Raw genomic sequence first — 57671 nt, 5'->3', positions numbered from 1 at the left:
GACCGGGATGTGCGACCGCGTCGGGTTTTCGCCTCAGCTTGGCCCGGGAACGGCTCCCACGACCTGTCCAACTAACCCATTGGTGGGATTTTCATCGCGCCGAAGCCCACCCGCGCGCGGAGGCCCGAGGGGGCGCCCACCCCGGTCCCCCCGCGGCCACCCCGGGCGGTTCCTGCGGTGAATCACCGGTGGACACCGGGCACGCTCGGCGTGGTGCGGTGGCGGTGAGTGCGACGCGAGACCCTCGTTATCGAAACCGTCCATTTGGTTGTATCGAGGTGCGGCTCACCTGCTACCGGGACATCGTGAATCGCGGAGTGCACGCGAGGGCGGACGCACAATCGGATGACGGTCACGTGGACGGGGATTGCGGGCCGTCCTGGCGTGGGTGACGCGAACGACGGGTCCAGCTTCCAGGACTGGGATTCGATCGGTCCGGACCGGTCGAATCATTCGGACGAACCCGGGGCCGGCCGCCGGCGGAGATCACCGGCGGGAGATCGGCGAAATCATGAACGGAGCATCGCATGGCGTTCCATTTGCACGTTGCCGCAGCCAAGCGCAAGGAGCACTGCAAGGCCTTCGGAAGCGGGAAGGAGATCCACCACGTCACCGACAAGGAGGCCAATTCCTTCAAGCTCACCGGGTCGGCCATCAAGGAGGGATTCGGGAAGATCCTCGAAGGTAAACCCGACCACGTCTACTGGCGCGACGAACATTACAAGACCTTTGGCTGGACCGTTCCCAGCACGACGCTGATCCTGGCCAAGTCCGAGATCATCGGCATCGACACGAAGCCGGTCATCGTGAAGGAGCAGACCTTTACCAACGATTCGTCCAAAGCCGGCGACTTCAACGCGTCCGTCCAGGACAGTGTGACCTGCAGCGTGAGCGACACCTGGACCCAGAGCAACAGGGTCGACGTCGGCCAGACCTTCAATTACCAGGTCGAATTCCTCGGAACCGGAGGCGGAGGGTCGACACAGTTGACCTACTCCCACGAGTGGGGACACAGCAAGACGGAGACCAAGGACATCACCGTCGGATCGCAGAGCGGGGTCACTGTCACCCTGCAACCGCACCAGTCGGTCGTCGCCGAACTCTCCGCAAGCCGCGGAACCCTAAAGGCGAGGTTCACGTTCCATGCGACCGTCAGCGGAGACCTGATCGGCTATTTCAACGAAAAGCACAAAGGCCACTGGTGGTGGTGCGCCCCCATCAACGAGGTCCTGCAGTGGGCGAAGCTGCCCACCACGTTGACCATCACCCAGGAAGTCGACGTCGACTACTACTGCAACGGGGAAGTCAGGCTGAAGGACAAGGACCACAAGTTGCTCGCCTACTTCCCGTTCGGCGTACGTGCGGGCGGGTAGAGCCGGCCCGTGTGACAGATGGTTCCGCTCCGACCCCGAGACGGCGCCGGCCGCCTGCACCCGGACCCGTTCCGAATACACCCCTCGCCGGCCGGGTCACGGCCCGGCCGGCAGCCCCGACACGTCCGCACCATTGCGTAGGAGATCCGGATCGGCTTCCACGCGGCCTTGAATCTCCTCCTCGAACCGCACAAGCGCGCCCCGCATTGTCACTGCGGACGAGCGAGGCACTCGCCGGCGTCGACGGCCCCGTCGAGTCCGAGCAGGAGGCGCGGTCGGCGACTGCCACCGCGACCAACGAACCGGGGCCGACGGCGAGGAAGATCCGCCACCGTACGCGCCCTGCCGAGACCCCATCCGCAGTTCACCCGGCCCGCGGCGAGTCACACTGCCCACGCACCCGAAGGAAACACACCAATGCCACTGCCGACGACCAAAAAACCCACAACCAAGAAGCCAACGACCACCAAAAAGCCGACGACTACCAAAAAGCCCACCACGACCAAAAAGCCGACGACTACCAAAAAGCCCACCACAACCAAGAAGCCGACGACCACCAAAAAGCCCACCACGACAAAAAAACCCCCGGGCAAGAAGAAGCTCAATGAATGCATCGGGAACAACTTCGGTTGGCATGAAGTCGAGACGGCAATTTTCGAAGCCAAGCACTCCACTCAGGACCAGTTGAAAAAAGCGGGGAGAAACCCACACACGTATTACAACAGCGAAGGATACCTTCCCCAGGGTTATACATATACGTCGTATGACCTCACAACCACCACCGACGGCGGGAGAGCCGGAGAACGCATCTACCAAGGGGAACCAACCGGCGGTGCGGGACCATCCACCTGGTACATCTCCGGGGGACACGGCAAGACCTTCTATGAGATCACCGATGCCAATGACAAAGTGAAATGATCTCGTGAGTCGTGGCACTCGGTGGGCTCGTCATCCGGTCCGATGCGGATGACAGGGACGTGTTCCCCGTACGGGGGCACGACCGGCGAGGGTCGCGTTCACAAGCCACCGGCGGCCTCGGCCGCCTTGGATGCGAGCCACGCGGGCACGGGTCCGTTCCGGTCGAGCCAACGCCTCGCGGTCCGCGGGCCCGCAGGCAGCTCGGCCAGGACCGACCGATAGGCGGCGCGCCGGTAGGCGACGATCATCCCCGTAGTCCCACCGTTGCCCCGGCGGTTCACCTCCGGGACGTGGACGGCCAGGTCGGGATGCGGCGCGTGCTCGCACCGCAATCTCTCGTGCGTACAGGCGGACAGGGTCCGGAGGCTGTCCGCAACCAGGACGCTGTCCCAGCCGTGGAGATGGGCATGGATCAAAAGCCGACGGTGCGTCAGCAGCTCGGCGACCTGGGGGTCGCCGTGGGCAACCGCGGCCACGGCGACGCCGCAGGGCACGGGTGGGCGCGCGCTCGTGCCCGGCTCCGGAGATTCGGCAGTGGGCGCCGGCCGGCCCCGACCAAGCTCCACCGGGTAGAGCGCGCCGTCGAAAAGGGCCGCCGGGTGTGCGAGTTCGACGCCCACGGCGTCGTGGACGGACCGGACGGACTCCGGTGCCATGTGTTCGCCGAAGTGCCGCAGGACCGGACCCGTATCCCAGCCGAGTTCGCTCCACGCGATGAGGTAGTTGCGCAGGTGGTCCTCCCAGGCGAGACGGTAGGGGACACCGGAGGGGCGCTCGAAGCGATGCAGCCAGCGCAGTGCGGGCAGGCACACGGTGCGCCCGCCGTTGCGGCGGATCTTCTCGTGCAGATAGCCCTCTTCGCATCCGAAGCCCCGGAAGCGGGTACTCAAGCCGGGCCAGGCGTCACGACGGCAGGCGAATACCCCCGTGCCCTGCATCGGGATGTCGAACTCCCCGGCCGCCGGGTCCTTCGCCCGGTCGTCCACCGCCCACTGGCCGTGCATCCCGTCGGACCACACGGGTGTCAAGTGCGTGCCGCACACGGTCACCGCATCGTCGTGCAGCAGCGGCCCCTGCACCAGGTCGCGGCAGCCCGGACGCCGGTCGAAGTAGTCGAGCACCGCCCGCAGGGCACCGGCGACCAACAGCACGTGGCTGTCCAGGACGACGACGATCTCGCCCGCGGCGAGCGGGAACACCATGTGCTTGACGGCCGTGGAACGCACCGTGGTCACCGGGACGTAACGCAGGTTCGGCACACCGGCCTCCAGCGACTTCAGGACGCCCGCCGCCGCTCCCTCCGGGTTGTTGTCGATCAGCAGAATCTCGGTCACCGGCATCACCTCGCCGTGGTGGAGCAGCAGCGAGGCGATGGTGAACCACGCGCCGTCGAAGTCGTCGTAGGTGCAGATCCCCACGGTCAACCGGGCCGGCCCCCTGGCGGGAGTCGCCCCGGGAACGCGGCCCGTCCCGGACACGATGGGAGCGAGAAGCCTGCGCAGTTCAGTGGCCGGGATGCGCATGCGCCCATCCCGACCGAACCCGGCCCGTATACGATCCGGTCTCGAACTTCGTGGGTCGTCGTCGCAAGGTGTGTCCCTTATCAGAATTCGTAGCAATCCCTCGATTGCCCTTAAATATCGGGCACATGTACATACGCCGGAATAGGCGCTGGAACCGTTCGTTCGGCGTAGACCCCCGAGACGGTTTCGCTTCGCGCCGCCGAGTACCCGTCGGAGAAGCGCCACCGCCAAGAGTCCGCCCGTAGCCGCAGCAAGACCATCGGCGGGGCCGGCGTCGCCGACGACCACATGATCTCCATGGCCATCGGCACCTGCGCGACCAGGAGATGAGCCTGCGCCGCGCAGCCGTCTAGGCCCCCCACGGCTTTGTCGGTGCCCAGGCAACGACATGAGCTTCCGCTTCCCCATCCACCACGGCACCACCACCCGCTCTTCAGGTTCGGTGAATAGGGCCGGCTGACCCGGCCCGGCCGAGCCGGACACCGACGTCACCGCGTCCGCCGGCTGCCTCGCCCGCCCCGCACACCCTGCTGCTCATCCGGGAGCGGACGCCCTGACGGTCGTCGAGGGCGTGCGCATCGCCGGTGGCGTCCGGGCGAGGCGTTCTGCGTGTGGGCCGCCGTCCGGCCTTGATCGGTGTCGCCGTGCCAGGCTCAGAATTTCGGGTCTCGGTCGTCCTCGGTGGGCGGCAGTCGCAGGTCAGCGGCGTTGGCCAGGCCGTCCTCGACCCGCCGTCGCTCGTCCGCGGTGAGTCGAATCGCGCTCAGCTCGGTGATCCACCCTTGATTCCCGCGCGTTCGTCGATGACGTTCGCCAGGTCGACGAGTGTCGCCAAGGCCAGCGCCCGTTCGAAGTCCGTTGCGGTCGCGCCGTGTTTGCGCAGGCCGACTTCGACGATCCGCAATGCCGCACGATCGTCGTGCTTGAAGTCGCGGTAGATGCGCGCGTTGTCGAGAACCCGGGCCAACCCTCGGAGTTGTCGCGAACCGCCGTACTCCAGTTCCTTCGGCTCGTCGCGCTGGACGAACGCGATCTGGTTGCCGGAAGGATCGATCAGCGTGAAACGACTCGCCCCCGGCCGGAAGCGGGTGATGCGCGGTCGACCGGTCAGCGGAACCTTGCCATAGGCCGCGCGCAGGGCCCGCGTGAAAGCGTCGTGGTAAGGCGCCACGGCGTCGACCCAGACCAGGCACCCGCCGCTGTTCTCCTCGGCCGGGTCCAGACCCTTGGGCGGCTTGCGAAAGTGCAGTTCCAAACCGCTCCATTCGAGCGAGAGATAGACGTAGGGCTTGGTCTGTTTGTAGGTGACCCGGAAACCGAGCACCTGAAAGAACTCGGCCGTCTCCTCCACCGCCACGCAAGGCATCATCGGCACGGTCGTCTCGTTGGCCTGCATCGTCGAGGTTGTCACCAGTACGCCCCTCCCGTTCGCGGGCGTTCGCCCAGACGCTCGATTGTGACCGCCCTCGACGATTTCCGCACATGAGTCTGCACACAACGCCCATATCGGATGTGGTCTGTGTCGAGGAGAAGCCGGCGCTGTGCCGGTCGGGATGTGGATGTGTGTGGGTGACCGTCGACGGACGGGTGCCTGACGCAAGTGGGTTGTCCTGTCGTGGAGTTGCCTGTGCCTGTGCCTGTGCCTGTGTCCGGGACGCGGTACGGTCCACGTCGTCGGTGGATCCTGCTGCTCGCTCTCCGAGGCCGGCACCAACGCATCGCTGCCCCCGAAGCCGACCACTTCCGCGGACGATCACCTTTCGGGCTGGGACGTCACCTACACCTTCAAGGCCGCTCCCGGCGCCGGCGCCACCCAGTGCGGAAATCAGGGCACCCATCGGATGCCGATCCGAAGGATGTCCCGGGCCTTCGGTCCCACGGTCCGGATCGACACCGACAGCCGGCCTGGGGGATGCGATCTCACGTTCTCCATGTCGAGTCCTGTCCGGGGGACGATCTACGTCGACTACTTCTCGGACGGCGACCGCGCCCAGTGCGGGAACGCCCTCCCGCGGTCGGACAAGGGCAGCCCCGTGGACAACTCCGCTACGTCCAGACGCGTATCGACACGGAAGATCGGTACGGCGGCTGCCAACTCCGGCTCCGGGTGGTCAGCCAGGCCGCACCGTCCGGCCACGGCGCCAGGCCCTGTCCGGCGAACCGCGGCGGGTTCGCGCCGCCTGAACCGCACTTTGCAGCCCCGGCGAAACAACCCAAGAGTGCCCGCGACTGCCCCGCGCCGCGTCGCGTTCGGCTGGTGCCGCCCAGGGGCATCCGTCCCGGTCGGACTGCTGCGGTCGGAGCAACGTGTACACCCGCCCCGCGTACACCAACCGCCCGGTCACGGGCTTTCCCGCCACGGGGCGGCGACGATCCGAATGTCCCCTCGCGTCCTGCCCGGCAGGGCCCGCCGCCCGTCCGAAGGTGTCGCCCGTGCTCCTGGTCATCGTCGTCGCCGTGTGTGCCCTGCTGGTCGGCTTGGCCGCCAACCGCTTCCTGCGCCCGCGCCTGCTCAAGGAGGACGACGGGACGGGAATGGCCGTCAAGGACCTCGTCGGCCCGCTGCTCACCCTCACGGTGCTGCTGCTCGCGTTCGTCCTGGTCACCGCGAACGGCTCGTACGGCAAGGCCGAGGTCGCCACCCGCGGCGAGGCCCGCGCCCTGGACCAACTCGTCGAGACCGCCGACTACGCCCCACCCGCCCAACGCGACCGCATCCAGGCCGACGCCGTCTGCTACGCCCGCGCGGTGCGCCACCGGGAATGGGCCGCCATGGGCGACGGCCACGGCTCCAAGGCCCCCAGCGTCTGGTCGGCCGACTTCCGGGCGACGTTCGCCCAACTCCAGGGCCAGCCCGTCTTCGGCATGCTCGTCTCCGCCGACAACAAACGCTCCGAGGAACGCGACGAACGCCTCACCCAGGCATCCGCCAGCATCCCGAGTGCCGTCCTGTGGTTCCTCCTCGCCACCCTCACCGTCACCGTCATCGCCCTGGGCATCTGCCTGCCCCGCCGCAACAACACCGCCCAGGTGATCGTCCTGTGCGTCATCACCGCGCTGCTGACCACAGCCCTGTGCATCATCCGCGACGTCGACCGCCCCTTCGGCGGCATCATCGACGTCAAGCCCACCGCCATCGCCGAGATCGAAGGCCAGGCCCACCGCGACTTCCTCAACGACAACCCCGACGGCCGACTCCCCTGCGACGACCACGGCAACCGCACCAACACCGGCGCCTGACCGCCTCGAGGCCGAGACGGGTCGTGGACGACGCGGGCGCGCGACCCGACGATCGGTTCCGGGCTCCTGCCGGGCAACACGAGGCCGCACACATGGAAGCGGCCCCACGGGACGAAGGAAGGCGCCTGTCCCACGAGTTGCCCGGCACTCATCGTCCCGACCCTGCGGCGAGACGCCCAACGATTCCGCTGACTCGCCGCGCAATACCCCGAACACGGGACCGTATCGAGACACCTGCCCGCCCGAGACACATCGAACTGTTCCTCGACGGCGGTGTGCCCGGAGTCCGGGTGGCAGGACCGCCAGGGCTCGTAAGAGCGGTCCGGGCCGCCTACTCGGGCAGGTCGGGCGTCATGGTGAAGCTGAGGACCATGACCTGTTCGTACCTCGGGGGGAACTTCTGGGTCAGCTTGAGGAGGATCTTGGCGTCGACGTCGATGTCGTTCTGCTCGATGGTGATCGGGCTGCCCTTGCCGTCCTTGTGGGTGTCGCCGATCTTGACGATCGTCTCCTTGTCGGGGCTGGAGACGGTCAGGGAGGAGGTGATGTTGTCGAAGTCGTCGCCGACGTCACCCGTGTCGGTGAGAGTCCTGCTGCGGCCGGCGAACTTGGCGTCCTCGTACAGCGTCACGTCACCGTCCACCCCTTCGGGATGGTGACCGAGCTGATGAAGTCGTCGTCGTCCAGGGCGCTCGTGTCGTAGGCGCCGGGCTCCAGGATCTGGTTCTTGCCCTTGCAGCCGCGCTCGCCGTGAACGATCACGTGATCGGTGGCCATGGTTGCCTCGGTTTCCTGCGGTCGAACAAGACGAAGGCGACGTTAGGGACCACGGGCCCGGGTGGGAGGCGGACTCGCCCGAACATTCACTCCTTCGTGCGCCGGGCATGTGCCCACCACCGGTCGAGATCGCCTGCCGGACGCCGGTAGGTCGGCGCGGTCGGACCATCGGGCAGTCGCTCCAGCGGGGCACTGCACACGCTCTCCAAGAAACCACCTGGCTCGAGAACCGCGCCGATGCCGTCGATCTCGCGCGCTGGTCGACCTCCGCCTCGAACCCACCGCCGACCGCACCCGGTGCCCGACCCCGGCGACACCATGAATCACAGGGGGCGGCCCGGCCGTCGGCGAAACCGCCGGGTGGGATGTGTTCGGGTCGCTGTCGAGGGTGGATCAGCGACGCCAGGGCGATTGTCATGTGCGTGGGTTGATGGTGGACGGTCGGCGGAAGTCGATCGTGCCGATGGCGGAGCGGTTGCCGGACGGCACCGCGCAGGCGTTGCAGCAGTTCGTGGCGGACTCGCCGTGGGATTACCAACGGGTGTTGCGGCGGGTCGCGGAGCGGATGTGTGCGGCGATCGATCCGCGGGTGTGGGTGGTGGACGACACGTCGTTCCCCGAGTGCGGGAGGGCGTCGGTCGGGGCCGCCCGGCAATATTGCGGAGCGTTGGGCAAACGGGCGAACTGCCGGGTGGGGTGAGTGTCCACGCGGCGACGGACGCGATGTCGTGTCCGTTGCAGTGGCGACTGTTCCTGCCCGAGGAGTGGGCGCAGGGCCCAAAGCGACGCAGTCGGGCCGGGGTTCCGGAGGATGTCCGGCACGTCGAGAAGTGGCGCCCGGCCCTGGACGCGATCGACACCCTGATCGGGCGGGGACCGGTTCCGCCGGTGATCGTCGCCGATGCCGGCTACGGACGAATCGGCGAGCATCGACACGAACTCGGGGCGCGTGGACTCGACTTCGTGGTCGCCGTGCGCGGCGACGAGATCGCCCACACCGGCGACGCCGTCCCGTCGACGATCGCGTACTCGGGCCTGGGACGGCGCCCGCTGCCCCGGTATCGGGACCGTGCCCGTTCCCTGGTGGAGCACGCGGTGGCCGCGGGGCGGGAGGCGTTCGTCGAGGTCGGGTGGCGGCAGGGCTCGCGCGGCGCGATGCGCTCGCGGTTCGCCACGACCGCGGTGCGACCGGCGGGAAAGGTCCCGGTGGGGCTCGCCCGGGCCGTCGCCGGGGACGCCGACATCGCCTGGGGCGGCGTGCTGCCCGTGTTCACCCTGCTCACCGAGTGGCCGGACGACGCCGAGGAGCCGACCGACCACTGGCTGACGAACCTGCCCCCGGACACACCCATCGCGGAGTCGGTCCGACTCGCGCAGATGCGATGGCGCGTCGAGCACGACTACCGCGAGCTGAAACACGGCCTCGGGTTGGACCACTACGAGGGCCGGACATGGCGCGGATGGCACCACCACGTCACCCTGGTCACAGCCGCCACGCCTTCCTCACCCTCCACCGGACCGACCCAAAAGCCCTCACACCGGCCTGACGCTCTACAAGGTCCTCGACACCCTCCAGGACCTCCTCGGCCGTTGGACCGGAACCTGCCCCACCTGCCACCGGGCACTGCCCCGCCAACGCCGATTTCGAAGACCAAAACCAATACCAACCTGACAAAGCACTACTGAATAGCGTTGCAGCGCTATTCAGGCGGTGTTCCAGGTGCGGACGTCTCGGATCGCCCGGGGCCAGGACGGGGGTGGGGGCGGCGGCACGGTTTCGGGTCCCCCTTGCCGGTGTCGTTGCGGGGCTGCGATCCCGGAGCGTTCGTCAATTCCTGTTCGGTGACCCGGGCGTCGCAACAGAACGAGGGCGCGTGGTTCACCAGGTCCGATGCCGGCGAATAGCCGTCTCGGAGGGGGCTCGGAAGTCGGCTCACCCGACTTCGTCCTTCACCTGCTTGTAGCTCTGCTCGATCCAATGACGGATCCCGTGGGTGCGAACGATCTCTGTCAGATCGGCGGCGGGGCTTCGCCCTCGCGTGCCCCGCCCGGGCGGGGCGGGTTCGTGGCGAGGCGCCGGGTGACCTTCGTGGGCAACGTCGCCGGGTCGGCGGTCGCCGCCACCAGTCGGGTCGTGGCGTCCGGCCCCACCATCCCGACGTCGCGTCGGCGGCCCACCAGGTCTCGGTATGCCCGCCGCGGAAGGTGCGCATCGCCGCGTTCCGGTCACCCGGATCTCGCAGCCCGCCCCAGGAGAGATCGCGGGCGGTGTCGACAGCGGGTGGGATACCGCCCTCCAGGCGAGGTACACAGCGAGTTCGAAGGGTTGCGACTCGCCGCATGAATCGACAGTCACAGTCCTGTCCGAAAACCGCGAGGTCCCTCAGTCCCGCAGCGCCGGACACTGCCGGACGACTTCAAGCCGTACCTCCACGAGCGGTTCGCCCAGGGATACCGCAACGCCGGCCTCCTCTTCCGCGAGGTCCAGGGCCGAGGTTTCCACGGCAGCCGCGCCACCGCGAACCATCACATCCGCCGACTCGAGCAGGGCGCCGTGACCGCGCCTCGGCCGCCGGCACTGCCGAAGCCGCGGCGGGCATCGCGTCGGATCATGCCGCCCAGCCTCCGGCCCGAGGGGACACTCGCCCCGGCCACGCCCCTCGTCGCGGGATAGCGGCCGCCCGCTGACGTGAGTCGGGCCGTGCGGTCGGCGGGAGGGCGACGCCTGTGCGCGGGCCGTGTTCGGCGAGCCGACCATGTCGCCGGACGGACGGGTCGAGTCTCCGGCCCCGCCGGACCTTCCCGACGGGGCGTCGACCGACGCGGGACGCACGTCAATTCGGGTCGGGGATCCAGGATCCGTGGATCATGGCCGGGACCCGGCGCGGCAGGTGCACGGTGGCGACCGGGGTCGCGGTCAGGTCGCGCGCGTCGAGGACCAGGAGTCGCGATTCGTCGGAAATGAGGTCGCTGACGACGGTCAGGAGGTAGCCGTGGTCCTCGTCCACCGCGTCGGCGGCGCCGACGAAGACCGCCTCGCTGGGGAGTTGGCCGACCCCGACGGGGCGCAACCAGCGCTCCCCGGTGGCGCGGTCGTACTTCACCAGGGTGTGGTTGCCGATGCCCTGATCGTCGGGGAAGGCGAGGGCGTACTGGTAGCGATGGACACGGCCGAGGCGAGTCTCGTTGATGGTGGGGAATTCGACGTTCAGGTCGTCGGTCCGCTCCTCCCGTGCGGTTCCGGCGCCGGGATCGACCACCCAACGGCGGCCTGTGGAACCGGCGACCGGCTCCGCCCCGCGACCGGGTGCGCCCACCCACCAGTTCCACGAGCGCTGCCAGCCGTCACGGTCGACCGTGACGCCTTCGATGACGATCCGGCCGAGAACGTCCTCGTAGGCGTTGGCGAAGTGCATGCCGAAGCCGGCCTCGATGTCGAACCAGCGCACTTCCGCCGCGCCGCCGTCGCCCTGCGGCAGGACCCCGATGCGGCACCGCTGGGCATCGCTCCAGGCGTACGGGATGCCGGAGTGCTCGGTCGGGTCGAAGGTGACCGACCCCTCGAGGAAGACGACGTGGTGCTCGGTGATCGCGAAGTCGTGCTTGAGCGCGGCCGACGCGCCCGGGATTTCCTGGCTCTGCACCAGAGCGCCGTCCGCGCCGACGACATGGTGGGTGAGGAACGGCGGGAATGGCGACGACGCGAAGAAGTGCAGTTCGCCGGTGACCGGATTTTCCTTCGGGTGCGCGGTCATGGAGGAGTGGAGCCGACCGCCGAAGTCGTACGCGCCGATCGTGTCGAGCTCGGGCGTCAGTTCGTAGGGCAGCGCGGACTCGCACAGCGCGAGCAACCGCCCGCCGTGTTCGATGACGTGGGTGCCGGCGGTGCTGACCCTGAAGTCCGGGCCCTGCTCCGTGATGTAGGGCGCGCCGTCCAGGGCCGGAGTGCGCACCCAGCGGTTGCGGTACCACTCGGCGTTCCCGTCCCGCAGCCGGATGCCGTGCACCATGCCGCTGCCCTTGAACCAGTGTGTCGGGACAACGCCCGGCTTGGGGTTGTGACTCGCGCGCAGCAGCCGACCGGTCAACTCGGCCGGGAGGGTGCCTTCGACCACCAGGGAAGTGGCGGTGACCTCGTCGGTGACCGGGGTGTAGTGACCGGTCAGGTAGGGCTTGTTCATCGTGGGTCCTCTCGGGCTTCGACTTCGGGCTTCGAGATATCGGCTTCGGCGTGTTGATCGTGGTGGGCGGGTTGCGGTGCCTGTCCTCGGCGGGTGGGGCCTCGGATGCGCGATGGTCCCGCGAGGGCCCGGGGGTCGTGTCCGAAACTGTCGGTGCCCGCGTCGCAGGGAAATCGGCCGGACTCCGACTTCCCTCCTCCACCGGGGTTTTCGCCGATTCCGTCACGGCTCACGTGGCGGTCTCCCGTCCCGGGGGCGTCGTGACATGGGTGCTGCGGGGGCCGTCCGGGGCGGCGGGCTGTGGTTCGACGCCCGGTTCGGCACTGCCGCCGGCCGCCCCGTTCGTCGGCTGGGATCCGCCCCGGCTGCGGGCAGCCAGGAGTGGGACCAACAGCGTGCCCACGGCGGTGATCGCCGCCGAGACCAGGAAGGCGGTCCGATAGCCCTCGGTCAGGGCCACCGCGCGAGACGTCCCGGGAAGGAACGAGTCGGTGCGGGACGCGGCGAGGGTGCCCAGAACGGCGAGGCCGAGCGCGCCGCCGATCTGCCGGGTGGTGTTGACCAGCCCCCCGGCCAGCCCGGCGTCCGCGGCCGTGACGCCGGCGACCGCCGCCGCGGTCAGTTGTACGAACGCAACTCCCAGGCCGAGCCCGATCAACACCGTCGGGCCGAGTACATCGCGGAGGAAACCGCCGTCGGCGGAGACTCGTGACAACCACAGGAAGCCTGCCGTGAGCACGGCCATACCGACCGCGAGCGTGTTCCAGGGCCCCCATCGACGCGCCAGTCGCGGCGCCGCCGAGGCACCCGCGATGTTCGCGATGGCGAGCGGGAGTTGGGTGGCGCCCGCCGTCAACGCACTCTCACCGAGCACCTGCTGCTGGTAGAGCGGCAGGAAGAAGAACAGTCCCACCCACACCGCGCCCAGCAACGCCATCACCGCATTGGCCGGCGCCACGCTGCCCGCCGCGAGCAGCCGAGGCGCCAACAGCGGTGCGGGGTGGCCGTGTTCGATGACCGCGAACAGTGCCAGCAGCACCAGAGCCGTCGCCATCGAGGCCAGGACCCACGGGTCGGTCCAGCCCGAACGCCCGGCTGCGGTCAGGGCGTACACGAGCGCCACGAGGCCCAGGGTGACGGTCAGCGTCCCGAACGGATCCAGGCCGCGCGGACTCGGCCGCGGTCCCGTCGCCTCGCCGACGCGGACCAGCCGGCCCGAGGCCGCCAGCACGGCGGCGGCGGTGAAAGCGCTCGCGAAGAACACACTGCGCCAGCCGAGCTCTTCGGTGAGGACGCCGCCGAGCAGCACCCCCGCGGCGCCACCCGCCCCCGACACCGCGCCCCACACCCCAGAGCCCTGCCCCGGCCCGGCCCCGGGGGAAGACCTGCATGACGAGGGACAACGCCGCCGGAGCGATCGCGGCCGCGCCGACGCCCTGCACCGCACGGGCCGTGATCAGTTGCCATCCGCTGGTCGACAGGGCCGCGACCAGCGCGGCGGCCGCGAACACCGAGAGCCCGCCCAGCAACAGGCGACGGCGCCCCACCAGGTCGGCCGCCCTGCCCCCGGTAGCAGCAGCGCACCGAAGGCCAGTCCGTACGCATTGATCACCCAGGCCATCCCGGACCCCGACAGCCCGACACCGTCGCGCACCTGCGGCAGCGCCACGTTGACGATGGAGGTACTGAGCACCACGACGAATTGCGCGCAGGCCAGGACACCGAGAATCACCCCGGGACCTACCGCGCGCGCCTTCGTCGCGGAAGCGGCGGGTTCGGAACAGCGATCGTCGTCTCGCATGAGAACTCCGTCCATGTGTGGTTGATCAATCATCCTTAACGCCCCGGTAAGTGCGTCCCGAGGAGCAACAACCACGCCGTGGCATATCGGGCCGTTGCGGGAACCGCACGGGAGCACGTACGACACCAACGGCGCCCAAAGCTGAGTGGCTGATCACTCACTCAATGGGGCGGAGAACCACCGACTCCGAGGCCAAGCCGACCACCGGACCGCGCGCGGGGTGTGACGAACCGTGCCTGAGCGCGCCCGTTCAGTAGTGCCGTACGCCGGTCATCAACGTCCGCGTCCACGGCGCGTCGACCTCGTCGGCGCCGATCGCGGACACCAGGTGGCAGAGCATTCCCGTCGCGAAGAACCGCTGGACCTCCGCGTCCTTGCCACCGGACGCGCCACGCACGTATTCCACGAGTCGCGCGTATCCGGCGCGCACGGCCTCCCGGACAGCCGGCTCGGACGCGGCTGCGGCCTGCGCATGAAGCTGTACGAGGATCAGGTCGTTGTCCCGGATCAAGAGAGCGTAGGCGTCCGCCATCGCGGACAACACCGCCTCCGCCGAACTGTCCGTCGCGACGGCGGCACCACGCTCCAGACTCTGCCGTACCCGGACGAAGCAGTACTCGACGACCGCCACGAACAGACTCTCCTTGTTCGGGAAGAGCCGGAACACGTACGCCTGCGAGATTCCGGCGGCCTTGGCCACCTCCGTGGTCGTCGTGCCGTAGTAACCTCGCGCCGCGAACGCCCCGATCGCCGTGCGCAGCACCGTCTCGCGGCGCTCGTCGGCGGTGGAGAGTTGCCTCTGACGTTCCATGTTCATGTGAGTACTCAATCACTCACACGACATCTCGTCAATCCCTGATGCCTGGCGATCGACGCTGGCGAGCGGTTCCTCCCTTGACCGGAGAGTCAGTGAGTGATTAGCTACTCACACGCAGGCCATCGTTGAATGTCTGCCGTTCACCCAAGATCGGCACCCTGCGCGCGGCCAGAGCCTCCAAGTCCCGGAGGCCCCGTATCGCCGCAGCTCACACTTACCTGCCGCATCCGGCCACCCGCTCCACGCACGGCTTGTGAGTGGTCAATCACACCAAAATGCTCGACCCGACCCGCAGACGACACACCCGAAACCCCGCCGCCATCCGCAACCGACCCGGGAGTTCCCGCCGTGGGCACGAACTACACCGTTTACGACGCCGGACCAGCACCGCCCTCCCACCGATCGAGGCCGGCGGCGCCGAAGACCCCGTCATCGCGCGGTTCTCCATCACGGTGCAGACCCCGCTCGCCGACGTTCGCACGGCAACATCGACGGTGTAAGGCTGCAAGGCATCGAAGGCGCCCACGTCCGGACGTCGGGCGAGCAGGGCGGCGTCATGACGGTCCGTACCGACGAATCCTGGAGCGACGCGCCGGTCGCCGCCGTATCCCGCGATCTGCGCCACGCGCTCGACCACTACCCGAAGCACCGAACACCGGTGGTACCCCCGCTCCCATGCCGAGGTGTCGAGCCACCGCGCAGCAGCCGATCGATGCACCCGACGCCGCCGACCGGCGGCCCCGGCCCGTCGACCCAACACCCGTCACCGAACAGGGATCACCATGACCAACCACACCGACACATCGACCGGATCCCCCATCTCTCTCGCCAAACACGACATCGGGACATCCACCGAGTCCGCCCACGAAGACGCCGGGAAGTGCACGGCCAAAAAAGCCAAGACCAAGACCAAGACCAAGAAGAGGAAGGCCACCAAGCACCGTGTGGCCGAGGCGGCCGTGTACACCGGCCTGGGGTTGCTGATCCTGATCGAACCGTGGGTTTTCCTGCTCCTGGTCCCGGTCTTCCTCCTCATCATGTGGAAGTAGCCCCTCCGGTCCCCCACCGCCTTCGCGCGCGGCGCACGCCACAGGGCACCCAAGCCTCCCGAAGAATGATCATGAGCAATACCACCATCAAGGCCGCCCTCACCGATCTCCCGCTCACCCCGGAGCCCGACCTCCAGAAAGCCGCCGACCGGCACTTCGCCCCCGACTACCGTCAACGTACGGACGGGGAACGGCCGATCGCGGCGAGTTCGTCGCGCACATCGCCCACCTGTGCGCGGCCGTGGCCGAGGGCAGTGTCGAGGTCCACGAGGGACTGACCGACGGGACGCTGTACGCCAACCGACACACCGTCGAGTTCGTGAAGTCCGGCACGATGTACGAGACTTCGTGGTCGACAACCTCGGCGACCGGTCGCAGGCCCCGCGCAGACGGCCCGGGCTCCGGCGGAGAGCCGGGCGCCCAGTTCGCCTCGGGCGACCAACGCCACCGCCGGGCCGGGCCGGGCCTCGGCGGTCTCGATGCCGGCCAGCCCGTCGCCGACGACCACCACGCTCCCACCGTCTGTCCAGGCGTTCGCGCAGACGTACCGCCGAGGGCCCGGCGGAGACGTCGAAGGCGTGCTCGGCCACGCCGACAACGCCGTGGCTGCCGAGCGTGTAAAGGAGCGTGTCGTAGCCGAGTTCGCCGCCGTCGGCGTCGTGTGATTCCGGGGGTGGTGGTTGCTGTGTGGGTGGTGGTGTGGGCTGGGGTTTTGCAGGTTGCGTGAGAACGTTTCGTGGCTGTCCGGGCGAAGGTCGTGAGGGTCTGGCCTTGGATTGATGCGGTTGTGTTGAGAACACCCGGGTGTGTTGCACATAGCCTGTGCGTCTAAAGGCCCGGACCGTGTTTACGCAGGTCACAGGGTTTTGCATGGCTGCAGGCCCCGGGTGTGTCTATCGCCGGGGTGAGCGGGACCTGGTTGCGGTGCTGGGACGTTGGTGTGTTTCGGCGAGGTGGTCGATGCGGATCCGGTCGAGGCTGGTTCTGGTGCTGCGTTCGGTGCCGTCGTCGATCGCAGTGATGGCGGCTTGGCGGGGCGGGTTTCACGCCGGCGATCAACTCTTTGAACGGTTTGCGTGTGCCGAGCCGCGCGGGGAACGCCCCGCACTCGACCAACGAGGCGCGTCCGGCGAGTTGTGCTCCGCGCACACCGCTGAACAACGCGGTCGCCGTGACGTCGATGCCCGCGTACCCGAACGTCGCACCGATGCGTTCGGTGAGGTCCTTCAGCAAATCGGCGGTTTCCGCGCCGGTGGTGGTACGACCGGGTTGAGGCGGCGGGTTCTCGTCGATGAGGACCAGGCGGACCCCTGCCCGGTTGTAGGTGTGGCAGACGGCTTCGGTGATCTGTGCCTGTGTCATCCGGGCCGTGACGGGGATGCCGAGGTAGCGGGCGAACTCGGCGGCGAGGGTCTTGGCGGTCGCGCCGGGCGGTACGAGAACGTACGCCACCGCCACGCCCTTCGCCCTCCCGCCCCGTCGGGCGGCCTCCGCGAGGTGGCAGGCGCGTCCGACGCGGGTGCAGGGCGGTGTTCTCCCCGGCCGCGGCGGGGCCGCCGGCGATCAACGCCGGTCGGGCGGTGGTCCGTTGGTGGCGGCCAGGATCATCAGGGTGCGTATGTTCGCCGCGAGGGTGTCGATGATCGGGGCGGACGACGTCGGCGACGGGGGAGCGGTGGCCGCACATGGCCATGAACGCCCAAGCGGGGCCGAACCGCCCGCGCGCGATGCCGTCGGCGTCGACGTCGAGGCTCGGGGTGCCGTAGGCGGCCCGGGCGGCGGCCCACGGAGCGGCGATCCGCCCGCCGGGTACGACCTGTTCCGGCCCCGCGGCCGGGAAGTCCTATACGGGGGAGGGCGGGAGCCGCGCGGGTGGATCACGGGCCGGATGATGTCCCGGCCGCCACGCAGCTTTTCGTCGCGGTGGTTCCGTCCTCTTGAGCGACAGCGCGAAAGCGCACGGGAGGACCGGGCAGGGAATGAGAACGAACGACGAGGTCGACGTCGACGCGTTCGTCGTCGCACGCGGGGCGTCGCTGCGCAGGACGGCGTATCTGCTGTGCGGCGACTGGCACGCCGCCGAGGACCCGGTACAGACGACGCTGAGGAGCGTCTACATCCGGTGCAGACGCATCCGCGAGCCCGGTGCCCGGGCGGACTATGCCCGCAAGGTGCTGATCCGGGCGTACATCGACACCACGCGCAAGAAGTCCAACGGCGAGGCGCCGCTGGGGGACTTGCCGGACGCACCCACCACGGCCCGCGCCGGGGAGCCGGACGTACGGGTGTCGCTGATGGCCGCGTCGTCGCTGATGTCGCCGGGCTACCGGACGATTCTGGTGCTGCGGTTCTTGGGAGGACCGGAGCATCGAGCAGACCGCAGAGCTGCTGGACCGAACGCCGAGTGCGGCGCGCTCGGGGACGGCGCGCGGTCCGGTCCAGTTGCGAACCCTCCTCGGCGACGCGCTCGCCGAATTGCCGCGCCCATGACGCGACGACGTGCCCGAGAGGCGTCTTCGCGTCCATGCCGCCGACACAGGGCGACCCCGACCGCGTGGTGCGAGTGCGAGCCCCGAACGCCGAACCCCACCCGAACAGGACCGAGGCGACGACCCGAGGAGACGACGGACCCATGCTCACCGAGGCTGCACTGCACGACGTGTCCGACCGTGCGCTGCCCGACCTGAACGACGAACCCCGCTACCCGACTTCGGCGCCGCAGCCCGCAGCCGGGGACGGACCGTCCACCGGCGCCGCCGCTTGGCCACCGGTATCGCGGCCCTGGCGGCCGCCGGCCTCGTCACCGCCGGCGCCGTCCCGCTCCCGACAGTGTCGCCGGGGCGGGCCGCGCGGACGACGGGACCCGCGGAGCCGGGCCGCGAGACGCCCGAAGCGGCCGCGTCGCAGATCGCCGGGGATCTCGAACGGACGAAGGTGGCGGACGTCGCCCAGGAGCGACTGCGTGAGGTTCTCGATCGCCGTCTGCCCGACACGGTCGCGTCCGTGGCCAAGGACCCGGATCACGACGGCCCCTGGTACGTGTTGACGCTCCGCGACGGGCGCACGCTGCGGCTCGCCGCCAGCGATCAGGCGGTACGCACGTACTACGGCCTGCCCGGCCGACGCGGGTTGTGCGGTCTGCCCCCGGCATGCCCGGCGGCCCGGACGTGCCTGGCGACACCTGCGAACGGCGCACGCTGCCCGACGGCGGCAAGGCCGTCGCCGCGCGCCACACCGACCTGTCCAGCGGCATCACGTTCGTCCGGGTCAGCATCCTGACCGCCCAGGACAAGTCCCGGTACCTGGTCTCCTTGGACATCCCCGCCCGGGGCACCGATCGCGCCCAACCCCTCGCCGCCGACGAACTCTTCACGCTCGCCGCCGACCGCGAAGTCCTCGACAGCCTCAACGCCCTGATCCGCGCCCAGCGCTGACGGCCAACCGCCCCGAACACGCCGACCCGATGTGTCCCGCTACATCCTCACGGAGGCGTGGACCTGGCGGCACTCGCAGATCGGTATCACGGACGCAGGAGCGGCGAGGCGGTATCCCCTGGATCTCACTGCGGATCTCACATCCACCGAACACGAACACTCCCGCCCCGCCTCACCACCTCTCGCCGAGTTCGCCGAGCAGCCCTACCCGTTCCTCGTCGAGCGATCCGCGCCTGGTGCGTTGGTTGTTGACCCACGTTCCGAGCCGCACCTCGACCCTCTCGCCGTCGGTCGCGGCCGCGCCGGGACCCGTCCCCGAATCGCCCTCCGGCGCCGCCGTGCCGCAGGCCCGCCACCCGAACGGTCTAGACGTGCGGCGGGGTGCTTCGAGGTCCCCTTCGCGTCCACGAGGGCGTCCTCGTCCGGGTCGTGGGCCTGGAGGTGCGCAACGCCCACTTCGCCGGGACACCGAACATCTCGTCGGCCCCGATGTTCTCCACCTCGCGCTCGAACTCGGCCCGTTCCGCGTCGCTGGTCAGCGCCTGACGGATCCCGGCGATCGTGCCGGGCGGTTCGACCTCCTCACCCCGCACACGGGTCCTGAGCACACGCTCCCTCACAACGCCCCTCCCTCGGTCGCCCATCCTTCCGGCCACCGGTGTGCGCCCTGAACGATCGGTACCGACAGGGGCGCGTACAGGCACCCGGGGGCGCGGAGCAGCGAGCAGATATGGCGGGCACCGGGACCGGGTCTCGGCCGTATGAACCCTGGCACCGGTCCACGCGTTCTCCGCAGGCCTTGTTCGCCCGCATTCCCCTGAAAGGGTGGTCCGAGGGCCGTCGTGGATGGTGCGCAGGAGGCTCTGGAGCGGCCGGCGGCACTCCGTCTCCTGGTGCGCCTCGTCGATCGATGTGACGACGACCGAGTTCCGGACCAATCGACCGCGGACGGAATGTGAGGCGCTCGACACACTGCCGCGGCCGCCGACAAGCGAGAGGAAACGCGTGGAGGGCCACACCACCGGCCCTCCACGCGTGTTGCCTCTCGCAACTATCGTCCGGCGGTGGCGGCCCGGAGCTTGTCTGACGAGATCTGACCGTCAGAAGTCAGGACACTGTCCAGCGGGATGGGGTTCTGCTCCATCGGGAGCTTCTCCCGCAGCGTCTTGGTGTTCCAGGTGGCGGGGGTGATCTCCTGGTAGTTCGCCCGACAGAGACCGGTCGAGTTGGCGACGGCGTCGATCTGTCCGGCGGGGGTGGAGGTGTACTTGCCGAGGCATCCGCCCTGGAAGGACTGGAAGGTGTAGAAGTTTGCGATCGGTTGGCCGGGGTCGTAGGCGTGCTCCTTCGTGGGGAAGCCCATCCACGAGTTCGGCCCCGGGTAGTTGCGCCACGATGCGGGTGTGAAGTGGGTTCCGGAGGCAGGGCCCCACAGGAACCTCAGGAACAGATAGGCGTTGCCCTGCGCGTCGATCCGAGCCGTGTACTGCTCCGCTCCTTGACTGCTCCCGGTGCCGGTCTCGTCGCCGACTGGATAGCCGCTCGCGCGTTCCGCACCGAAGGTCAGCCACTTGTCGCGGAACGCGGAGCGGATCCGCGACACGCCCACCTTGGGATGCCAGTAGATGGATTCGCTGTCGCGGTCCATGCCGGGGCCGCGGAAGTGGTTGAACCGCCCCTGGCCGTCGGGGGTCGCCGTCTCGTCGGTGGTCGGGTATCCGGCGCCTCGCTCGGATCCTCCCGCCGTCCATTTGTCGCGGATCGCCCCGCCGATCTGGTGGGCTCCGGTGCCCGAAGTCCAGAAGATCGAGTCACTGCCGGTGCTCGCACCGAGCCTGCGGAAGTGGTTGAAACGGCCCGTTCCGTCGGAGGTGGTCGTCTCGTCGGTGTCGGGGTAACCGATGCCTTGTTCCCAACCCAACTGCTGCCACTTGTCGCGGATCGCCCCGCCGATCTGCCAGGCGCCTCCGGTGGGGGTCGAATAGATCGAGTTGTTCCCGATGGAGAAGTGGTTGAAGTGCCCCTGGCCATCCGGGGCCTTGGTGTCGTCGGTCATCGGATAGCCCAGTGTGGCCTCGGCACCCAGGCGGAGCCATTTCGCCCTGATGCTCCCCGTGATGGTGTGCGCGCCGGTTGTGGGGCTCCAGTAGATGGAGGTGTTCGGTTCGGTGGCCCCGCGTGCCTGGAGATGGATGTACTTCCCGACGCCGTCGGGGGTCGAGCCTTGGGCGAGGGGGTACCCCAGGACGGTGGCACCTCCGGCGCGGTTGAACACGTCCAGGATCGGCCCGCAGAGCGGAATGTCGAACGTGGCGGCGAAAGGAACGATCGGCCGTCCGACCGTCGCGCAGTTGCCCCACCCACCCGAGGGAGCCGCGTGAACCCAGAAATCGTCCCCACGCAGGACGTGCAATTCGGAGATGAAGGTCGACCCGATGGCTCGTCCGGCGTCCGTGTTCTGATCCAAGGGAACCGTTCCGCGGATGCACGGCGCGGCGGGATCTGCGGTGCCCAGGACGCGTACGTTGTCGTACGGGGCGCCGACCGCGGGTCGGGTGGCGACAATCTGGGTGCAGACCGAACCGTCTTCGACGGCTCCCAGTCGTGCGAATCCGCCCTTGCCCGCCGTCTGGAAGGTGGCGGCGAAGGGATACTCGTCGCAGCTGGGGTTGTCCGTGGCCGGGAAACTGGGGTCGTGGTTGTACTTGCGCTTACAGATGATCTGACGACTCATGTCGCTCCAGGACTTGCCGGACTCCACCGAGTCGGCCTGGCTGCGGGTGAGGGGCTTTCCGCCTCCGTTGGCGAGCCTGAGTCCCCAGGCCCCCGCCATCTGTGTCTACGCGTAGTAGATCATTGCGGCGGACGATCCGGTGTTGGACACGTCCGCGGTGGGCTTGTACTCCGGAATAACGCATCCAGGCGTCGCGAGGTTGAGCGTGTTGTCACAGCGAGGGTTCTGGGCGGGACGCCAGCTGCCCGGTATCTCCTTGTCCGCTATCGGGGTGTCCATTTCGTATTTCATGGTGAACTGCAACCCGGACACCGATCCGCTGACGGGGTCGGGTAAGGTCGGTTTCCATGTGGCTTGATGCTCGAAGTTGAGTTCGGCGCCGACACCTCCCATGATCTGGGTGATGGAGTTGCCGGCGACGGTGCACTCGGTGATCATGCGGACGATGGTCCCGTCCATCGAGGCATCCGCCCTGGTGATTTTGATGTTGACGCGATGCGTGACCACGCCGCTGTCCTTGAACATCACCAATCGGTCCACGAGAACGCCCTGAAGCCCTCCGAGAACCTGCCCCTGTCGCACGACGCTGTAGTGAAACGTGGGGTATCGAGCGCAATAGGAGAACCGCCCGTAGGAACTCGTCTCACCCGCTCCCGTACCCGGATCGCACGGCTCTTCCGGGCCGGCCGCCGCAATCGACGAAGCGGATGGCACGAAGGGCGTCTCCGTGGAGGTCGGCACCCCCGACCCCAGGGACCCGCAGCCGTAGGCCACATCAGGCTCCACCCGCTGCGGCAGGCACGAGAGATCGGTGGGCCCTTTTCCGGGCGGAATCGGCGTCGCCGTCCGGGATGCCGGCGGCGTGGCCGTCGCGGTCGCAGCGGCACTCGGCGTCGCATCCGCCCGTGTCGTGGTGGCGGAACCGGGCGGCGACGACGCGGTCGGACCGCCGGATGCGGACGCCGGGGGCATCGGAGTGGGGGTCGCGAGCGCGGGCGTCGATGCTCCTGCGACCAAGGCTCCGCCGATGGCGGCCACCGTCAGAACCAATGGTAGAACTCGATATCGTGCCGCTGATAACATTTCGCTCCTGGGCAAAACCCCTCGCTTTCACCAAGTGGAGGGCGCTTCCTCCACGGGAAACCTATGTGCTGACCGCGATTCATTGAAGGCCCAGAAAACCGACATACCCGACTGGTTGGTTATGTCGTTCGGGGTCTTCACGGACAACCGCCAAGGAGGAATGATGGATTCCGCCGATCCCGCGTGGCTGCGCACCGAATATCAGGAAGAGGGGAGCATCGTCTTTGCCACCAACGTTGATCCGTCGAACCTGTTGCGGGCAGTGGGGGGCTCGGGAACGGTACTTCGGCCGCCCTCGCCCGACGACGTGCTTGATCCCCGTTGCTATCCCGGTGGGATGATCCTCAGGGCCGGCCGCGCCGGGAACTGGTCGTATTGCTTCCATATGCTGGGCGTCGACGCCGCATCCGTCACCGAGTGGGCCTCCCGGAACGGCGAGGCCGTGTCCTTCATGTGGAATGTAAACGCACTCACGTGGATCGAGTACGCACGGTCCGGAAGGATCGAGGCGTCCTTCGAACCCGGGGTTTCGGGAGGTTTCTTCGCAGAAACGAATACTCCTGCTCTCGTCGAGCTGCTTCGCACACATCACGAGCAGGATGAATCCTTCGTGGAGCTCTTCAATCTGGCGTGTCGAGAACTCGGCATCCTTCTGACGCGATCGGATCTACGTGAATCCGAATTCGCCACACATACTCGCTGAGGTCTTCGTTGTGGGCGGAGAATGATCCCTGGACGGGACTGTAAAACTAACGGCTCTGCCTCACTTCCGGTGGTAGCTCTGCGTGAGTGTCATGGGAGGAGGATGCGGTGGTGGAGGGGGTCGAATCCGGCTCGTCCGTGCATCTGCCTCATGATGCGTTTGGTTCGGGTGTTGACGCCTTCGGTGCGTGCGTTGTGGTGGGGTGTGGTGAGCGCGGCGTCGACTGCTGCGCGGTCGAGTTCGAGGCCGTTGGCGAAGGCGTGCGGACGGCCAAGGTCGGACGCGCGGACTGCGGTGATCCATGCCGTGAGCCTGGTGTCGTTTCCCTGAGCGGGGGCCAGGCAAGAGGCGAACTCGGCAATGTGGGTGGGGAGTTGTGTCATCTCGGGGCATGCGGCGGTGAGGTCTCGGATGAGGTCGGTGTCCCGGTTGTCCGGGCGGGTGAGGAGAAGGCGGGCGAAGCGCCTGGGCGTGGTCACGGGCCAGTCGCCCTCGGCTCGGCCCTGGGTGCTGTAGCGGTGGAGGAGGTTGAAGCTGCCGGTGTAGCCGAGTTCCTTGATCTCCTGGAAGAGCCGGGTCACGGGCGCGGCGGGGTCGGTCGCGCGGCGTGCGCGCAGATGGTCCGGTAGGGGTCGACGAGGGTGGGCCGGTAGCGCGGGGGGCGTCGCGGGGCGTCGGGTTCGCGGGTGTGTGCGTACCGTTTGACGGTGTTCGGGGACACGTTCAGCCGGCGGGCGCATTCGAGCAGGCTGACGCCTTTGCCGGGCAGGTCGTGGACCCGATGCCGGCGTTCGCGGGTGGTCTGCTCGTGGACGCCGCCGGGCCGGGGCGGGTTGACGGTGGCCCGGCACGAGCTGTGCGAGCGGACCTCGGCAAGCGTTTCCTCACAGAGGTTCCGCCATGAATGCCACCGATCGCTGCCCTGCACCGCGTCGGGAAGCGCACGGCGTATCGCCTCGGCGTAAGCGCCTGAGCCGTCCCGGCGGACGATCTCGACACCCGGATGGCCTCGCAGCCATCCTTCCGGCTCGCCGACGCCGCGGCCGGGCAGGACATCGATACGTTCGCCGGTCTCGGCGTCGGTCGGCACGGTCGCGTGGCGGTGGCGCGCTCGAGCGCGAAGTCGTCCACGTCCAGGATCTGCGGAAACCGCGGCGGGGGCAGCGGGATTGCTGCCGGGACGCGCAGGGCGGTGCGCCGCGACAGCCCCGCTCCGAGCGCCTTCAGCGTCCGTGCGCCTGCGCGGCCTGCGAGTTCCCGCACCACGGCACGGACTTGGGTGAGCAGCCGCATCGTCCGCCGCTGGTAGCGCTCCAACACGCCGGGTATCTGCTCACGGAATGCGATGCGAAGGCAAGCCGACGTGGGGCAGACAAGGCGACGGAGCCGGGCGACCATGACCACCCGCCGGCCGTCGACGTGCACATCGGTCACCGTGCGTTCATGAAAGGCGTGCACTCGACCGGTCCGACTGCCGCAATCCGGGCAATCCACCGGACCGCCGGGCGTCCGGGTGCTCCCTCGGATGACCTCGCCCCCGTCCGCAACCTTCTCGACCACCAGCGGCGCAAGACCTGAAAACACCACGCCCACAAGCTCGTTCGCACTCAGCACTCGAACGTGATCACGGAACCACACTTCGCTATCACCGGATGTGAGGCAGAGCCGTTCGATTCACAGACCCGCCGCACGTGCATCCGGATACGACTTGTCCGCGTGGGTCGCCGTGTAGCCCGGTTCGGCGATCACGGGCCTCCCGCCATCCTTCCCGGACGGGGGCTTCGTGCTCGTCGGGGATTGGTCATCGGTACGCACGCCGTCTTGGCGGTGCGCCGGCATATGCGGTCTGCCGCGCACACCACAATGCGGCGCGGTCGAGGGATTCGGCCGGCAGGTGGCCGCGAACGAACGGAGTCACCGGGTTGCCGTCACGCGGCTACTGGCTCCGAACCCGGAGAAGTCGCGACGGTTGATGCGACTTCGCCGATGCCGGTCCCCATCCCGTCGCTCCGCCGTCCACCGGGCGTCTTGAGTCGATCACCGCGACTCGCGAGGATGGTCGCGTCACGCTCAATCGGCGAACCCCACCCCGGAGGCGGATGTGCGCGCACGTATGAAGCGTCGAATCGTGTTGGGCGTCGCGTCGATCGTGTTGGGCGGTGGCGTCGTGATCGGCGCCGCGGGCCAACTGGCGAAGGTGATCGTGCCTGGCGCGGCGTGATCGAAGGGCGCCGGGCCGCGGGCGTCACCCCGCCCGTGCCCGGCGCGGGCATACGGCCCGACACGGCCGGTCGCCTCGTGTCGGCATCTCGCCGAGACGCCGACACGAGGCGGATGACGGTCGGCGACGGGTGGCCTTCTCCTGCACCGCAGTCGCGGTCGTCACGCGCAGGCGCGGATACGCGGTTCGGATGCCGTGTCGTGGCCCGTCCCGGCGTGCCGTGGCGGCGCGAGGTCGGCCGGTTCGTTCGTCAGCCGACGGCTACGAAGGCGAACTCGGCATCCCCGGGTGAGCCCTGCCCGTCGCCGGTGGCCAGGTTGAAGCCGGACGGGGTTGCCTCGTAGACATAAGCGCCGCAGCGAGCCGTGTCCACGTTGCGGAGGGTGGTGACGACGGCGGGCAACGCGGTGAACGCGGCGGAGAACGTGACCTTGTAGTGGCCGGTCTTGACGTGGAACACGGTGTATCCGGTGCCGGAAATCTGCTGGCCACCGGAACTGACCACGCCGCTGACGGTCTTGCTCATCATGAACCTCCACACATGGAAATCATACGGTTCGATGGGCCTCGGGCCTCGGGCCTCGGGCTTGGGACGTCGGGACCTCGCGTGGACGAATCGGAGAATGCCCCGGAGGCATCTCCCGGTCGACGATGCGGCGAGGTGGTGCACGCGTTCGAGGTTCCGGTGCCGGGCGGTGCCCTGCCCGGTGTCCCTCCGACCCGGCGGTCATTCGTCCGCGGTATAGGCGCAGTGGAGCGTGGTGCCGAAGCGTGCGATGTCGACCCCTGTTGTGCTGGGGTCGGCGGGGGTGTGGCACGCGGCGACGGGAGCCCACGTGGCGCCGTCCTTGGTGGTGGTGTATGCGAGGTGGTCGCCGGCCGTGGTTACGGCGACGAGGAGGTCGCCTTCATAGGCGGCGAGGGCGGTGTCCTGGGAGGTGTCGTTCCAGGCGATCTTGCGTTGAGAGGCCCATCCGGTGCCGTCGAAGGTCTGATACGGGGTGCCGTCCGTGTCCGTCGACAGGCCGGTGCAGTAGAGGACTCCGAGGTAGGGGGCGAGGTGCGGGAAGGTGGCCTGTTGCGGGGCGGGTTGTTTCGTCCAGGCGTTTCCGTCGTACGTGGCGTATGAGGGTGTGTCGCTGCCTTTGACGAGGTGGAGGGCGTCGTCGAGGATCGCGGCGGCGGGAGCGCCGTCGCCGCTGGGCATGTGGGGAACGTTCGTGGGTTTGCTCCATTCGGTGCCGTTGGTGGCGGTCGACCAGTACGTGTCGCCTTGGTCGTCGGTCCAGAACAGATGGAGCAGGGGCGTGCCGCCTTCCGGATGGAACGCGACGAGGGCGGCGGCGGTGTTGTCGGCGGGGTGCGCGGGTGGGGCCTGGTTGGAGGTGTACCAGGTGGTTCCGTCGGTGGTGGAGCTCAGCCGGCAGCCGCCGTCGGAGACGGTCAGGCAGAACAGGACGGGGTCGTTGTCCGGTCGGGACAGGACGGTCAGGGACGGTCGGGCCGCGTCGGAGTCGGTCAGGGAGATGGGCGCGGACCAGTGGTGGCCCTGGAAGTAGGTGAGTTTGACTCGGGGCATGGCGACTCCTGTTGTTCACGGGGCGGGATCCGGCATCGGCATACGGAACGATGTCCGGAACGACGTCGACTTCGCCGGGCCGTCGGGTGCCGGTCAGATCTCCAGGTCACGGATGTACTGTCCGCGGCGGACGTCGAGCTTCGTGATGATCTGGTCGCGGACGACCGCATAGGCACGGTCGTTGAGGGTCGCCTGGCGTTTGCCCTGCCAGAAGTGGGCGTCCGAACTGCTGAACTCGAACCAGAGGAAATTGGTCACCGACTGGCTCACGGAGTAGTAGAAGGCGCCGAGGCGCATGGCGACCGAGTCGTTCGTCTGGTTGCACACGCCGATCTGGAAGTTTCCGCCGTGGCTGCTCGAGCTCTTGGTCTCGAAGATCCGTACCTTCTCGTCGTCCTCGCCCAGCTTCGTCAACGCGTCGAGGGTCTTGGTCGCGACCGCCAGCTCGTTTTGCGTCAACAGGGCGGCCAGCACCTCGAAGATGATCTTGTCGACCTTGAACGAGGCGGTCCCGGAGTCCCAGGTGTCGAAACCCTGGCCGCTGATCGTCCACCCGCAATGGCCCAGGACCTCCTTGTACTTCTGGTACCACTTCTCGACCTCCTCCTCGCGTGGTGCGACGGCGTTGGCCCCCAGTTGCGCGAGCAGGCAGGAGTCGAGGACGTCCTGGCGGGCCTGGCCGGAGACGTCGGCCACGAAGGAGATGAGGGAACCGTCGTCGACGTAGCCGCCGTCGCCGTCCTCGCGCACGGAAACGTCGCGAACGGGCAGTGATGTGGGTGCCGGCAGGAGCAACGCCTGGATGCGGGCTCGGCGTTCCTCGATGGTGGGATCCGATGGTGTGGCAGTCATGGAATGGTCCCGCTTTCTCGATCGTGGGTTTCGACTCGTTGCTCGCAGAGGCGGCACGTCGGGGGTTCCGCGTCCTTACCGTGCCGGTGGGTCGGCCACGATCCGGGGACCGTCGAGAGTCTGGTCCCAGACCCAATCGCCGTCGCGAAACGGCGCGGGAGCGACATAGGGTTGCGTCGCCTCGAGTGCCTGCCACGCGGCGAGTCGCGCGTTTTGGACCGACGCGTAGGCATGCTGCAGATGCTCGAAGCGTGCGTCGCCGTCCCCGTCGTCGACGTGGAGTACCGGACGTGCTCCGCTCTCGAACCTCTCGTGCGGATCGTCGGCACGCTCCGTCGGGCCGATGAACAGGTTGCCCGGCAACCACTGGTAGATCGTCACCAGATCATCGAAGCCACCGGGCCGGCGGGCGCTCTTGTCGTGCACCACGGCGCCGCCGGCGATCAGCGTCGCGAGCGCTCCCGCCGCCCCGACATCGTCGGGGTGGAGGCGCCCTCCGTGCTGCGTGCGCATGCTCGCGTAGAGGGTCACGTGCTCGGCGAGCCGTCCCATGAACGACTGCATGTCGGCCGGTGTCTCCAGGGAGTCGTTCCACAGCTTGCGCAGGACGTTGTAGGGCACGACATGGTGGTACGTCATGGCCAGCCCCCCGTGGCCCTGTACGGTGCCCCGGTCAAGGACGGAATAGGGCTGCCCCATCCGTGCGATGTTCTCCAGGTTCCATCTCTCCACGGCCATCGCCTCCCGCGTGTTCGTCGACGGAGCGTTGTCACCCGGATGTGCTTCGTACCGGGGCACAGTGAAAGGGTTCGTCCGGCCGTACGGGGTGCGCGGGTCGACCGTTCCCGTCGTTTCGCGCATCGCGGTGACACGAGGCCGGGCCCCTGGCTCGCACGATTCGGGTCGACGTCCGCCGGGACGGGGCGCGTCCCGCATCCGCTGTGGGACGTCGGCGCGCGCGGGTGTCGCGATGACCGTTCCCCGCGACGACGGTGAGCTCGGCGACAACGGACACGTGGGGAAACATCCTCATGGCGAACCTCCCGGAGAAGAGGCGGAACTGCGAAGCCGGCCGTCCAGGAAGGAATTCCCACGTACTGCGGCCGACCGCAGGCACCCACCCGACGGGCGACGCGGACTCCTACCGCTCCAGAAGCTACAAGCACGACAACCATCGAGTTGAGAGCGCGTGGGGGAACAAGGGAGGCAAAGGACCGCGCACACCGGCGGATACGGGGCGCATCCGCGCGGTGTACGCCCTCCCCTCGGGCTGTTTTTCACCCACACGCACACCGCTGGTCCCACCACATGTGATCGTCCCGTCATCGCCCCGGGCGACCATCACCTCCACCGCCGCTCGGATGCCTCCACCGCGACACACGAACGGAGCAACAGGGGCGCAAGGCGCGCTCACCGCGCGCCTGAGCGCCCCGACACCATCGCGCGGCCCGCCACGGCCCGTTCGGCACGCGGGACGAGGTGACGGCACGTCAGGTGTGGGCGGTATCCCCGGATTGTCGGAGTTCCGATGCAGGCGCCACACAACCGGATGGAAGTATCGTCCGGCGTGTCCGCCGGCCGTGAGACGACCCCGACGCTAGGTTCCGGGCCATGTCCTTGCGTGCCCTCCTGCTGGCCATCGCCCTGACCACGGCCGCCTCCCCCGTGGCAACCGCCGCCGACGCCACCACCTACTACCTCGACTGCCAGGGCGGTGACGACACCGCGACCGGCACCTCATCCGACGCCCCCTGGCGCAGCCTCGCCCGGGCCGGCACCCACACCTACGCTCCCGGCGAACGTCTGCTCCTCAAGCGCGGTACGAAGTGCGAAGGCGTGCTCGCGCCACAGGGAAAGGGAGCGGACGGGGAGCCCGTCCGGATCGATGCCTACGGGGACGAAAGCGAGAGCAAGCCGCACATCGAGGGCGGGGGTGCCCGCGCCGCACTCCTGCTCATCGACACCGAACAGTGGGAGATCCGCAACCTCGACCTTTCCAACACCGGCCCCGTCACCACCACCGACCGCCGCGCGGGCCTGTACGTCGAACTCACCGACTACGGCGTCGCCCATCACTTCGTCGTCGAGGACGTAGACGTCCACGACGTCAACGGCGCCGACTTCAAGGACCCGGATCCGAGCGGGGGGATCCTCTTCGCCGTGAAAGGGTCCACGACGGCCACCCGGTTCGACCACCTCCGCGTCAGCGGCTCCACCGTCCGCCACGTCGACCGCACCGGCATCGCCACCTCCTCCACTTGGGAACGCAAGTCGGGGGCAGAGCAAATGCAGTCCACCGGAATCGAGTTCACTCACAACAAGGTGTACGACGCAGGGGGCGACGGCATCGTCGTCCAGAAGGCGCGTGGCGCCCTCGTCGAAGGCAACTATGTCGACGGGTTCAACATGCGCTCGACCGGATACAACGCCGGTATCTGGGCCTGGGATTCGGACGACGTGCTGTATCAGTACAACGAGGTCACGGGGGGCCATGGCACAAATGACTCCATGGCGTACGACATCGACGGCGGCAACAACCGCAACGTCTACCGGTACAACTACAGCCATGACAACGAGGGCGGATTTCTGCTCGTTTGCAACGCCAAAGGCATGACGAGCGACGGCAATCGTGTCCACGACAACATCAGTGTCAACGACCGGAACATGGCCACGCCCTACGGCGTCGTCTCCGTGGTGTGCCGCTCCGCCACCGATACGCGCGTCTATCGCAACACCATCGTCACCAAGTACTCCGGCACCGCGCTCGTCTCGGGCAACGGCTCCACCGGGGTCACCTTCGAGGACAACGTGTTCGTCGGCGCGACCGGCCAGGCGGGCTCCCCCATTCGCGACACCGTGAACACCTACCGCAACAACCTGTACTGGCGCACCGATCAGCCTCGCGATGCCGCGGGTGTCCGCGCCGATCCGCTGCTCGTGTCCGCCGAACCGGCCGCCCCGGACGATGTCCGCCTGAAGAGCGGTTCACCCGCGCGCGGGACCGGTTCCGTGAAGGCGGGCGGCGACGGAACCACGCACGACTACTTCGGGAATCCGATTCCGGACCCACCCAACATCGGCGCGGACCAGTCGCGTTGAGCCGAGACGGCCGTATCCGACCGAACCCCGCCGGATACGACCCGGCACCGCGACCGGCCGAGGGCCCTATTGAGCGCTTCGGAGTTCGAGCAACAACGCGCGGTGGTCGGACACCTCGGGTGTGGTCTGGACTTCGAAGCGCGTCACGGCGTCGGGGTCGGACACCAGCAGGTAGCTCACGTGCCGGCAGGCCTTGGCGTAGTGGGAGGTTCTGGTGTCGGATCGGCCGACCAGGTCGGTCAGTCCCAGGTCGGCCAGGATCCGGTGGGTTTCGCTGTCGGGCAGCACGTTGAAGTCGCCCGCGACCACGGTGAGGTCTGCGGGTCGGCGGGTGTCGGTCACCAACCGTGCCAGGCGGTGGGCCTGGGCGCGGCGGGCTTCGGTATCGCCCTTGCCCTGCGGGTCGCGCAGGCCGTGCACGTTGACGACGGTGACGTGGCGTCGGGCCGCGCGGTCGAAGAGGCGTACGGCCAGGGCCGCTCGGGGCCGGTCGCCCGCGGGCCATTCGTCCCGGTGTTCGGTGTAGTCGCCGTGCAGGAAGGCCGAACGCACGCCGATGATTGCCGACCCGTCGTGAACGAACGTCGCCACGCCGAAGTCCTGTCGGTGGCGCCGACGATCCTCGTCGTGGACGGGCCCGGAGTCACCGGCGACGTGGAGTCCGTGGTGCCGGGGCAGCCTCGCCCGGATGTCGGCCAACAGGTCCGCGCGTTGGGGCAGCGACCGTTCCGCGTCGTCGTATCGCGTCCAACCGCCGAGTCCCGGCGTGTGGGTCACTTCCTGCACACACAGGACATCGGCCCGGCAGGTTTCGAGCCAGGGACCGAGGACGCCGTACCTCGCGCCGCCCCAGGCATTGATCGAGATGATGCGCATCGTGCGAACCTACGTCACGGACGGCGCGACGCGTTGGGCGCACACTTCGGGCGGTTGCCGTCATCGGAACCTGAGCGTTCGGTTCTCCGGGCCGGAGGGCAGGGGGACCCGGCCCACGATCGGATCAATGCGGTCGGTCGACGGTTGGTGTCGGGTGTGATCGTGCTTCGGGATCTCACCACGAACACGGGAGAAAGCATGCGCAGGCAAACAATCGCCGCCGCTGTCGCCCTGGCCGCGCTCACGGCGATCTCCGGCGCCGGCACGGCCCGGGCGGACATCGACCCCGGCATCCCCCTGCCCATCGCCCGCAACAACGACCACGACTTCACGATCACGCATCAGCACGACTGGCTGACCATCGAAAACGCGACCACCGAGGCGCGGCTCCCGTAGCAGGGCGAGCCTCGTCAGGATGGCGAGACGCTCGACGGCGGTGTTCCCCGACGACCACCGCGCTGCTCCCTCCCGCCGGACGCGCCCGCCACCTCGCCCACCCGTCGATGTCGATGCACTATGGCGCCGCCCGTCAAGAACACGGGGTCTGTGAATCGAACGGCTCTGCCTCACATCCGGTGGTAGCGAAGTGTGGTTCCGTGATCATGTTCGAGTGCTGAGTGCGAACGAGCTTGTGGGCGTGGTGTTTTCAGGTCTTGCGCCGCTGGTGGTCGAGAAGGTTGCGGACGGGGGCGAGGTCATCCGAGGGAGCACCCGGACGCCCGGCGGTCCGGTGGATTGCCCGGATTGCGGCAGTCGGACCGGTCGAGTGCACGCCTTTCATGAACGCACGGTGACCGATGTGCACGTCGACGGCCGGCGGGTGGTCATGGTCGCCCGGCTCCGTCGCCTTGTCTGCCCCACGTCGGCTTGCCTTCGCATCGCATTCCGTGAGCAGATACCCGGCGTGTTGGAGGGCTACCAGCGGCGGACGATGCGGCTGCTCACCCAAGTCCGTGCCGTGGTGCGGGAACTCGCAGGCCGCGCAGGCGCACGGACGCTGAAGGCGCTCGGAGCGGGGCTGTCGCGGCGCACCGCCCTGCGGGTCCCGGCAGCAATCCCGCTGCCCCCGCCGCGGTTTCCGCAGATCCTGGGCGTGGACGACTTCGCGCTCGAGCGCGCCACCGCCACGCGACCGTGCCGACCGACGCCGAGACCGGTGTGAGTGTGCGGGTTGGTGTCGGTGGGTTGCCGGCAGCGGTTCGGGTTTCGGTTTCTCCTTGTTGAGCTGGGCTTTGTTCGGTTGATTGCGGGACACGGGGTAACCGAACTGCTGTCGTGGCTTGCCCAACAGCGGCTACTGAGCTTTGCGGATCCGGTTGTTGGTGGTCATCGCGTCAGGGCGGTTGCGGCAAGAAAGCCGGTGAGGAGTGCGGGGCGATGTTGGATGTCCCACAGGCATTGGCGGGCGACGGAGACGAGTTCGTCGAGGGTGCGGGCACCGAGGTTGGCCAGAGGACCGCTTTTGAGGTGCGCCCAACCGCCCTCGACCGGGTTGAGGTCGGGAGAATACGGGGGCAGGAAGACCAGGGTCAGCCAGTCGACGCGTTCGACGAACGCGCACATCCGCCGGCTGCGACGACTGTCCGGGTTGTCCTATACCAGAACGATCGGGTGATCGAACGTCCGGTGTATATCCGGGAGTTGCCGGATCAGGTCCCGGTCGGTGACCGAGCCCGGCACCATGCGATACAGGAACCTCGGTAGCCCGTCCGGTGGGTAACAGCACCAGCCGACCAGCGAGGTCTTCGGCCGTTTCCCCATCCGCACCCGCAACGTCGGGCTCTGTCCCGCGGCGCCCACGTCGCGCGGACCGGAGGCAACAGGGACAGCGCGGTCTCGTCCGCGAACACGATCACCGCACCCGTGCGCTCCGCGGTGGTTCTACCCGGGGCCACACCGTGCTCCTCCAGGTCGTCACCGCCTCCTCGTCCCGCTCCACCGCACGCCGGGCCGACCGCTGCCGCGACCAGCCGTGCGCTCGCAACAGCCGCCACACACTCGACGGCGACGCATACACCACCCCGGTGACCCGCGTGATCACCCGCCCGACCCGCGCGAGCGTCCAGACCTGCCCGGTGAAACCCGCGGCCTCCGGCCCGGCCTCCAACACCGCCGCCACCTCGGCGAAACCCTCGTCCGACAGACGCCGTCGCGTGCCGGGCGGGCCAGCCGAGCGCCAAGCGTCCGTCCCGCCGTCCACCCACGCGCGATGCCACACCGACACCGCCTGCGGCGACACACCCGACCGACGCGCCACCTCCGCCTGCGACACACCCTCCGCGAACTAACCCACCGCCCGCAACCGCAACCTCTCCCGGCGCTCCCGCTCCACCGGAGTCATCCCCGAGCTCCCCATACAGCAGGCATGCCCACATTTGACACACCGTCAATCAGACCCGGAAACGTCAGTAAATACGGGTCTGTAAAACAAACGGTGTAACGGGGTTGGTGTAGTGGTCAGTTGCGTGCGGTGGACAGTCGTCCGTCGAAGGCGATGTCGAAGGCGTTCAGGGCGGCTTTCCAGCGCATGTCCAGCGTTTGCGGCCCTTGCCGGTGGGGTCGAGGGACATGATCGCCATGTAGACGCACTTGAGGGCGGCCTGCTCGTTGGGGAAGTGCCCGCGGGCCTTGACCGCCCGCCGGATCCGCGCGTTGACCGACTCGATCGCGTTGGTCGAGCAGATCACCGTGCGGATCTCGGTGTCGAAGTTGAGAAACGGCACGAACTCCGACCAGGCGTTCTCCCACAACCGCACGATCGCCGGATACTTCTTCCCCCACGCGTCGCAGAACTCGACGAACCGCTCCAGCGCGGCCTCCTCCGTCGGCGCCTGGTAGACCGGCTTGAGGGCTTTGGCGATCTTGTCCCAGTCCTGCCGTCCGGCATAGCGGAAGCTGTTCCGCAGCAGATGCACCACACACGTCTGCACGACCGTCCTCGGCCAGACGGCCTCGACGCTGTCGGGCAGGCCACGAAGGCCGTCACAGACCAGCATCAGCACGTCCTCGACGCCGCGGTTCCTGATCTCGGTCAGCACGTGGAGCCAGAACTTGGCGCCCTCGGCGCCGTCGCCGGCCCACAGCCCCAGGATGTCCCGGTGTCCCTCGGCCGTGACCGCCAACGCAACGTAGATCGGACGGTTGGCGACCTTGCCGTCCCGCACCTTCACGTTGATGCAGTCCACGAACACGACCGGGTAGACGCGGTCGAGCGGCCGGTTCTGCCACTCGGCCATCCCGTCGAGGACCTTGTCGGTGATCGTGGAGATCGTCTGCCGCGACACGTCGGCCCCGTAGACCTCGGCCAGGTGGGCCCGGACCTCGCCGGTGGTCAGGCCCTTCGCGGACAGCGAGATCACCATCTCGTCCACCCCCGACAGACGCCGCTGCCGCTTGCGGACGATCCTCGGCTCGAACGACCCGTCGCGGTCCCGCGGCACCGATATCTCCACCGGGCCCACATCGGTCAACACCGTCTTCGCGCGGGTGCCGTTGCGCGAGTTCCCGCTGTTGTCCCCGGCCGGATCGTGCTTCTCATACCCGAGGTGATCGGTGATCTCACCCTCGAGAGCGGACTCCAGGATCCGCTTGGTCAGCTGCTGCAACAGCCCACCCTCACCCACCAGATCCAGGCCCTGGGCACGAGCCCGCCCCACCAGCTCGTCGATCAACCGGCCGTCCACAGCGTCATCCGCAGCTCCCTCAACCGGGCTGTCCTGCACAGGCTCTGACATCACGTCAGTCATATCTCGGCGTCACTTTCATGATCAAGTTCCACCGTTAGTTTTACAGTCCCCGAATCGGGGCGAAACGACCGGGCGGGGGTGGTGGCGGTGGCGTGGGTGACCGCGATCGGCCCCGACATGGCCCAGGTCGAGGGATCCCGGTAGGAATGGAACGGAAAACCGGCGTTGGTGTCAAACTTTTTGACGCGGAGTGAATCGGCCCGTCAGGGTGGGTGGATGAGCGATGACCCGACGGTCGGTTTCCTGAAGGCGGACGTGGCGCGGTTCTGTGCCGGTCTGGATGATCTGGCACCCGCGATCCGGTTGCGGTTGGTCGTCGAGTTGCGGCGGGCCCTGGGCGAGGTGACGGACGCGGCTTTGGACGGCGCTATGGCTGCGGCGAAGGCGGAGGGCTGGGGGTTGCGTCAGATCGGCGAACTGGCGGGCCTGTCGCACGAGAAGGTCCGTTACCGGCTCGCCCGCCGCGCGGGCGAGCCGGACGGTTCGTCCTAGATCGTGGCGGTGGTGTCCGCGGGCTTGCGGGTGGCGCGCAGTTGCCCGCCCTCGACCTCGGCGGGCAGGGCGAAGCTGTAGCGGCCGTGGAAGTTCACATGTGCGAATTTCAAGGGTGTGAGACGGGCGATGTCCTCGTCGCGGACGTGGTGTCCCTCGGCCCGCATCTCCTCGATGATCCGCTGCATGTACACCGTGTTCCACAGGACCACGATGTTGAGCATCAGTCCGAGGGCTCCGAGGGCGTCCTCCTGACCTTCCCGGTACGCGGCGCGGAGTTCGCCCTTCTGCCCGTGGAAGATCTTGCGGGCGAGGTTGTGGCGGGATTCCTGCCGGTTGAGCTGGGTGTTGACCCGGCGACGCAGCAACTCGTCGGCGAAGTACGTCGACAGGTAGGCGCTGCGGTCGAGCCGGCCGATTTCCATGATGGCCTTGCCGGTGGGGGTGGGTCTGCCGCCGGGGGCGAGGTCGCGCATGACCTCGGACGCCTTGATGGTGCCGGAGTGCAGGGAGCCGGCCACACGCAGGACGTCGTCCCAGTTCGCGGTGATCTGTTTGAGGTTGATCCGTTCCCGGGTCAGGGGGTTGAGCGGCCCGTAGTCGGCGGTGGGGTCGACGCGGTAGAGCGTGGCGCTGCCGGCGTCCGCCAGGCGTGGGGAGAACTGGTAGCCCAGGAGGCGGAAGAGGCCGAAGACCATTTCTGAGGCGCCGTGGGTGTCGGAGGTGATCTCGGTGGGCCGCAGGGAGGTCTCCTGTTCCATGAGGCCGTCGAGGATGTGGAACGAGTCGCGTTGGGTGCCGGGGATGAGGATGCCGTGCAGGCCGCTGAACTGGTCGGAGAGGAAGTTGTAGAAGGTGGTGCCGAGCCGGCGGGCGCCGAAGTACTTGGGGTTGGGGCCGGAGTTGAGGGTGCGGATCGGGGTGATGAACCGCAGCCCGTCGGCGGAGGCGAGTTCGCCGCCGCCCCAGGCTCGGACCAGGGCCAGGTGCGTGTGGAAGTCGACCAGGCGGGCGTTGGCCAGGATCAGCGTCGACGCGCGCAGGTAGTTCTGCTCGACCCAGAACAGCCGGTCGCGACTGAGGGCCTTGACGCCGTCGTGGACGATCGGTTCGATCCCGGGGTCGAGTAGTAGGCGTACAGCCGTTGGCGCTGAAAATGATCTTGCTGGCTAATCGGTCTCCGTCTCCTGAAGTACCTGGGCTCGGAGGCGTTGACGAAGGTCGGCTTCCTCCGACGTCAGCGGGTCGGGGCGGCGAATGCGGACGGGCTTCGGCTTGGTTGGCAGGTTGTCGTCCATCGCGGCGTCCTCGGCTTCGGCGAGGGCCCGGTACAGCGAGGCGACCGAGGGGTGCCTGCCCGCGTTCTTCCCGGTCTTGATGGTGAGCTTCCTGGCGATCTCGGGGACGGGGACGCCCTTGTCCTTGAGCGCGATGGCGAAGGTGAGCATGTCGTCGTCGATGACCTTCGGCCGACCGCCGTGGTTGCCCTTGGCCGCGGCGACGACCTGTCCTTCGAGGGTCTTCTCCCGGATGTAGTTGCGCTCGATCTGGCCGGCGACCGCGAGCACCGCGAAGAACATTGCGCCCATGCCGTGGGGGTCGTAGATGCCGGTGAGCGGCCCGGTGAGGAGTTCGAGTTGGATGCCGCCTGCCTGGAGTTCGCCGGACAGTGTCATCGGCTCTGCCGTGTTCCTGGCCAGTCGTTTGAGCTCGTGCACCGTGACGATCACCGGCGTCTGGGGTGCGGCCTCCTTGAACTGGTGGGCCAGCGCGAGCGCCTTTTCCAGTTCGGGCCGCACCTTGACCCGGGTGCTGATCTGCTCCTGGAAAATCTTGTGGCACTCCGCGCGGCGGAGGGCTTCGAGCTGGCTGCCCAGCTCCTGGCGGGCGGTCGAGGTCCGGGCATACCCGATCCTCACCGGCTGCTCGGTCCGGGGAGCGGGCACGACCGCGAGCACGGGGCCCTGCTTCCAGACCCGACCGGGGAACCGGTCGGCGGGCACCCGGACTTCCAGGTGTTCACGGAGCGCGGGCACCAGGACGAAGCGCGGCGTGTGGTGCTTCGTGGCGGTCTTCCCGCCCGGGTGCGGCAGGCGCTGCCGGCCGGCGCGTCACAGTTCGGGCAGTTGTGACGCTCTACCGAGAGTGCCGCCTGATCGGGCGTGAGGTCCATACGGAAAGTCTCTCGGAAGTGCCTCGCACAACGTGCGGGTTTTGAGGGGACTTCCGCGAGTGGCGACCTGCGGAAACGTGATCACCCGGGGGCGTTCTCAGATCTCTCACAGATGGTCGATTGTGCGAATCAGGTGGGGTTGGTTCTCATCGATCCAGCGGCTGACTTCCTGCGCTTCTTCCTCACGTTCGAGCGCATCGAGCAACACCGCCTGCAAACCGCGCACTCGGAGCAACGACGGTAGGACGGGTCGCCGCATGGTTGCCAGCCGCTGGTAGATCTCGACGGATCGTTCGGTCGCGGTCAGTGCCTCGGCCCATCGCCCTCCCTCCGACAATCGGATGCCGAGGTTGGACAGCAAGGTGGCGAGGTCAGGCTCGTACGCGGCCGGGTTGTCGGCCGCCAATTGCTGGTAGATCTCGACGGATCGTTCGGTCGCGGTCAGGCCCTCGGCCCACCGCCCCACCACCGAAAGCAGGATGCCGAGGTTGGACAACGAGGCGGCGAGGTCAGGCTCGTACGCGGTCCGGTTGTCGGCCGTCAACCGCTGGTAGATCTCGACGGATTGTTCGATCGCGGTCAGGGCTTCGTCCTGCCTCCCCACCTCCCACAACCGGCCGCCGAGGTTGGATAGCGACTGAACGAGGTCGGGTTCGTAGGCAGCCGGGTTGTCGGTCGCCAAACGCCGACGGATCTCGACGGATCGTTCGGTTGCGGTCAGTGCCTCGTCCCCCGCCCCACCTCCGACAGGTCGACGCCGAGATTGGATAGCGACTGGGCGAGGTCGGGTTCGTAGGCAGCCGGGTTGTCGGTCGCCAAACGCCGACGGATCTCCACGGCCTGCTGTTCTGCGGTCAGGGCCTCGTCCCACCACTCCATCTCCGACAACCGGCCGCCGAGGTTGGACAGCGACTGGGCGAGGTCAGGCTCGTACGCTACCGGGTTGTCGGTCGCCAGCCGCCGGTAGATCTCGACGGATTGTTCGGTCGCGTTCAGTGCCTCGTCCCCCCGCCCCATCTCCGACAACCGGATGCCCAGATTGCACAGCGACTGGGCGAGGTCGGGCTCGTACGCGGCCGGGTTGTCGGCCGCCAAACGCCGACGAATCTCCACGGCCTGCTGCGCTGCGGTCAGGGCCTCACCCCGTCGCCCCATCTCCGACAACCGGATGCCCAGGTTGGACAGCGAGGCAGCGAGGCCGGGCTGCACGGCCGGATTGTCGGCCGCCAACCGCTGGTAGATCTTGACGGACTGTTCGGTCGCATCCAGGGCCTCGGCCTGCCGCCTCCCCATCGACAGATCGATGCCCAAGTTGGACAGCGAGGCCGCGAGGTCCAACTCGTAGGCGGCCGGGTTGTCGGCCGCCAACCGCCGACGGATCTCGACCGATTGTTCGGTCGCGGTCAGGGCCTCGTCCCACCGCCCCACCTCCGACAACCGGATGCCCAAGTTGGACAGCGAGTCGGCGAGGTCGGGCTCGTAGGCGGCCGGGTTGTCGGCCGCCAGCCGCCGACAAATCTCTGCGGCCTGTTGCGCTGCGGTCAGGGCCTCGACCCGCCGCCCCGCCTCCGACAACCTCACGCCGAGGTTGGACAGCGAGGCGGCGAGTTCGGGCTCGTACGCGGCCGGGTCGGCGTGCGCGCTTCGGCGTTGGGAGAGGGCTTGGACGAGGGCTTGGGTGAGGCGTGCGGCGAGGGGGGCAATGAGGGGTGCGGGGTGGGGCAGAGCGGCGGTGGCGGTCCGCAGGACGGTGTGGTCGAGGGTGGCGGTGTCGAGGTCGGTGTCGAGGATGCGCAGGAGCCGGGTGCTGTCGCGGATGCGGCCAGCGTTGTGGTGAGCGATGGTGGCGCGGGCCAGAACGGTGATGAGGCGGGCCTGTTGGCCGGGAGTGGCGGCGGGCAGCACGTCGGTCAGGGCGAGTTCGTCGTCGATGAGAGCGTGTGAGGCGTGGTATTCGGCGATGCGGTCGGGTTGGAGGGAGCCCCAGTAGTGGTCGGGTTCGGCCGGGTACAGCCCCTTCACCCAGGCCGCGGTGCGTTGCACCCTGTCGGTGGGCAGGTCGGGCACGGTACGCAGGACGGCGACGGCTTCGGCCTTGTCGGAGGCCCCGCACAGGGATGCGGCGGCGACTGCGGCGCCGAGGGTGGTGGTGGGCAGGCCGCCGAGTTTGTAGGCGGGTGCCTCGGCGGAGCTTTCCCAGAAGCGGTGTTCGTGGAGCAGAAGGATCTCCTCGAGCGAGTCCCCCGGGTCGGTGTCGGCGGGAGAGGGACCGTGTTGGAGGAGCGTGGCCAGGGCGGCCATCTGGAGCGTGAGCGCGTTGTCGTAGCGAGGGTGGGCCAGGTCGTCCGGCGGGCGCAACCGGACTGCGAGTGCCGTCCAGTCGTAGTCGGGCACGGTCGGCACCCGGGGCAGCAGAAGGGCCAGGTCCCGGGCCGCCGTGGCAAACGTCCCGACACGGCCCGCCGTTGGGTCTGCCCCACCATCCCGGGCAGGTCGCGCGGAATGCTCGCCTCGGGGGTTGAGCGGGGTCAGTTCGGTTGCCGGGGCGGCGGCGAGCAGGTCGCGGACCGCGGGTGGGGCGTTGAGTCCGTCTTTGCGCCACGCGCCGTCGGAGCGGGCAAGCAGTAGCAGCCTGACGCGGTGGCGGGAGGGGTGGAGCGTGGTGATCAGGTCGCGGAGCAGGCGGGGGCGGGTTTCGGCGTAGTCGACGACGACGAGCAGGGGCAGTGACGTGGTCAGGGTGGTGAGGTTGTGGGGGTGGGTGTCGTGGTCGGTGAGGTCGGAGCGCAGGTGTCCGGTGGCCCAGCCCTCGCGGCCGAGGGTGTCGGCGAGCCGGCGGGCCAGGCGGGTCTTGCCCTGTCCACCGGGCCCGGTCAACACGCGCACGGCGGTGCCGGCCGGGCCGGTGACGCACCAGGTGTGGAGATCGGCGAGTTCGGTGTCGCGGCCGTGGAAGGCGACGGCTTCGGCGTCGGCGCGCAGGAGCGCGGCCGGCGAGGCCAGGTCGCGGCCGGGGGCGGCGGGAGCGAAGACGGCTGCGGGTTCGACGGGTTCCAGGAGGGGTTCCCAGCCGGTGTGTCGCGTGATCAGGGCGCGGAAGGCTTCGTCGGCGATCAGGTGGGTGGTGCGGGTGGCGGTCAGGCGGGTTCCGCCGGTGGCGTGGTGGTCGTAGCGGACCACACCGAGCAGAAAGTCCCCGTGGGGGCCGTCGTCGGTCAGGACCGCCGACCCCGAGACCCCCGACCACGGACTGCCGGCCGCGGCCCGGGGATCGTCGCTCGGCGCGGGCTGGATGTCGGGGAGGGGGTCGTTGCTCAGGATCTCGTAGCGGTGGGCCAGGGAACCGGTGCCCGGGGGACGCGGCCGGTGACCTGTTCGTCCAGGCGGGCGCCGTCGTCCGGGTCCTTCTGCATGCGGGGGAAGCCCGCGAGGGTGACCGGGTGGGGGCGGGTGCCGATCAGGTGGCCGAACCGCTGCGGTGGGCGGGCGGGGAGATTACCGACGGACTCCGGGTTCGGCCACGGGTGTTCGTCGTCGATGTCGACGATCTCGACAAGCGCGGCGTCCACGAGTGCGTCCTTGCGCCGCCACACCACGGTGGCGGGGAACTCGCGTTCGCCCGCGTTGGGGCGGGATACGGTCACCGTGTCGGGACGGCCCAGTGCGGCCATGCCATCCAGGACGTGCGCGGCCGTCAACACCAGCCGCGGCGCTAGGAGATACCCCGATCCGAACCCCCGCCCCCCGACGTCCGGATCCGCGAGCCGGACCCTGACCTGCACCCGCCGGTCGAACTCCACCACGAACCCCCCAAGGTCCCCCGCCCACACCCGCGACCCGCCCCATGCACGAGAGCGTGCGTCACTCGACGTCGCGGACCGGGGTGCGGCGGCCGTCGGGCCCGTGCGAGGCCAGCTTCATCGTGACGGTGTGGGTGGTCCTGCGGCCGGTGTCCTTCTTGCCGCCCAGGCTGATCACGCTCCACCGCAACCCGCCGGTGACGCCCTTGGCCTCGGTCAATTCCAGACCGAGTTGCAGGGTGATCTCCTCCACCGTCAACCGCACACCCTTGTCCGCACCCGGCGCCGCGATCCTGCTCTGCGCCTCGGCGATCTGCTCCCGCAACAACGTGATCGCGTCCGCCAGATCCACCAGGCCGTCGAAACCCTCGGCATCGCCCATCGTGCTCCCCCTCACCCCGGCCCTCGGGCCGGGACACCTCGTGTCGCCCTGTCGCGGAGCCCCGAACCGGCCCGTGTCGCAGAATCGTCTCCCGGGCACCGCGTGTGATCCACCTGACTATCAGAACCCCCGTGCCCGTGCGGTCCGTTCGCCCAGGCCGAACCCGATTCGTGCCGGGCACTTCCGGAGACCGCGCCGGGTGTCGAGGGCGCGCCGCGGCCGTAGCACGCGGCTTGGGTTCGTCGCCCGGACGACCACTCGGCCGCCGTTGCCGACTCCCGATGTGGCCGCGATCCCCGACGCCGCCTCTGTCCCTGCCGTTCCCCTACCGTCCCTACTCGTCCCTATTCGTCGTCCGGGTCCTCCGGTTCGTCGAGGCCGGCGTCGGGATCGCGCAGGGGCCGCAGCCCGCCCACGGGCTGGGAGGCGGCGAACGCGTACTTCCCCAGGACGTTCAGGTGCTTGTGTTTGAGCGGGGACAGCCGGGCCACGTCCTCCTCGCGAACCTCGTGCCCGAGTCCGGCGACGTCGCGTTCGGCGGTCTCCGCGCCCTGCCGGTGCAGTTCGGCGACATCCTCGTCCCGGATCTCGTGGCCCCCCTCGCGCAGTCGCGCGACCGCCGCGTCCAGATAGCGGGTGTTCCACAGCACCACCGCGTTCAGGACCAGGCCCAGGGCTGCGAGTTGGTTCTCCTGACCCTCGCGGTACGCCCGGAGGATCTGCCCGCGTTTGCCGTGGCAGATCACCCGTGCGAGGTTGTGCCGCAACTCCTGCACCGTGAGCTGGCGGTTCATCCGCCGCCGGTAGGTGTCGTCGACGGGATCGACCACCGCGAGCAGGTGCACGGTCTTGGCGACCCGCCCGTACTCGGCGAACGCCTGCCCCAGCGGGGTGGGCCGGCCCTCGCGGCCGAACATCCGCAGCAGGTCGTACGCACGGACCTGGTTGGTCACCAGCGAGCCGGCCACGCGTTGCATGTCGGGCCACCAGGTGACGATCCGCTTCATGTCGACCCTGTTGCGGGCGATGGCCGCAAGCGGCCCGTAGTCGCCCTCGATCGGCTCGCCGGGCATCTCCGCGCGCCAGAAGCGTTGGTCCGTCAGGTCGCGAAAGCGCGGGCTGAAACGGAAGCCCAGCATCTCGAAGACCCCGAACACCATGTCGCTGTACGAGGCATGATCGGTCGCCACCATCTCCGGCTTGACGCCGCCGTCCAGGTTCAACAGGGTGTCCAGGATGAACAGGCTGTCGCGCGGGGTGCCCGGTACGACCATCGCTCCGATCCCGACCACCTGGTCATTGACCGCGTTCAACCACGTGATGCCCCTTTTGTATCCGTAATATTCTGGTGACGGCCCGGTGTTGACGCTCCGGACCGGGACGACGAACCGCAGGCCGTCCACCGACGCGAGCAGCCCGCCGCCCCAGGAGCCGACGATCGGCACCTTCGACTGCGCGAGGATCAGGGCGGCGTTGGCCGCCGCGAGGGTGTCGGGACGCAGGTAGAACTGCGCGACGTGCGCGAGTCGACTACGGGTCAGGGCCGGACGGTTCGGGTCGATCACCGGGGTGCGGCCGATGTTGCATGCCTCGGCGACCAGCAGGGCGACCATCGACGTCGTCAGGTCCTCCATGCGTGTGCGGCCCTCGCCCGGGTACGTGAACGCGTCCAGGAACCCGGTCCAGGCGTGCACCTCGAACAACAGGTCCGGCAGGTCGATCCGCGGCAGCATTCCCTCCACCGTCCTGCGCAGCCAGGACAGCGACGCCGGTTCGCCGAGCGCCCCGAGCTTCTCCACGTTCAGCTTCGCCCGCCCGTTCGGCGGCACCACGACGCTCACCTTGGCCGCTTCGCCGGCCTCGGCCATGCGCGCGGCCATCTGCCGCCAGGCCGCGTCCAGGACGCCGACCTTGCCGCGCAGGTGGACCTCGACCGGCTCGTCCAGGCTTAACCCCGTCAGGACGTCCTCACGGACCGCTTCCCATTCCTTGCCGTCCAGCAGTCGGGCGCGCGGGTCGGACCAGCGGTGCGAGGGGGCTGCGAAGACGTCGCGGCGGTGCAGGGCCCGGTAGAGCTGTTCGAGCACGCACACCGCGTAGGCGTCCCGGTCCACCGCCCCCTGCCCCAGGGCCGCGTTCGCGTACACCGCGCGCCGCCAGACCGGCGGCACGAGCCTGTCGTCGATCTCCCTCGGCAACAGCGGCTTCGCCTTCACCTTGCGCCGCGACAGCGCGGGCAGGCACCGCACCGCCGCCAACACCCTCCTCCCGCCGGTCGCGGCGCCCAACGCCTGCGACTCGCCCAGCAGCGACAGGAACGGGCGCACCGTGTTGTACCGGCCAGCCAGCGAGGCGCGCATCGCGGCCTCGGCCGACCCGTCGTCCTCCGGCACCAGCCGCTCGATCGCCTCCAACGCCTGCGCGACCACCGCGCGCGGCGCCGCGCGTTCCTCGACCGCGGCCCACAAGGCGCCCGGGTCCAGATCCGCGCCGGCCTCGTCCACCAACTCCAGTTGCTCCACCAGCACCTTCGCCGCCTTCGCCAGGGTGCGCGCGGCCTTCTCCAGGTGCGGGAGCATCGCCAAGCGTTCCTTGTCCGAGGCCCGCCGGGCCGGGCTGATCAACCGCGTCGCCATCAACACCGCGAACAGGTCGAGCGCGTCGTCGATCGCCACCGCCTCCAGATGGCGCATCACCGCGGTCACCATCGCCGTGCGGCGGGGCTCGCTCGCACGCTCCAAGGTCTGGGCCTTGCTCGCGAACCCGTACCGGGCCAAAGACGCCAGCCGGTTCGGCGGCACCCGCGACAGCCGCAACCGGCCCAACTTGAACGCCGAGATCTCGTCGACCCGTTCCAGCGCCCGCACCATCGCTGGCCCCGTCGTCCGGGTCGGCGGCCTGCGCAGGCGCTCCAGCTCCGAGAACCGCTTCCCCTCCGGCACCGCGAGGGTGGCCACCAGGTCGGCGGGCAGGTCGGGGTCCGCGCGCCGCGCGGCCTTGGCCACCGTCGCGTACAACCGCGCCTCCGCGACCTCCCGCACCTCCGCCACCTGCCGGGCCAACACGCTCACCCCCGGCAGCAGCACCCGGTTGCGCCGCAGCCACGCCACCGCCTGGTCGAACAACGCGACCGGGCCCTCGGCCTGCGTCCACGCCCGCCCATGCAGGAACCCCCGGAACCTCCGCCCCCACGCGTGATCCTCGTACGCGTGGTAGCCGTACGCGTCGCGGATCTCCCACGCGTGTTCGTACGCCGTCTTCGGCCGCTCGACGTACCGCTTCACCACCGAGGCGTCCTCGATCCCGAGCTGCCCGGCCAGGTACTCCACCACCGACCACGGCACCCCGAGCGGATCGTCCATCCGAAACAACCCGATGTAGCGAACGGTGCACATCTGGATCGCGAAGCCGAGTTGATGCGACGACGTACGTCGGAGCGCGATCAGATCCCGGTCGACGTCGTCCAGGAAGAAGAACCGCTCAAGCTCGGGTCGGGACGGCTGCTCGAACGCCTCGGCCTGTTCGTCAGTCAAGAATTCCACGGGCACCAGCGGAACGTAGCCCCGCGGTCGGCCGCTCGTCGGATCATTCGCCGAAGCCCGGCGAACATATGAACCCTGTGCTAGCCGACCAAGATCGTTCTCACCGCCAATGGCTGTACGCCTACTACTCGACCCCGGATCCCGACATTGGTGGCCTCCGACGTCAGCACGGCGGCCATGGACAGCTCCAGGTCCTCCATGCGGGACTCGCCCTCGGACACGTGGGTGAAGTCGCTCAGGTACGGGACCCAGGAGTTGACCTCCAGGACCATCTCGGGCAGGTCGACGGTGGGCAGTCGGGCGTCGATCTGCTTGTTGAGTTCGTCGAGTGAGGCGGGGACTTCGAGGCGGTCCAGGCCGGTGAGGACGATGCGGTCGCGTCCCCCGCTCTGGGGTTCGATCCGTACGGCGGGGTTGGCCGCCAGACCGGTGACGAGTTCGCGGTGGGAGCGGTCGAGGCGGTCGATCCAGCCGGCGAGGGCGATGTTCGGGTCGGGGTCGAGGTCGAGTTCCTCGCAGACCCGGGGCCGGGCTGCCTTCCACGCGGCCTCGCCCAGCAGGCGGGCGTTGGGATCGCCCCACTTGATCAGGCCGGGGACGTAGATCTCGTGGCGGTGCAGCGCGGTGCGCAGGGCCTCGGTGGTGGCGACGACGTAGGCGCGTTTGTCGGCGATGCCCACGGGCGCGGGCCTGGGCGGGAACACCCGGCGGAGCCAGCCCTGCGAGAGGAATCGCATCGGGGTCTCCCAGCCCTCGATCGGGCGGCGGCGGCCTTTGAGGGTCTTGACGAAGGTGACGGCCTCCAGGACGGGGGTGCCGTCGGGGCCGCTGTGGAAGTCGAGGTGTTCGAGGAATGCGGGCAGGAAGCGGGCGACGGTGTTGTAGCGGGCTTCCAGCATCTGTTCGAAGCCGTCGTCGGGTTCCTGCGCGAGTTCCTTGACGGTCTCGGCGGCGACGTGGAACGGGGCGACGTCCAGGGGGTCGAGCATCGCGCGAATGTCGCCGTCGGGGTCGGCGGCGACGTCGGCCACCGCGAGCCACGCCTGCCGCAACAACAAGGCGGCGGCGTCCAGGTCCTTGAGCGAGCGCAGGCGTTTGCGTTGCATCCTGGCGGCGGAGCTGCGGATGACGTCGCCCATGACCAGGTCGAAGACCTCGATCGCCTCGTCGGCGGCGACCTGCGGCATCACCGCAGCGAACGCCACCAGGGTGGCGAGCCGGCGGTGCCCGCCCAGATCGGAGACGGCCTGCGCGCGGGCGGCCCTGGCGAACCGCACCAGGGCCTGCACGCGGCCCGGCGGGATGGCGGTCAGGTCCCAGGTCGGGCCGCCGAACGTGCGGAGCGTGTCGTAGCGTTCCAGGGCCTTGACCACCCCGCGCGGGGAGATGTCGCGCGGCGAGCGCCGCAACCGGTCCAGCTCCGAGACGCGTCGTCTGCTCGGGACAACAACCAACTCGCCGAGCCGGGCGCCCTGTTCCGCGGTGGGCGCCGCCGCGAGCGTCGCCCACAGGCGCCTCTCGGCGCGTTCGCGCGTGCCCGAGACCAGGCGTTCCAGGGTGGTGACCCGGGGCAGCAGGACGCGGTCCTCCAGGAGGCGTTTGGTGGCCAGGTCGAAGATCAGGGTCGGGCGTTCGGAGGCGATCCACGCCCGCTGGTACATCCATCGGGCCAGGGCGAACCACTGGTCGAACTCGAACTTGGTGTATCCGTACGCCTCGCGGATCCGGTCCTGATGGTCCCAGCGGTGTTCCATCGCGCCGTACCCGGCGAACGCGGTCGTCGGGACGCCGAGTTGTTCGGCGACGTAGTCCACCACGGCGTCGGGCACGTCCTCCGGGTTCTCCAGGAACGTGCCCAGATAGCGCACCGTCCCGAGTGGCCTCAAGCGTGAGTTTTGGCCCCGGTTGGGAGCGAGATTTGGACCCACTTGTGGGCTCCAGCGTCCTTGATCGGGAATGAGTTTTGGCCCCACCTTGTCAGGGTGGGGCGTGGCATGATGAGGCCGTGATTTCGATGCGAAAGGGCGATGCCGCGTAGGCCGCCGAAGGCCGTCCGCGAGGAGCGATGGCGGCCAAGCAAGGGTGTGAAAGTGTTCCGGATTCGGGGTGTTTCCGCGCGGACCCGGGCTGCGATCCGCCGCGCCGAGGACTACCCGAACGCGGTCTTCAACGCGCTCGACCGGTTCGAACGGACGTTTCGACAACCGGGCCGCTATCTCAATGCGCCGTATGTGTACTCGCCCGGGCTGGAGGTCGAGGACGCGCGCGACGACCTTGAGAAGGTCCTGCGGCGTCTTCCCGAGGGTGCGCGCAAGGATCTGGGGCGTCTGGTTGCCCGGATCGACACGGAGTTCGAACGCCGGACGCTGCCGGATCCGGGACCGGCGGTGATGTGGACGGCGGGACGCTGGTGGTGGTGGCGCATCCGCGATCGCTGAACGGTGTGACCGGCGCTGACGCGCCCGAGGTCAGCCCGTGTTCCCGTGTTGGGCTCGGGTCTGGGCAAGGCGGTAGGAGTCGGTGCCAGTCTCGATGATGTTGCTGCCGAAGGTGAGGCGGTCGACGATGGCCGCGCAGAGCCGAGGGTCGGTGAACGTCTTGGTCCAGCCGCCGAAGCTCTCGTTGGAGGCGATGGCGACGCTGTTCTTCTCCTCGCGTTCGGTCAGGACTTGGAAGAGCAGTTCGGCGCCGCGGCGGTCGAGTTCCATGTATCCGAGTTCGTCGATGCAGAGCAGGTCGACGCGGCCGTAGCGGGCGATGGTCTTGGTCAGCTGCTTGTCGTCGGCGGCCTCGACGAGTTCGTTGACGAGCTTGGCGGCCAGGACGTAGCGGACGCGGAAGCCGGCCATCGCGGCCTCGGTGCCGAGCGCGATCAGCAGGTGGGACTTGCCGGTCCCGGAGTCGCCGATGAGGCAGAGCGGCTGCCCTTTGCGGATCCACTCGCAGGTCGCCAGGCCGTGGACGACGGCCGGCTCGATGTTGGGGTTGGCGTCGAAGTCGAAGTCCTTGACCCACTTCTGCCGTGGGAACCCGGCGGCGCGGATGCGCCGTTCAGAGCGGCGCCGGTCTCGTTCCTCGCATTCGGCCATCAGCAGTTCGGCCAGGAAGCCGCGGTAGGTCATCTGCTCGCGGTCGGCGGCGTCCGCGGCAGCGGGGAACTGGGCCCGGATGGTGGGCAGCCGCAGGACCCGGCAGGCGGTGTCGACGGCTGCGTCGGCGGCCTGTTCGTTCAGGCCGCGGTGGCGTTGGACGGTCACGGTGGTTCTCCCTGGCTTGCGGAACGGCGGGGGCGAAGCCGCAGGAGGGCGTCGTAGGCGTCCACCGACGGCAGCGGTCGGTTGTCGACGGGCAGGTTCGCGAGGCGGCGCCGGGTCAGCGAGGTGACCTGCGCCCGGTCCGGCTCGACGGCCGCAGCCGTGTCGTCGGCGGTGCCAGCGTCGGCCTGGGCCGCTTTGCGGGCCTCGACCGCGACGATGTCGGCGGTCATCGCGCCGGCGTTGAGTGCGGCAGCGATCCCGGCGACCACGTGCTCGTGCGCCATGGTGCGGTGCTGCAGCAGGACCTTGATCAGCTCGCGGGTGCCGATGGAATCGCCGTGCGCCTTCCGGACCGCGGCCCACCAGGCGTCGTGGACCGGCGTGAAGCGCCCGGCGGCGCGGGCCTGGTCGAGCGCGGTTGCTCCGGGCAGCGCGCCCGGCTTGCGCGGCAGGGCCTCCAGATAGTGGTCCAGTTCGAGGCGGCACTCGTTGCGACCGATCAACCGCTCGTGCCGGGCGACTTCGGTGCGGCCCTCGAACACCACCAGCTCGGATGCATGCAGCAGCACCCGGACCTGGCGCCCCACCAGGCGGACCGGGACCGAGTAGTGGTTCTGCCGCACCGTGATCTGCCCGTAGCGTCCACCCGCGGGGTGAACATCCGGCCGGTCTCGAAGACTTCCTCCGGCAACGGACGCAGCAACGGCCGCTCGGTGGCGAAGTACTCGCCGACGGTGTGCGGCCGAGCGCCGATGCGGCGGTCGTCGTCCTCCTCATCCCACCGATCGATCAGCGCGTTCAACTCCGCGAGGGAGTCGACCTCGGGGACGGGGACCAGGCGGTTCCTCCGGAACCGGCCGACCTCGCCCTCCACCCCGCCCTTCTCGTGGGCGCCCTCGATGCCGGGCCGGCAGTAGAACGCGTCGATGCCGTAGTGCCAGCGGAACGCCACCCACCGCTCGGCCTCGCGGCGGTCGCGGAACCCGAGCACCCGCGACACCGCCGACCGCAGATTGTCGTAGCGGACCTGCCCCGTCGGCACCCCGCCGAGCACCGCGAGCGCATGGGCGTGCCCTTCGAAGAACGCTTCCTGGCCGCAGGACGCGAAGACCCGGTGCACCGCCTTCCCCGAATACGACATGCGGAAGGTGAACAGGTAGCACGAGCGGGTCTGGCCCTGGAGTTTCACCCACACGTCGCCGAAGTCGACCTCGGCCTCCACCCCGGGCCGATGCGACTGACGGACGAACACCTGAGCGGGATCGTGACCTGCGGAGATGCGGATCTCAGGGCGGCGCCACTGCACGTAATCGCAGACCGTGGAGTAGGAGATGCCCTCCATCTCGTGCTCCGCGATGAGCCGATCGTAGATCCGCTTCACCGTGTGGCGCTGCTTGCGCGGCGCGGCCAAGTCAGCCCGCAGCATGGCATCGATGGCGGGCTTGAACCCATCCAGCCGCGACCTGCGCGGAGGCATCTTCTTGCGCGGCGCCGGCCAAGCAGACACAAGCGCCTCACGCACCGTGCGACGGTGGACCCCGTACTTGCGCGCCAACGCGCGCACCGACAACCCCTCCGTCCGGGAGTCCCGACGGATCGCCGCGTACAACTCGACCTTGCTCTTCGGACCCATCCAAGCCCCCTATCGATCAGGGCACTTCGATGCTCCCATCACAGCCCACGGGTGGGGCCAAAACTCACCGGAACCACCCTTCGCCACCCACCCTGGGGCCAAAACTCACCCTCAGATGGGGCCAGAGATCTCTCCCGTAGCCAGACCCCGACAACGTCAGGGGCCGTCGGCCGGCGTGGACCCTCGCGGTTCCATCGCGCGGCGGTCCGGGCCACCCCGGCCGAAGGCGGCGGGCCGACACCCGGTGCCGCTCCCGGCACCGCGCCGACATGTCCACCGCGGCGACCGGCCTGCGCGACTGTCTAATGCAGTGCGTACGAAGTCCGAGACGCGCCGCGTGGTGGTCGGCGGGTGCCGGGATGACTCCGAACCCTATTCGGCACAGCGATGCCTATTGAAAGACCGGCAGCGCCCGGCGCCCTCCGGGTACCACGAAACTCGTCGTCGTGCGTCGAACGTTGGCCTTCGTAGTGCGAGCCTGCCGCACGGTGACCTCACCGTTTGTTCCCCGCGAGCGTCGGAGCTCTGGGCAAGACCGAGGCGCGTGCGGTGCGCTGGCGCCACGCACGGCTTGTGCGATGGCGGACCGAGAGTCCTGGCATCAGGTCGCCGAGTGGCCCGCCCACGCTTGACGAAAGACATGGAGGCACCCCCCGGCGCCCGACGATCACCGCCGGGTCCCGGCCCGTCCTGGCCTACCTGCGCGGCTGAAGCCACGCCACCCGCGTCCGACGCGGCCGGCACGTCGACCGCGTCCGGGACTCGATGCCGATGTCGTGTCACACGCCGGCGTGTCGAGCCGGATCGTCGGCGGGCGGCCCACCGGACGGCCTTGCTGCGGTGACGACGTCCCACGTCGCCATGGCCAGGTCGGCGGTGCGGGTGAGTTCGGCGTGCGAGGCGCCGTCCCGGGCGCGGATGGACAGGCCCTGGTTCACGGCGGTGTAGTACGCGGCGACGGCCTCGGTGTCGGTGTCGGGCGGCAGGTCGCCGTCCCGCACCCCGCGATCCAGGCGCAGCCGCAGGTCGCGCAGCCCCTCGTCGCGCCGGGTGAAGAGGAGATCGCGTACGGGGGCGTTGGCGTCGGTGCAGTTGGTGGCGGCGACCACGATCATGCAGCCGGCGGGTCCGTCGGCGTCCGCGACGCGGGTGTTGGCGCGAAGGATCGCGGCGACGGCGGCGCGGGCGGTGGGCTCCCGGGTGAGCGCGCGGTCGACGGCGGCGCCGAGAGTGGCCTCGTAGAGCGCGACGGCCTCGCGGAAGAGCTGCTCCTTCGAGCCGAAGGCGGCGTACAGGCTGGGTGAACCGATGCCCATCGCGGTGGTGAGGTCCCCCATGGAGGTGGCCTCGTACCCACGTTCCCAGAAGACGCGCATGGCGTGTCCGAGTGCGGCGTCGCGGTCGAAACTCCGGGGGCGGCCGGCTCTCGGCATGCCTTGGTCCCTCCTCCGGGAATTCTGTGTCGTTCCTTCAATATATCGCTTGACGTGATCGAAGGCCCCATGGAAATGTTCTGTGTCGATCGATATAGAAGTAGTCGCGGCGCAGGTCGGCACACGCCGCGGCAGCAGTCGCCGCCACGCCATTCGGCCTGCGCGGCCCGCACCGTGCGAAGGGGCCACGATGGCCGAAACCCACGCCACCGCCACCGCGACCGGCACGACCGACCCCGTCGGCGGCGCGCTGACCGGCAAGACGGCCCTGGTCACCGGCGGCAGCCGGGGAATCGGCGCGGCGATCGTCCGCAGGCTCGCGCGCGACGGCGCGGACGTCGCTTTCACGTACGTCAGCGCCGCTGGCGAGGAGCAGGTGGGCAAGGTCGCGGCCGACGTCGAGGCACTCGGCCGCCGCGCGCTGGCACTGCGCGCGGACGCCGCCGATCCGAGGGCGGTGGTGGCGGCGGTCGACCGTACGGCGCAGGAGTTCGGGCGGCTGGACATCCTGGTCAACAACGCGGGTGTCTTCCCCAACGGCCCGATCGAGGAGGTCACGACGGCGGAGGTGGACCACACGATCGCGGTGCACGTACGCGCGGTGTTCCTGGCCTCGCAGGCGGCGGCGCGCCACCTGCCGGACGGGAGCGGGCGCATCATCGGCATCGGCAGCACGCTCGCCGAACGCGTGCCGTTCGCGGGAGTCACGCTGTACGCGATGAGCAAGGCGGCGCTCGCCGGCCTGACCCGCGGCCTTGCCCGGGACCTGGGACCGCGCGGCATCACCGTGAACGTCGTACACCCCGGCTCGACCGACACCGACATGAACCCGGCCGACGCCGCCGACGCGAACCTCCAACGCGAACTCACCGCCCTGGGACGGTTTCTGCACCCCGACGACATCGCGGCGACGGTGGCACACCTCGCGGGCCCCGGCGGCCACCGCATCACCGGCGCCGCGATCACGGTGGACGCGGGCGCCAACGCCTGACCGTGAGGCGGAGAGTCGGACCTCCGGGCGATGAATCGTCGGCTTGCCGGGCGACGCCGTCTGGCGCGTGGCCGGTCGGGCTTCCGTGACTTCATAGGAGGAGTCGACCGTTCACCTGCGGATGACGCCTCACAAGCGTGGAAATCGCTACAGGGGATGTCCGCCGATGCCGCTTGATGTTCGGGTTGCGAGCCCGCATAGGAGTCTGGTGAGGGAGCCGTCCGAGGGGCTGCGCACTGTCGCCTCGAGCACGCCGATCAGCTTCTCCGTTCCCCTCTGGTTCCCCGGGCAGCCTCTCCCGGCCGGCACGACAGGGGGCACGTCATGGAGGAGTCGAGGGAAGATCACGACGACGGGACGGTCGCGCGGGTGGCGGTGATCGACATCGCCGAGGCGTCCGGGATGGTCTGCCTGCGCGTCCCGCACGACCCCATCGAGGGCCGACGCGTTCAACGGGTCTGGACGGTCGCCTCGACCACCAACGCGATCCCGGAACTCGGCGACCGGCTTGTCTGCCAGGGCGTCGAGCGCGTCGTCATGGAAGCGACGGGCTCGTACCGGCGGCCGTTCTTCTACGTGCCGGAGACCCGGGGTCTGGACTGCCGGCTCGTCAACGCGCGCGACGTGAAGAACGTCCCCGATCGTCCCAAGACCGACAAGCTGGACGCGGTCCGGCCGGCCAAACTTGCCGAACGCGGCATGGTCCGGGCCTCGTTCGTCCCGCCGAAGGCCGTCCGGCAGTTGCGGGATCCCACCCGCACCCGCGCCGTGTTCGCCCGGGAACGCACCCGTCACAGGCACCGGGTGGACAAGGCCCTCCAGGACGCGCAGATCAAGCTGTCCGGCGTCGTCTCGGATCTGTTCGGCATGTCCGGGCGAGCCATGCTCGACGCGATGGTCGCCGGCGAACGCAACCCGCGCGCCCTCGCCGGCCTTGCGAAGGGCAGCCCGGTCAAGAAGAAGCCGGCCCTCGTCGAGGGCCTGACCGGGCAGTTCGAGGACCACCACGCCCGGCTGCTGCGGGTGTTGCCGGGCACCGTCGACCACCTCACCGCACAGATCCGCGAACTCGACCGGCTCATCGCCCACACGCCGGAAGAGATCACCACCCCGCACGACGACAGCCCGGCAGCAGACCCGTCCGTCGGCGGCGTGAGCGCCCGCGCCCCGGCCGAGAAGCCGGACGCCGTTCCCGGCATCGGCCCGGCTACCGCGCAGATCATCCTCGCCGGGATCGGCGCGGACATGAGCCGCTTCCCCACCCCCGAACACCTCGTCTCGTGGGCGAAGTTGTGTCCCCGCACGATCCAGTCCGGCGCGAGGAACACCGCAGGCCCGGCCGGGCAGGGCAACCCCCGGCTCAAGGGCGCCCTCGGCGAGGCAGCCAACGCCGCCGCCCGCACCGACACCTTCCTCGGCGCCCGCTACCGGCGCATCGTCAAACGCCGCGGCCACGCCAAAGCCCTGGTCGCCGTCGCCCGCTCGATACTCGTCGTCACCTGGCACCTGATCAACGAACCGAACATCTCCTACCGGGAACTCGGCTCCGACTGGCACCAACGGCACCTCAACCCCGCCCGCAAGACCCGCGACCTCGTCCGCCGGCTCCAGGCCCTCGGCCACCAGGTCACCCTCGAACCCACGGCCGCCTGACCGACCCCACCCGACATCCGGTCCGCAGGCGGCCCGGATGCTGCCGCCTGACCGACTGATCATCGATTTTCCGATCAGCCTGGCCAGAGGTCCCATCACTGTCTTGTCCGTCTGCCCGACCGGCTCGCGCCCTCCCACCGGTGAGCGTTGGAAGGGCGGCACACAACGGCATGGCAGACGAGACAGCGGTGGTCGGCGGGATCGACACCCACACCGATCTCCACCAGGCCGCGGTCGTCGACGGCATCGGCCGGCACCTGGCGACCGATCGGTTCGAGACCACTCCGCAGGGCTACCAACGGCTGCCGGACCGGCTCCGGTCGCACGGTGAGGTCCTCGCCGTCGGGATCGAGGGAACGGGCGCCTACGGTGCCGAGATCGCCCGGTTCCTCACGGCGAACGAAGTCACCGTCGTCGAGGTGGACCGCCCCGACCGCAAGGCCAGGCGGGACAACGGCAAGTCCGACCCGATCGACGCCCACGGGGCTGCGACCGCGGTCCTGTCCGGCCGGGCCGGGGGCACACCCAAGGCCCGCAACGGGATCGTCGAGGCGATCCGGGCCCTGCGGGTCGTCCGCAAAAGCGCGATCAAGGCCCGTACCCAGACCGTCAACCAGATCCGCACCCTCGTCGTCACCGCTCCCTCCGTGGTGCGGGACAAGTCGCGGAGACTGTCCACACGGCAGCTGGTCGACACCCTGGCCCGCTCCCGTCCCAGTGGCGAACCCGACGATCCCGCCTGCGCGGTGAAGATCGCTCTGCGACGGCTCGCCCGCCATCAGGCTCCGGACGAAGAGATCAAGGAGGCGGACAAGGGGTCATCCACTCTTCCATCCTGAAGACCTATCAGGCGCACCTCGCGGCCACGGTGGACCATTGGCCCGACCCTGCGGCCTTCCCCGTGAAACTGCTGAAGGCCGCGGACGGATTCCCGGAAGCCCTGCGCGGGGACCGGGCCATCGCGCTCTATGTCCAAGCGCCCCGCAACGGCTGGGAGTACGTCGACGGTCCCCCTCCGGACGTCCATATGGTCGCCGGCGACCACTTCACCATGCTGGGCCCGGCGCACCTCGCGAGGGGTACGTCGACGTGCCTGTGGGATGCGGCGGTTGTACAGGTGCGAGGGGAGACCACGATCGGGCTCAGGTCGCGGTCGAGCGTGCGCGACGGTCCACTGCTCGCCGGAATCCGGATCATGGCGACGGCCGCGCGCAATGCGGGGCCGGTCCGGGCGAGTCGCAAGCAGGTGGACTTGGCCGGAGTCGGAGCCGGAGCCGGAGCCGGAGCCGGGGCGGTCGGTGGACGCGCGCATAGGCTGGCTGATACATCACGTAGCGACCGGTGTGGCAGGCCGGTGCAGTGCTTACGGTGGTAGCGAAGTCAGCCGATGACAGCCGGGGAACGGGGCGCACAGATGGACGACGAACGCGGAGCGGCTGCGCAGCCGAGCAGCCGGACCGGGGTGACGGCGGTGTCGTCGGGTCCGGCTCGGGGCCGGGGTCCGGTCTGGCTGATCGTATCGGGGGTCGTGGCTGTGATCGCCGCGAATGTCGTCGCCTTGACCGTACGCGCCGGCGCGTGGACGGATGCGTGCGATGCGCCCGACGCCGTGGAGGACTGCACCGCTTCTGTCAGCGGCCTGGCGAGCATGGCCATCCTCCTGCTCGCAACGGCGATCGTCTTGCTCTCATGCGCCGGCTACCGATACTCGCGGCGGGGAAAGGGCATGGTGTTGCTCGGTTTGTGGGCGCTGGCGCAGGTGTGCGTGGTGTCCGTGCTGGCCGTGGACGCATAGGGCGTGGAAGGTCTGCTGTGGACGTACCCGACCAACCTGGGCGCCAGCGGGCTCGGTTCGCCAAGTGGCCTGTGAGTGTGCGTTGTGGTGGCGGTGGTTGGTCGTCAGTGGGGTGCGGGTGTCGTGTGGGTGTTTGTGTGCTGCTCGGGATGTGGATGACCGTTTCGACTGTCACGGGAGTGACCATCGACTGACGTCGGGTGCCTAACACAAGCGGGTTTATGTTCGCCGCGAGGGTGTCGATGGCCGGGGTGCGGATGGTCACGAACGCGGAGTGGTAGGCCAGGCGTTCTTCCCGGCCGCGGGGCGGGGCATCGGGTTCGGGTGGCGCGGGTGGTGCCGCGGCGACAAAGTCCTGCCAACCCTGCCGGGTGGTCACCGGCCGGGACTGTTCCGTCGTCTGCGCACCGACGCCCCTCGCGTCGTCGCCCGATTGCGCACCGGGGGTCACCATTTCAGGGCCTCCTCGTGTGCGTCGTAGAGCCCGTACCCGGTGTACGGCGGTGCGGGGGAG

43 protein-coding genes and 9 pseudogenes are annotated in these 57671 nt (G+C 69.0%); 17 read left to right on the top strand and 35 right to left on the bottom strand.

Going from position 1 to position 57671, the window contains the following annotated elements:
* Window positions 1-527 precede the first annotated feature (527 nt).
* Entirely contained in the window at window positions 528-1373 is an 846-nt protein-coding gene (locus tag B4N89_RS36080) for an ETX/MTX2 family pore-forming toxin (RefSeq protein ID WP_078980804.1), read from the top strand.
* A gap of 417 nt (window positions 1374-1790) precedes the next feature.
* A complete protein-coding gene (locus B4N89_RS50885; protein WP_078980803.1) occupies window positions 1791-2291 on the top strand; it encodes a hypothetical protein in 501 nt (166 codons plus the stop codon).
* Window positions 2292-2389: 98 nt separating this feature from the next.
* Here B4N89_RS50885 and B4N89_RS36070 read toward each other — a convergent pair whose 3' ends face one another.
* Together B4N89_RS36070 and B4N89_RS36065 are read right to left on the bottom strand one after the other, a co-directional pair.
* A complete protein-coding gene (locus B4N89_RS36070; protein WP_101897460.1) occupies window positions 2390-3814 on the bottom strand; it encodes a glycosyltransferase family A protein in 1425 nt (474 codons plus the stop codon).
* A gap of 763 nt (window positions 3815-4577) precedes the next feature.
* Window positions 4578-5210 (bottom strand): glyoxalase, encoded by a 633-nt coding sequence (locus B4N89_RS36065; protein WP_235619135.1) that lies wholly within the window; start codon window positions 5208-5210, stop codon window positions 4578-4580.
* A gap of 1037 nt (window positions 5211-6247) precedes the next feature.
* On the opposite strand from B4N89_RS36065, the gene B4N89_RS36060 reads away from it, so the two are divergent.
* Window positions 6248-7054: a DUF4239 domain-containing protein gene (locus B4N89_RS36060; protein WP_078981526.1), complete on the top strand. Its 807-nt coding sequence runs from the start codon at window positions 6248-6250 to the stop codon at window positions 7052-7054.
* A gap of 331 nt (window positions 7055-7385) precedes the next feature.
* On the opposite strand, the gene B4N89_RS36055 is transcribed toward B4N89_RS36060, so the two are convergent.
* On the bottom strand, window positions 7386-7697 hold the full coding sequence (locus B4N89_RS36055; RefSeq protein ID WP_078980801.1) for a hypothetical protein: 312 nt from the start codon (window positions 7695-7697) through the stop codon (window positions 7386-7388).
* Complete coding sequence (locus B4N89_RS50210; protein ID WP_161500936.1) at window positions 7682-7831, bottom strand: hypothetical protein; 150 nt, start codon at window positions 7829-7831, stop codon at window positions 7682-7684. The genes B4N89_RS36055 and B4N89_RS50210 overlap by 16 nt, the downstream gene beginning before the upstream one ends.
* Window positions 7832-8153: 322 nt before the next feature.
* On the opposite strand from B4N89_RS50210, the pseudogene B4N89_RS36050 reads away from it, so the two are divergent.
* Window positions 8154-9378 (top strand): annotated as a pseudogene (locus tag B4N89_RS36050) (IS701 family transposase).
* Window positions 9379-9841: 463 nt separating this feature from the next.
* Here B4N89_RS36050 and B4N89_RS50880 read toward each other — a convergent pair.
* From B4N89_RS50880 to B4N89_RS36035, 5 genes and pseudogenes are all read right to left on the bottom strand, one after another.
* Entirely contained in the window at window positions 9842-10009 is a 168-nt protein-coding gene (locus B4N89_RS50880; protein WP_201261092.1) for a hypothetical protein, read from the bottom strand.
* 656 nt (window positions 10010-10665) lie between these two features.
* Window positions 10666-12012, bottom strand: coding sequence for a carotenoid oxygenase family protein (locus B4N89_RS36045; protein ID WP_078980800.1), 1347 nt, complete (start codon window positions 12010-12012; stop codon window positions 10666-10668).
* Window positions 12013-12241: 229 nt separating this feature from the next.
* A complete protein-coding gene (locus B4N89_RS36040; RefSeq protein ID WP_268812568.1) occupies window positions 12242-13459 on the bottom strand; it encodes an MFS transporter in 1218 nt (405 codons plus the stop codon).
* Window positions 13452-13523: pseudogene (locus B4N89_RS52780) on the bottom strand (hypothetical protein); the annotation flags it as partial. The gene B4N89_RS36040 and the pseudogene B4N89_RS52780, both read right to left, overlap by 8 nt.
* Window positions 13524-14063: 540 nt before the next feature.
* A complete protein-coding gene (locus B4N89_RS36035; protein ID WP_201261091.1) occupies window positions 14064-14630 on the bottom strand; it encodes a TetR/AcrR family transcriptional regulator in 567 nt (188 codons plus the stop codon).
* Window positions 14631-15412: 782 nt separating this feature from the next.
* Here B4N89_RS36035 and B4N89_RS36030 point away from each other — a divergent pair.
* Window positions 15413-15679 carry a hypothetical protein gene (locus B4N89_RS36030; protein WP_078980799.1) on the top strand — a complete coding sequence of 89 codons (267 nt, stop codon included), beginning with the start codon at window positions 15413-15415 and terminating at the stop codon, window positions 15677-15679.
* 71 nt (window positions 15680-15750) lie between these two features.
* The gene (locus tag B4N89_RS48205; RefSeq protein WP_201261090.1) at window positions 15751-15957 is read left to right on the top strand and encodes a hypothetical protein; all 207 of its coding nucleotides are present in this window, start codon (window positions 15751-15753) and stop codon (window positions 15955-15957) included.
* A 90-nt stretch (window positions 15958-16047) separates the two neighbouring features.
* Here the strand turns inward: B4N89_RS48205 and B4N89_RS51935 are convergent.
* Both B4N89_RS51935 and B4N89_RS36020 read right to left on the bottom strand, forming a co-directional pair.
* A pseudogene (locus tag B4N89_RS51935) lies at window positions 16048-16338 on the bottom strand (oxidoreductase); the annotation flags it as partial.
* Between the two features lie 169 nt (window positions 16339-16507).
* Window positions 16508-17131, bottom strand: a complete 624-nt coding sequence (locus B4N89_RS36020; protein WP_414646451.1) for a TniB family NTP-binding protein — start codon at window positions 17129-17131, stop codon at window positions 16508-16510.
* A gap of 1697 nt (window positions 17132-18828) precedes the next feature.
* Between B4N89_RS36020 and B4N89_RS36010 the strand changes: the two genes are divergently transcribed.
* On the top strand, window positions 18829-19113 hold the full coding sequence (locus B4N89_RS36010; RefSeq protein WP_078980797.1) for a hypothetical protein: 285 nt from the start codon (window positions 18829-18831) through the stop codon (window positions 19111-19113).
* Between the two features lie 365 nt (window positions 19114-19478).
* Here the strand turns inward: B4N89_RS36010 and B4N89_RS36005 are convergent, their stop codons facing one another.
* The 3 genes from B4N89_RS36005 to B4N89_RS35995 all read right to left on the bottom strand — a co-directional run bounded on the left by B4N89_RS36005 (window position 19479) and on the right by B4N89_RS35995 (window position 22372).
* A complete protein-coding gene (locus B4N89_RS36005; RefSeq protein WP_143658204.1) occupies window positions 19479-19721 on the bottom strand; it encodes a hypothetical protein in 243 nt (80 codons plus the stop codon).
* 443 nt (window positions 19722-20164) lie between these two features.
* The gene (locus B4N89_RS36000; RefSeq protein ID WP_161500935.1) at window positions 20165-21847 is read right to left on the bottom strand and encodes a hypothetical protein; all 1683 of its coding nucleotides are present in this window, start codon (window positions 21845-21847) and stop codon (window positions 20165-20167) included.
* 105 nt (window positions 21848-21952) lie between these two features.
* A complete protein-coding gene (locus B4N89_RS35995) occupies window positions 21953-22372 on the bottom strand; it encodes a hypothetical protein (protein WP_143658203.1) in 420 nt (139 codons plus the stop codon).
* 286 nt (window positions 22373-22658) lie between these two features.
* On the opposite strand from B4N89_RS35995, the gene B4N89_RS49205 reads away from it, so the two are divergent.
* Window positions 22659-23633, top strand: coding sequence for a hypothetical protein (locus tag B4N89_RS49205; RefSeq protein WP_143658202.1), 975 nt, complete (start codon window positions 22659-22661; stop codon window positions 23631-23633).
* A gap of 89 nt (window positions 23634-23722) precedes the next feature.
* Here the strand turns inward: B4N89_RS49205 and B4N89_RS53470 are convergent.
* The 5 genes and pseudogenes from B4N89_RS53470 to B4N89_RS35965 form a co-directional block, all read right to left on the bottom strand.
* Window positions 23723-25244: pseudogene (locus tag B4N89_RS53470) on the bottom strand (ISL3 family transposase).
* An 860-nt stretch (window positions 25245-26104) separates the two neighbouring features.
* Window positions 26105-26383 carry a hypothetical protein gene (locus B4N89_RS35980; RefSeq protein WP_078980792.1) on the bottom strand — a complete coding sequence of 93 codons (279 nt, stop codon included), beginning with the start codon at window positions 26381-26383 and terminating at the stop codon, window positions 26105-26107.
* Between the two features lie 198 nt (window positions 26384-26581).
* Window positions 26582-27433: a hypothetical protein gene (locus tag B4N89_RS35975; protein WP_078980791.1), complete on the bottom strand. Its 852-nt coding sequence runs from the start codon at window positions 27431-27433 to the stop codon at window positions 26582-26584.
* 93 nt (window positions 27434-27526) lie between these two features.
* Window positions 27527-28285 (bottom strand): hypothetical protein, encoded by a 759-nt coding sequence (locus B4N89_RS35970; protein ID WP_078980790.1) that lies wholly within the window; start codon window positions 28283-28285, stop codon window positions 27527-27529.
* A gap of 75 nt (window positions 28286-28360) precedes the next feature.
* Entirely contained in the window at window positions 28361-29023 is a 663-nt protein-coding gene (locus B4N89_RS35965; RefSeq protein ID WP_078980789.1) for a hypothetical protein, read from the bottom strand.
* Window positions 29024-29950: 927 nt separating this feature from the next.
* Here B4N89_RS35965 and B4N89_RS35960 point away from each other — a divergent pair.
* The gene (locus B4N89_RS35960) at window positions 29951-31384 is read left to right on the top strand and encodes a right-handed parallel beta-helix repeat-containing protein (RefSeq protein WP_161500934.1); all 1434 of its coding nucleotides are present in this window, start codon (window positions 29951-29953) and stop codon (window positions 31382-31384) included.
* Between the two features lie 66 nt (window positions 31385-31450).
* Here the strand turns inward: B4N89_RS35960 and B4N89_RS35955 are convergent, their stop codons facing one another.
* A complete protein-coding gene (locus tag B4N89_RS35955; protein WP_078980787.1) occupies window positions 31451-32260 on the bottom strand; it encodes an endonuclease/exonuclease/phosphatase family protein in 810 nt (269 codons plus the stop codon).
* A 198-nt stretch (window positions 32261-32458) separates the two neighbouring features.
* On the opposite strand from B4N89_RS35955, the gene B4N89_RS35950 reads away from it, so the two are divergent.
* Both B4N89_RS35950 and B4N89_RS35945 read left to right on the top strand, forming a co-directional pair.
* Window positions 32459-32656, top strand: a complete 198-nt coding sequence (locus tag B4N89_RS35950; RefSeq protein WP_143658201.1) for a hypothetical protein — start codon at window positions 32459-32461, stop codon at window positions 32654-32656.
* Window positions 32657-32870: 214 nt separating this feature from the next.
* Window positions 32871-33415, top strand: a pseudogene (locus B4N89_RS35945) (transposase family protein); the annotation flags it as partial.
* A 296-nt stretch (window positions 33416-33711) separates the two neighbouring features.
* On the opposite strand, the pseudogene B4N89_RS53465 reads toward B4N89_RS35945, so the two are convergent.
* From B4N89_RS53465 to B4N89_RS35930, 4 genes and pseudogenes are all read right to left on the bottom strand, one after another.
* Window positions 33712-33808, bottom strand: a pseudogene (locus B4N89_RS53465) (transposase); the annotation flags it as partial.
* 304 nt (window positions 33809-34112) lie between these two features.
* Window positions 34113-34370, bottom strand: a complete 258-nt coding sequence (locus tag B4N89_RS51915; RefSeq protein WP_235619132.1) for a helix-turn-helix domain-containing protein — start codon at window positions 34368-34370, stop codon at window positions 34113-34115.
* Window positions 34371-34451: 81 nt separating this feature from the next.
* Window positions 34452-34532, bottom strand: a pseudogene (locus tag B4N89_RS53255) (helix-turn-helix domain-containing protein); the annotation flags it as partial.
* A gap of 185 nt (window positions 34533-34717) precedes the next feature.
* A pseudogene (locus tag B4N89_RS35930) lies at window positions 34718-36006 on the bottom strand (IS256 family transposase).
* A 216-nt stretch (window positions 36007-36222) separates the two neighbouring features.
* Here B4N89_RS35930 and B4N89_RS35925 point away from each other — a divergent pair.
* Window positions 36223-36498 (top strand): hypothetical protein, encoded by a 276-nt coding sequence (locus B4N89_RS35925; RefSeq protein ID WP_078980783.1) that lies wholly within the window; start codon window positions 36223-36225, stop codon window positions 36496-36498.
* On the opposite strand, the gene B4N89_RS35920 is transcribed toward B4N89_RS35925, so the two are convergent.
* The 8 genes from B4N89_RS35920 to B4N89_RS35885 form a co-directional block, all read right to left on the bottom strand.
* Entirely contained in the window at window positions 36495-37604 is a 1110-nt protein-coding gene (locus B4N89_RS35920; RefSeq protein WP_268812585.1) for a transposase, read from the bottom strand. The two genes, B4N89_RS35925 and B4N89_RS35920, sit on opposite strands and share 4 nt — an antisense overlap.
* Before the next feature lie 63 nt (window positions 37605-37667).
* Complete coding sequence (locus tag B4N89_RS35915; protein WP_235619131.1) at window positions 37668-38534, bottom strand: recombinase family protein; 867 nt, start codon at window positions 38532-38534, stop codon at window positions 37668-37670.
* Between the two features lie 243 nt (window positions 38535-38777).
* Window positions 38778-39353, bottom strand: a complete 576-nt coding sequence (locus B4N89_RS35910) for a tetratricopeptide repeat protein (protein WP_161500932.1) — start codon at window positions 39351-39353, stop codon at window positions 38778-38780.
* A 35-nt stretch (window positions 39354-39388) separates the two neighbouring features.
* A complete protein-coding gene (locus B4N89_RS35905) occupies window positions 39389-41851 on the bottom strand; it encodes a tetratricopeptide repeat protein (RefSeq protein ID WP_078980780.1) in 2463 nt (820 codons plus the stop codon).
* A 134-nt stretch (window positions 41852-41985) separates the two neighbouring features.
* The gene (locus B4N89_RS35900) at window positions 41986-42474 is read right to left on the bottom strand and encodes a trypsin-like peptidase domain-containing protein (protein WP_161500931.1); all 489 of its coding nucleotides are present in this window, start codon (window positions 42472-42474) and stop codon (window positions 41986-41988) included.
* A 58-nt stretch (window positions 42475-42532) separates the two neighbouring features.
* On the bottom strand, window positions 42533-42853 hold the full coding sequence (locus B4N89_RS35895) for a trypco2 family protein (protein ID WP_078980778.1): 321 nt from the start codon (window positions 42851-42853) through the stop codon (window positions 42533-42535).
* A 344-nt stretch (window positions 42854-43197) separates the two neighbouring features.
* Window positions 43198-46401: a Tn3 family transposase gene (locus tag B4N89_RS35890; RefSeq protein WP_078980777.1), complete on the bottom strand. Its 3204-nt coding sequence runs from the start codon at window positions 46399-46401 to the stop codon at window positions 43198-43200.
* 74 nt (window positions 46402-46475) lie between these two features.
* Window positions 46476-48281, bottom strand: coding sequence for a DUF4158 domain-containing protein (locus B4N89_RS35885; protein ID WP_161500930.1), 1806 nt, complete (start codon window positions 48279-48281; stop codon window positions 46476-46478).
* Window positions 48282-48485: 204 nt separating this feature from the next.
* Between B4N89_RS35885 and B4N89_RS35880 the strand changes: the two genes are divergently transcribed.
* The gene (locus B4N89_RS35880; RefSeq protein ID WP_078981524.1) at window positions 48486-48833 is read left to right on the top strand and encodes a hypothetical protein; all 348 of its coding nucleotides are present in this window, start codon (window positions 48486-48488) and stop codon (window positions 48831-48833) included.
* Window positions 48834-48863: 30 nt separating this feature from the next.
* On the opposite strand, the gene istB is transcribed toward B4N89_RS35880, so the two are convergent.
* The 3 genes and pseudogenes from istB to B4N89_RS35865 all read right to left on the bottom strand — a co-directional run bounded on the left by istB (window position 48864) and on the right by B4N89_RS35865 (window position 52718).
* Window positions 48864-49652, bottom strand: coding sequence for an IS21-like element helper ATPase IstB (gene istB / locus B4N89_RS35875; protein WP_078980775.1), 789 nt, complete (start codon window positions 49650-49652; stop codon window positions 48864-48866).
* Window positions 49649-51285, bottom strand: a pseudogene (istA, locus tag B4N89_RS35870) (IS21 family transposase). Before istA ends, istB begins: the two are co-directional and overlap by 4 nt.
* A 779-nt stretch (window positions 51286-52064) precedes the next feature.
* Window positions 52065-52718, bottom strand: coding sequence for a TetR/AcrR family transcriptional regulator (locus B4N89_RS35865; RefSeq protein ID WP_078980774.1), 654 nt, complete (start codon window positions 52716-52718; stop codon window positions 52065-52067).
* Window positions 52719-52908: 190 nt separating this feature from the next.
* On the opposite strand from B4N89_RS35865, the gene B4N89_RS35860 reads away from it, so the two are divergent.
* The 4 genes from B4N89_RS35860 (at window position 52909) to B4N89_RS35845 (ending at window position 57157) form a co-directional block, all read left to right on the top strand.
* Complete coding sequence (locus B4N89_RS35860; protein ID WP_078980773.1) at window positions 52909-53709, top strand: SDR family NAD(P)-dependent oxidoreductase; 801 nt, start codon at window positions 52909-52911, stop codon at window positions 53707-53709.
* A gap of 324 nt (window positions 53710-54033) precedes the next feature.
* Window positions 54034-55362: an IS110 family transposase gene (locus B4N89_RS35855; protein ID WP_078980772.1), complete on the top strand. Its 1329-nt coding sequence runs from the start codon at window positions 54034-54036 to the stop codon at window positions 55360-55362.
* Between the two features lie 170 nt (window positions 55363-55532).
* A complete protein-coding gene (locus tag B4N89_RS35850) occupies window positions 55533-56201 on the top strand; it encodes an IS110 family transposase (protein WP_235619130.1) in 669 nt (222 codons plus the stop codon).
* A gap of 575 nt (window positions 56202-56776) precedes the next feature.
* Window positions 56777-57157, top strand: coding sequence for a hypothetical protein (locus B4N89_RS35845; protein WP_078980771.1), 381 nt, complete (start codon window positions 56777-56779; stop codon window positions 57155-57157).
* Window positions 57158-57671: the final 514 nt, after the last annotated feature.

The organism is Embleya scabrispora (assembly GCF_002024165.1).
GTDB classification, from domain to species: domain Bacteria; phylum Actinomycetota; class Actinomycetes; order Streptomycetales; family Streptomycetaceae; genus Embleya; species Embleya scabrispora_A.
Note: the sequence above shows the minus strand (reverse complement) of the source record. Positions and strands in the feature narration are given on the sequence as shown.

Coding starts and splice junctions, on each gene's coding strand:
- B4N89_RS35955 (WP_078980787.1), bottom strand. CDS start 32,260: ATGCGCATCATCTCGATCAATGCCTGGGGCGGCGCGAGGTACGGCGTC.
- B4N89_RS50210 (WP_161500936.1), bottom strand. CDS start 7,831: ATGGCCACCGATCACGTGATCGTTCACGGCGAGCGCGGCTGCAAGGGC.
- B4N89_RS35950 (WP_143658201.1), top strand. CDS start 32,459: ATGCGCAGGCAAACAATCGCCGCCGCTGTCGCCCTGGCCGCGCTCACG.
- B4N89_RS35895 (WP_078980778.1), bottom strand. CDS start 42,853: ATGGGCGATGCCGAGGGTTTCGACGGCCTGGTGGATCTGGCGGACGCG.
- B4N89_RS36010 (WP_078980797.1), top strand. CDS start 18,829: ATGCCCGGCGGCCCGGACGTGCCTGGCGACACCTGCGAACGGCGCACG.
- B4N89_RS36070 (WP_101897460.1), bottom strand. CDS start 3,814: ATGCGCATCCCGGCCACTGAACTGCGCAGGCTTCTCGCTCCCATCGTG.
- B4N89_RS35850 (WP_235619130.1), top strand. CDS start 55,533: ATGGCAGACGAGACAGCGGTGGTCGGCGGGATCGACACCCACACCGAT.
- B4N89_RS35855 (WP_078980772.1), top strand. CDS start 54,034: ATGGAGGAGTCGAGGGAAGATCACGACGACGGGACGGTCGCGCGGGTG.
- B4N89_RS36045 (WP_078980800.1), bottom strand. CDS start 12,012: ATGAACAAGCCCTACCTGACCGGTCACTACACCCCGGTCACCGACGAG.
- B4N89_RS35860 (WP_078980773.1), top strand. CDS start 52,909: ATGGCCGAAACCCACGCCACCGCCACCGCGACCGGCACGACCGACCCC.
- B4N89_RS48205 (WP_201261090.1), top strand. CDS start 15,751: ATGAGCAATACCACCATCAAGGCCGCCCTCACCGATCTCCCGCTCACC.
- B4N89_RS36000 (WP_161500935.1), bottom strand. CDS start 21,847: ATGAGTCGTCAGATCATCTGTAAGCGCAAGTACAACCACGACCCCAGT.
- B4N89_RS36065 (WP_235619135.1), bottom strand. CDS start 5,210: ATGCAGGCCAACGAGACGACCGTGCCGATGATGCCTTGCGTGGCGGTG.
- B4N89_RS50885 (WP_078980803.1), top strand. CDS start 1,791: ATGCCACTGCCGACGACCAAAAAACCCACAACCAAGAAGCCAACGACC.
- B4N89_RS35970 (WP_078980790.1), bottom strand. CDS start 28,285: ATGACTGCCACACCATCGGATCCCACCATCGAGGAACGCCGAGCCCGC.
- B4N89_RS35965 (WP_078980789.1), bottom strand. CDS start 29,023: ATGGCCGTGGAGAGATGGAACCTGGAGAACATCGCACGGATGGGGCAG.
- B4N89_RS35980 (WP_078980792.1), bottom strand. CDS start 26,383: ATGATGAGCAAGACCGTCAGCGGCGTGGTCAGTTCCGGTGGCCAGCAG.
- B4N89_RS35865 (WP_078980774.1), bottom strand. CDS start 52,718: ATGCCGAGAGCCGGCCGCCCCCGGAGTTTCGACCGCGACGCCGCACTC.
- B4N89_RS35995 (WP_143658203.1), bottom strand. CDS start 22,372: ATGTTCAAGGACAGCGGCGTGGTCACGCATCGCGTCAACATCAAAATC.
- B4N89_RS36030 (WP_078980799.1), top strand. CDS start 15,413: ATGACCAACCACACCGACACATCGACCGGATCCCCCATCTCTCTCGCC.
- B4N89_RS35925 (WP_078980783.1), top strand. CDS start 36,223: ATGAGCGATGACCCGACGGTCGGTTTCCTGAAGGCGGACGTGGCGCGG.
- B4N89_RS35845 (WP_078980771.1), top strand. CDS start 56,777: ATGGACGACGAACGCGGAGCGGCTGCGCAGCCGAGCAGCCGGACCGGG.
- B4N89_RS35975 (WP_078980791.1), bottom strand. CDS start 27,433: ATGCCCCGAGTCAAACTCACCTACTTCCAGGGCCACCACTGGTCCGCG.
- B4N89_RS36080 (WP_078980804.1), top strand. CDS start 528: ATGGCGTTCCATTTGCACGTTGCCGCAGCCAAGCGCAAGGAGCACTGC.
- B4N89_RS36035 (WP_201261091.1), bottom strand. CDS start 14,630: ATGAACATGGAACGTCAGAGGCAACTCTCCACCGCCGACGAGCGCCGC.